This is a genomic window from Dryocola baronae, from assembly GCF_051297175.1.
Lineage (GTDB): Bacteria > Pseudomonadota > Gammaproteobacteria > Enterobacterales > Enterobacteriaceae > Dryocola.
In genome coordinates, this window is the sequence record NZ_JBINNY010000001.1 from 3,994,000 (window position 1) to 4,050,435 (window position 56,436).

General features: G+C 51.8%; 58 protein-coding genes and 4 pseudogenes (2 of these 62 cut by a window edge). 22 read left to right on the plus strand and 40 right to left on the minus strand.

Annotated elements, in window-relative coordinates; translation table 11 throughout:
• The 4 genes in view from ACSPHG_RS18860 to ACSPHG_RS18875 are tightly spaced (at most 10 nt apart) and all read right to left on the minus strand, a layout consistent with a single transcriptional unit that may run on beyond the window.
• Positions 1-623: the 5' portion of a type VI secretion protein ImpA gene (locus ACSPHG_RS18860; protein WP_435955004.1), read on the minus strand. The gene continues 442 nt to the left of window position 1, outside the view; 623 of the gene's 1,065 nt are visible here — the first part of the coding sequence; it begins with the start codon at positions 621-623; its stop codon lies beyond the left edge, outside the window.
• 10 nt (positions 624-633) lie between these two features.
• A complete protein-coding gene (locus ACSPHG_RS18865; protein WP_435955005.1) occupies positions 634-1,695 on the minus strand; it encodes a type VI secretion protein ImpA in 1,062 nt (353 codons plus the stop codon).
• The gene (locus ACSPHG_RS18870) at positions 1,695-3,155 is read right to left on the minus strand and encodes a hypothetical protein (protein ID WP_435955006.1); all 1,461 of its coding nucleotides are present in this window, start codon (positions 3,153-3,155) and stop codon (positions 1,695-1,697) included. Before ACSPHG_RS18870 ends, ACSPHG_RS18865 begins: the two co-directional genes overlap by 1 nt.
• Positions 3,156-5,651 (minus strand): type VI secretion system Vgr family protein, encoded by a 2,496-nt coding sequence (locus ACSPHG_RS18875; RefSeq protein ID WP_435955007.1) that lies wholly within the window; start codon positions 5,649-5,651, stop codon positions 3,156-3,158.
• A gap of 403 nt (positions 5,652-6,054) precedes the next feature.
• On the opposite strand from ACSPHG_RS18875, the gene paoA reads away from it, so the two are divergent.
• From paoA to ACSPHG_RS18895, 4 genes are read left to right on the plus strand one after another with little or no spacing between them, the layout of a single operon-like run.
• Positions 6,055-6,642 (plus strand): aldehyde dehydrogenase iron-sulfur subunit PaoA, encoded by a 588-nt coding sequence (gene paoA, locus ACSPHG_RS18880; protein WP_435955008.1) that lies wholly within the window; start codon positions 6,055-6,057, stop codon positions 6,640-6,642.
• Positions 6,639-7,589, plus strand: a complete 951-nt coding sequence (locus ACSPHG_RS18885) for an FAD binding domain-containing protein (RefSeq protein ID WP_435955009.1) — start codon at positions 6,639-6,641, stop codon at positions 7,587-7,589. Before paoA ends, ACSPHG_RS18885 begins: the two co-directional genes overlap by 4 nt.
• A 3-nt stretch (positions 7,590-7,592) precedes the next feature.
• Positions 7,593-9,791, plus strand: a complete 2,199-nt coding sequence (paoC, locus tag ACSPHG_RS18890) for an aldehyde oxidoreductase molybdenum-binding subunit PaoC (RefSeq protein WP_435955010.1) — start codon at positions 7,593-7,595, stop codon at positions 9,789-9,791.
• Positions 9,792-9,851: 60 nt separating this feature from the next.
• Positions 9,852-11,462, plus strand: a complete 1,611-nt coding sequence (locus tag ACSPHG_RS18895; protein ID WP_435955011.1) for an FAD-NAD(P)-binding protein — start codon at positions 9,852-9,854, stop codon at positions 11,460-11,462.
• A 42-nt stretch (positions 11,463-11,504) separates the two neighbouring features.
• Here the strand turns inward: ACSPHG_RS18895 and ACSPHG_RS18900 are convergent, their stop codons facing one another.
• Both ACSPHG_RS18900 and ACSPHG_RS18905 read right to left on the minus strand, forming a co-directional pair.
• Complete coding sequence (locus ACSPHG_RS18900) at positions 11,505-12,140, minus strand: carbonic anhydrase (RefSeq protein ID WP_435955012.1); 636 nt, start codon at positions 12,138-12,140, stop codon at positions 11,505-11,507.
• A gap of 123 nt (positions 12,141-12,263) precedes the next feature.
• The gene (locus ACSPHG_RS18905) at positions 12,264-13,241 is read right to left on the minus strand and encodes an NAD(P)H-dependent flavin oxidoreductase (protein WP_435955013.1); all 978 of its coding nucleotides are present in this window, start codon (positions 13,239-13,241) and stop codon (positions 12,264-12,266) included.
• 166 nt (positions 13,242-13,407) lie between these two features.
• On the opposite strand from ACSPHG_RS18905, the gene ACSPHG_RS18910 reads away from it, so the two are divergent.
• The gene (locus tag ACSPHG_RS18910; protein ID WP_435955015.1) at positions 13,408-14,319 is read left to right on the plus strand and encodes a LysR family transcriptional regulator; all 912 of its coding nucleotides are present in this window, start codon (positions 13,408-13,410) and stop codon (positions 14,317-14,319) included.
• A gap of 19 nt (positions 14,320-14,338) precedes the next feature.
• Here ACSPHG_RS18910 and ACSPHG_RS18915 read toward each other — a convergent pair whose 3' ends face one another.
• Complete coding sequence (locus tag ACSPHG_RS18915; protein WP_435956060.1) at positions 14,339-14,632, minus strand: cupin domain-containing protein; 294 nt, start codon at positions 14,630-14,632, stop codon at positions 14,339-14,341.
• Here ACSPHG_RS18915 and ACSPHG_RS18920 point away from each other — a divergent pair.
• From ACSPHG_RS18920 to ACSPHG_RS18930, 3 genes and pseudogenes are all read left to right on the plus strand, one after another.
• Positions 14,532-14,738 (plus strand): annotated as a pseudogene (locus ACSPHG_RS18920) (hypothetical protein); the annotation flags it as partial. The gene ACSPHG_RS18915 and the pseudogene ACSPHG_RS18920 sit on opposite strands and share 101 nt — an antisense overlap.
• A gap of 105 nt (positions 14,739-14,843) precedes the next feature.
• Entirely contained in the window at positions 14,844-15,041 is a 198-nt protein-coding gene (locus ACSPHG_RS18925) for a hypothetical protein (protein WP_435955016.1), read from the plus strand.
• A 1-nt stretch (position 15,042) separates the two neighbouring features.
• Positions 15,043-15,804, plus strand: coding sequence for a hypothetical protein (locus ACSPHG_RS18930; protein ID WP_435955017.1), 762 nt, complete (start codon positions 15,043-15,045; stop codon positions 15,802-15,804).
• A gap of 86 nt (positions 15,805-15,890) precedes the next feature.
• On the opposite strand, the gene ACSPHG_RS18935 is transcribed toward ACSPHG_RS18930, so the two are convergent.
• From ACSPHG_RS18935 to ACSPHG_RS18960, 6 genes are all read right to left on the minus strand, one after another.
• Positions 15,891-16,379, minus strand: a complete 489-nt coding sequence (locus ACSPHG_RS18935; protein ID WP_435955018.1) for a GNAT family N-acetyltransferase — start codon at positions 16,377-16,379, stop codon at positions 15,891-15,893.
• Positions 16,380-16,424: 45 nt separating this feature from the next.
• Positions 16,425-16,817 (minus strand): cell envelope integrity TolA C-terminal domain-containing protein, encoded by a 393-nt coding sequence (locus ACSPHG_RS18940; RefSeq protein WP_435955020.1) that lies wholly within the window; start codon positions 16,815-16,817, stop codon positions 16,425-16,427.
• 602 nt (positions 16,818-17,419) lie between these two features.
• Entirely contained in the window at positions 17,420-18,373 is a 954-nt protein-coding gene (locus ACSPHG_RS18945) for a PfkB family carbohydrate kinase (RefSeq protein ID WP_435955021.1), read from the minus strand.
• Between the two features lie 26 nt (positions 18,374-18,399).
• Complete coding sequence (locus tag ACSPHG_RS18950) at positions 18,400-19,740, minus strand: carbohydrate porin (protein WP_435955022.1); 1,341 nt, start codon at positions 19,738-19,740, stop codon at positions 18,400-18,402.
• A 122-nt stretch (positions 19,741-19,862) separates the two neighbouring features.
• On the minus strand, positions 19,863-21,296 hold the full coding sequence (locus ACSPHG_RS18955; RefSeq protein ID WP_435956061.1) for a glycoside hydrolase family 32 protein: 1,434 nt from the start codon (positions 21,294-21,296) through the stop codon (positions 19,863-19,865).
• An 18-nt stretch (positions 21,297-21,314) separates the two neighbouring features.
• Positions 21,315-22,556 carry an MFS transporter gene (locus ACSPHG_RS18960; RefSeq protein ID WP_435955023.1) on the minus strand — a complete coding sequence of 414 codons (1,242 nt, stop codon included), beginning with the start codon at positions 22,554-22,556 and terminating at the stop codon, positions 21,315-21,317.
• A gap of 242 nt (positions 22,557-22,798) precedes the next feature.
• On the opposite strand from ACSPHG_RS18960, the gene ACSPHG_RS18965 reads away from it, so the two are divergent.
• Positions 22,799-23,794 carry a LacI family DNA-binding transcriptional regulator gene (locus ACSPHG_RS18965; RefSeq protein WP_435955025.1) on the plus strand — a complete coding sequence of 332 codons (996 nt, stop codon included), beginning with the start codon at positions 22,799-22,801 and terminating at the stop codon, positions 23,792-23,794.
• 38 nt (positions 23,795-23,832) lie between these two features.
• On the opposite strand, the gene ACSPHG_RS18970 is transcribed toward ACSPHG_RS18965, so the two are convergent.
• The 5 genes from ACSPHG_RS18970 to ACSPHG_RS18990 form a co-directional block, all read right to left on the minus strand.
• Entirely contained in the window at positions 23,833-25,041 is a 1,209-nt protein-coding gene (locus ACSPHG_RS18970) for an aldose 1-epimerase family protein (RefSeq protein WP_435955026.1), read from the minus strand.
• A gap of 597 nt (positions 25,042-25,638) precedes the next feature.
• A complete protein-coding gene (locus tag ACSPHG_RS18975; protein ID WP_435955027.1) occupies positions 25,639-26,427 on the minus strand; it encodes an HNH endonuclease family protein in 789 nt (262 codons plus the stop codon).
• 7 nt (positions 26,428-26,434) lie between these two features.
• Positions 26,435-27,694 (minus strand): AAA family ATPase, encoded by a 1,260-nt coding sequence (locus ACSPHG_RS18980; RefSeq protein ID WP_435955028.1) that lies wholly within the window; start codon positions 27,692-27,694, stop codon positions 26,435-26,437.
• A 367-nt stretch (positions 27,695-28,061) separates the two neighbouring features.
• Positions 28,062-28,571, minus strand: coding sequence for a GNAT family N-acetyltransferase (locus ACSPHG_RS18985; RefSeq protein WP_435955030.1), 510 nt, complete (start codon positions 28,569-28,571; stop codon positions 28,062-28,064).
• Positions 28,572-28,627: 56 nt separating this feature from the next.
• The gene (locus ACSPHG_RS18990) at positions 28,628-29,032 is read right to left on the minus strand and encodes a YybH family protein (RefSeq protein WP_435955031.1); all 405 of its coding nucleotides are present in this window, start codon (positions 29,030-29,032) and stop codon (positions 28,628-28,630) included.
• 147 nt (positions 29,033-29,179) lie between these two features.
• On the opposite strand from ACSPHG_RS18990, the gene ACSPHG_RS18995 reads away from it, so the two are divergent.
• Positions 29,180-29,521 (plus strand): cupin domain-containing protein, encoded by a 342-nt coding sequence (locus ACSPHG_RS18995; protein ID WP_435955033.1) that lies wholly within the window; start codon positions 29,180-29,182, stop codon positions 29,519-29,521.
• Between the two features lie 88 nt (positions 29,522-29,609).
• On the opposite strand, the gene ACSPHG_RS19000 is transcribed toward ACSPHG_RS18995, so the two are convergent.
• Positions 29,610-30,194: a hypothetical protein gene (locus ACSPHG_RS19000; RefSeq protein WP_435955034.1), complete on the minus strand. Its 585-nt coding sequence runs from the start codon at positions 30,192-30,194 to the stop codon at positions 29,610-29,612.
• Between the two features lie 166 nt (positions 30,195-30,360).
• Between ACSPHG_RS19000 and ACSPHG_RS19005 the strand changes: the two genes are divergently transcribed.
• Both ACSPHG_RS19005 and ACSPHG_RS19010 read left to right on the plus strand, forming a co-directional pair.
• Entirely contained in the window at positions 30,361-31,152 is a 792-nt protein-coding gene (locus ACSPHG_RS19005; protein WP_435955035.1) for an MBL fold metallo-hydrolase, read from the plus strand.
• 114 nt (positions 31,153-31,266) lie between these two features.
• The gene (locus ACSPHG_RS19010) at positions 31,267-31,965 is read left to right on the plus strand and encodes an RluA family pseudouridine synthase (protein ID WP_435955036.1); all 699 of its coding nucleotides are present in this window, start codon (positions 31,267-31,269) and stop codon (positions 31,963-31,965) included.
• A 19-nt stretch (positions 31,966-31,984) separates the two neighbouring features.
• Here the strand turns inward: ACSPHG_RS19010 and ACSPHG_RS19015 are convergent, their stop codons facing one another.
• From ACSPHG_RS19015 to ACSPHG_RS19030, 4 genes and pseudogenes are all read right to left on the minus strand, one after another.
• Positions 31,985-32,524, minus strand: coding sequence for a DUF2058 domain-containing protein (locus ACSPHG_RS19015; protein ID WP_435955037.1), 540 nt, complete (start codon positions 32,522-32,524; stop codon positions 31,985-31,987).
• A gap of 184 nt (positions 32,525-32,708) precedes the next feature.
• Positions 32,709-34,262, minus strand: coding sequence for a peptide MFS transporter (locus ACSPHG_RS19020; RefSeq protein WP_435955038.1), 1,554 nt, complete (start codon positions 34,260-34,262; stop codon positions 32,709-32,711).
• Positions 34,263-34,671: 409 nt separating this feature from the next.
• Positions 34,672-34,977: pseudogene (locus ACSPHG_RS19025) on the minus strand (Hcp family type VI secretion system effector); the annotation flags it as partial.
• A gap of 18 nt (positions 34,978-34,995) precedes the next feature.
• Positions 34,996-35,313 (minus strand): DUF1493 family protein, encoded by a 318-nt coding sequence (locus ACSPHG_RS19030; RefSeq protein ID WP_435956062.1) that lies wholly within the window; start codon positions 35,311-35,313, stop codon positions 34,996-34,998.
• Positions 35,314-35,404: 91 nt separating this feature from the next.
• On the opposite strand from ACSPHG_RS19030, the gene ACSPHG_RS19035 reads away from it, so the two are divergent.
• The 6 genes from ACSPHG_RS19035 to ACSPHG_RS19060 all read left to right on the plus strand — a co-directional run bounded on the left by ACSPHG_RS19035 (position 35,405) and on the right by ACSPHG_RS19060 (position 40,268).
• Entirely contained in the window at positions 35,405-36,325 is a 921-nt protein-coding gene (locus ACSPHG_RS19035) for a LysR family transcriptional regulator (RefSeq protein WP_435955039.1), read from the plus strand.
• A 122-nt stretch (positions 36,326-36,447) separates the two neighbouring features.
• Entirely contained in the window at positions 36,448-36,645 is a 198-nt protein-coding gene (locus tag ACSPHG_RS19040) for a tautomerase family protein (protein WP_435956063.1), read from the plus strand.
• Positions 36,646-36,767: 122 nt separating this feature from the next.
• Positions 36,768-37,121, plus strand: a complete 354-nt coding sequence (locus ACSPHG_RS19045; protein ID WP_435955040.1) for a putative quinol monooxygenase — start codon at positions 36,768-36,770, stop codon at positions 37,119-37,121.
• Positions 37,122-37,152: 31 nt separating this feature from the next.
• Positions 37,153-37,800, plus strand: a complete 648-nt coding sequence (grxB, locus tag ACSPHG_RS19050; protein ID WP_435955041.1) for a glutaredoxin 2 — start codon at positions 37,153-37,155, stop codon at positions 37,798-37,800.
• A gap of 67 nt (positions 37,801-37,867) precedes the next feature.
• Positions 37,868-38,764: an alpha/beta fold hydrolase gene (locus tag ACSPHG_RS19055; protein ID WP_435955042.1), complete on the plus strand. Its 897-nt coding sequence runs from the start codon at positions 37,868-37,870 to the stop codon at positions 38,762-38,764.
• 335 nt (positions 38,765-39,099) lie between these two features.
• Positions 39,100-40,268 (plus strand): IS3 family transposase gene (locus ACSPHG_RS19060; protein ID WP_435955043.1). Its coding sequence is split into 2 segments (ribosomal slippage): positions 39,100-39,349 and positions 39,349-40,268, totalling 1,170 coding nucleotides; the frame shifts between segments, so codons are not numbered across the junction.
• 20 nt (positions 40,269-40,288) lie between these two features.
• Here ACSPHG_RS19060 and ACSPHG_RS19065 read toward each other — a convergent pair.
• The 3 genes from ACSPHG_RS19065 to ACSPHG_RS19075 form a co-directional block, all read right to left on the minus strand.
• Complete coding sequence (locus tag ACSPHG_RS19065; protein WP_435955044.1) at positions 40,289-40,519, minus strand: class II holin family protein; 231 nt, start codon at positions 40,517-40,519, stop codon at positions 40,289-40,291.
• Between the two features lie 109 nt (positions 40,520-40,628).
• Positions 40,629-41,717 (minus strand): acyltransferase family protein, encoded by a 1,089-nt coding sequence (locus ACSPHG_RS19070; RefSeq protein ID WP_435955045.1) that lies wholly within the window; start codon positions 41,715-41,717, stop codon positions 40,629-40,631.
• 302 nt (positions 41,718-42,019) lie between these two features.
• Positions 42,020-43,027: a hypothetical protein gene (locus ACSPHG_RS19075; protein ID WP_435955047.1), complete on the minus strand. Its 1,008-nt coding sequence runs from the start codon at positions 43,025-43,027 to the stop codon at positions 42,020-42,022.
• Positions 43,028-43,140: 113 nt separating this feature from the next.
• On the opposite strand from ACSPHG_RS19075, the gene ACSPHG_RS19080 reads away from it, so the two are divergent.
• Positions 43,141-43,329 (plus strand): helix-turn-helix transcriptional regulator, encoded by a 189-nt coding sequence (locus ACSPHG_RS19080; RefSeq protein WP_435955048.1) that lies wholly within the window; start codon positions 43,141-43,143, stop codon positions 43,327-43,329.
• Here the strand turns inward: ACSPHG_RS19080 and ACSPHG_RS19085 are convergent.
• The 13 genes and pseudogenes from ACSPHG_RS19085 to ACSPHG_RS19145 all read right to left on the minus strand — a co-directional run bounded on the left by ACSPHG_RS19085 (position 43,324) and on the right by ACSPHG_RS19145 (position 52,936).
• Entirely contained in the window at positions 43,324-43,644 is a 321-nt protein-coding gene (locus tag ACSPHG_RS19085) for a hypothetical protein (RefSeq protein WP_435955049.1), read from the minus strand. The genes ACSPHG_RS19080 and ACSPHG_RS19085 overlap by 6 nt on opposite strands.
• A gap of 353 nt (positions 43,645-43,997) precedes the next feature.
• Entirely contained in the window at positions 43,998-45,134 is a 1,137-nt protein-coding gene (locus tag ACSPHG_RS19090; RefSeq protein ID WP_435955050.1) for a tyrosine-type recombinase/integrase, read from the minus strand.
• 348 nt (positions 45,135-45,482) lie between these two features.
• Positions 45,483-45,806 (minus strand): TA system toxin CbtA family protein, encoded by a 324-nt coding sequence (locus ACSPHG_RS19095; RefSeq protein ID WP_435956064.1) that lies wholly within the window; start codon positions 45,804-45,806, stop codon positions 45,483-45,485.
• A gap of 29 nt (positions 45,807-45,835) precedes the next feature.
• Positions 45,836-46,956: pseudogene (locus ACSPHG_RS19100) on the minus strand (IS3 family transposase).
• A 140-nt stretch (positions 46,957-47,096) separates the two neighbouring features.
• Positions 47,097-47,453, minus strand: a complete 357-nt coding sequence (locus ACSPHG_RS19105; RefSeq protein ID WP_435955051.1) for a type IV toxin-antitoxin system YeeU family antitoxin — start codon at positions 47,451-47,453, stop codon at positions 47,097-47,099.
• Between the two features lie 12 nt (positions 47,454-47,465).
• A complete protein-coding gene (locus tag ACSPHG_RS19110; RefSeq protein ID WP_435955052.1) occupies positions 47,466-47,699 on the minus strand; it encodes a DUF987 domain-containing protein in 234 nt (77 codons plus the stop codon).
• Positions 47,696-48,238, minus strand: a complete 543-nt coding sequence (gene radC / locus ACSPHG_RS19115; protein WP_435955053.1) for a RadC family protein — start codon at positions 48,236-48,238, stop codon at positions 47,696-47,698. The genes ACSPHG_RS19110 and radC overlap by 4 nt, the downstream gene beginning before the upstream one ends.
• Before the next feature lie 12 nt (positions 48,239-48,250).
• Positions 48,251-48,682: pseudogene (locus tag ACSPHG_RS19120) on the minus strand (antirestriction protein).
• A 29-nt stretch (positions 48,683-48,711) separates the two neighbouring features.
• Positions 48,712-49,017 (minus strand): DUF905 family protein, encoded by a 306-nt coding sequence (locus ACSPHG_RS19125; protein WP_435955054.1) that lies wholly within the window; start codon positions 49,015-49,017, stop codon positions 48,712-48,714.
• Complete coding sequence (locus tag ACSPHG_RS19130) at positions 49,014-49,832, minus strand: DUF932 domain-containing protein (RefSeq protein ID WP_435955055.1); 819 nt, start codon at positions 49,830-49,832, stop codon at positions 49,014-49,016. Before ACSPHG_RS19130 ends, ACSPHG_RS19125 begins: the two co-directional genes overlap by 4 nt.
• A 149-nt stretch (positions 49,833-49,981) precedes the next feature.
• Entirely contained in the window at positions 49,982-50,779 is a 798-nt protein-coding gene (locus tag ACSPHG_RS19135; RefSeq protein WP_435955056.1) for a hypothetical protein, read from the minus strand.
• Positions 50,780-51,222: 443 nt separating this feature from the next.
• Positions 51,223-52,107, minus strand: coding sequence for a GTPase family protein (locus tag ACSPHG_RS19140; protein WP_435955057.1), 885 nt, complete (start codon positions 52,105-52,107; stop codon positions 51,223-51,225).
• 91 nt (positions 52,108-52,198) lie between these two features.
• Positions 52,199-52,936 (minus strand): hypothetical protein, encoded by a 738-nt coding sequence (locus ACSPHG_RS19145; RefSeq protein ID WP_435955058.1) that lies wholly within the window; start codon positions 52,934-52,936, stop codon positions 52,199-52,201.
• 653 nt (positions 52,937-53,589) lie between these two features.
• Here ACSPHG_RS19145 and ACSPHG_RS19150 point away from each other — a divergent pair.
• From ACSPHG_RS19150 to ACSPHG_RS19160, 3 genes are all read left to right on the plus strand, one after another.
• Positions 53,590-54,216 (plus strand): inovirus Gp2 family protein, encoded by a 627-nt coding sequence (locus ACSPHG_RS19150; protein WP_435955059.1) that lies wholly within the window; start codon positions 53,590-53,592, stop codon positions 54,214-54,216.
• Between the two features lie 111 nt (positions 54,217-54,327).
• On the plus strand, positions 54,328-54,543 hold the full coding sequence (locus ACSPHG_RS19155) for a helix-turn-helix transcriptional regulator (protein ID WP_435955060.1): 216 nt from the start codon (positions 54,328-54,330) through the stop codon (positions 54,541-54,543).
• A gap of 177 nt (positions 54,544-54,720) precedes the next feature.
• On the plus strand, positions 54,721-55,923 hold the full coding sequence (locus ACSPHG_RS19160; RefSeq protein WP_435955061.1) for a multidrug effflux MFS transporter: 1,203 nt from the start codon (positions 54,721-54,723) through the stop codon (positions 55,921-55,923).
• A gap of 140 nt (positions 55,924-56,063) precedes the next feature.
• Here the strand turns inward: ACSPHG_RS19160 and ACSPHG_RS19165 are convergent, their stop codons facing one another.
• On the minus strand, positions 56,064-56,436 hold the final stretch of the coding sequence (locus tag ACSPHG_RS19165) for an alpha/beta hydrolase (protein ID WP_435956065.1). Its footprint extends 653 nt past the window's final position; the window shows 373 of its 1,026 coding nt (coding positions 654-1,026); its start codon lies beyond the right edge, outside the window; it ends in the stop codon at positions 56,064-56,066.

The following is a 56,436-nucleotide window of genomic DNA, read 5'->3' on the forward strand; positions in this document are numbered from 1 at the left end:
TCTCCAAAATCTGCTGGAATAAAGCGAGCTGGAGCAAAATAAATATCTGGAAGGTAAAATCCTGTTTGTACTGGATTGTCACCGTTCTCAATGCGAATAGATGGATCTAGTACATAACGAGGTATTTGTGAGGGAATATCTTCAAGGGTATAGATACCGGGGACACCACAATAAGTTAGCTCCCCTTCATTCCACGTTGCATCCAATGTAGTGGATAAACGCATATCCAGTTCGGAAGCAGCACTTTCAAGTGCAGATATTTTCTCTATTTCCTCGTCGGTCATCCAGCCGTTCCAAAACTCCACAATACCTTTGCGAATATTGCTCATGGCATGACCGATATTAAACGCCTTAATATCTTCATGCGTTCGCAGAATATAGGCCTGCATATAACGATCTTTCATCGGTCGGAGGTTAGGCATGACCCGATTTTCCCACACGATATCCGCCTGTTGCGGGAGTGGACGACTGCGGATATTGAGCGGCATGTCCTTTTTAAAGCGTGCCAGTGCCGCTTCATGGGCATCGATGTAGGCAATAATCGCATCGCGAGTTTCCGCGTAGTGTTCAGCAGAGATAAATTTCTCCAGCAAATAACATTCCTGAGGGTGTAAAACGGCCATATCATCACCCTCAATTATTGTTCTCTGGCAGAACATACACGCTGCCTTTGTCATCACGCTTCAGCAGCTTCCAGCAGGCACGATGCTGCTTGCCGTATTTATCCACAAAGGTCGGCATTTTCTGCCCTTCGCGCGTCTGGATATACTCGGTGGTGCCGTTAACAATCGTTGCCCACTGTCCGGCGTGGGGCGCTATTTCGTCGGTCCAGCGGGTGATGCGTACCATTTTTTCCTGCTGACTTTCCTGCTCACGCTGCGGCCAGCTATAGAGCTCTTCTGGCTTTCCTTCCGGGAAAAAACCTTCCCGGGGGACGTCGATAAATTCGCCTTCGACACGGCGAATCAGCGTCCAGCCGGTTTTGGCCCATTCGGATTCTTTCCAGCTATAGTCCTTTTTACCAGTTCTATTGACATAATCGCTACGCTTGATCCCCTGCCGAACTTCTTGAGGATGAACACGATCGGCGACGATAAAACATGCTGATGCAAAATTGATGTCAGGTAAATAAATACCTGTTTGCAAAGGTATTTCACCCTGTTCAATGCGCACAGAATGATCTAATTCATAGCAAGGTATTTGTGCTGGCAGGGGAAAATAAGAGAGGATGTCTTCTCCATCATAGGTCAAATCACCTTCTAACCAAGTCCCGCTCACAGTAATAGACAAACGCCGATCCAGTTGTGACGCGCTATATTCGAGATTGGCTATAAACAATCCTTCTTCTTCTGTCATCCAGCCATCCCAGAACTCCACAACACCTTTGCGTATATTGCTCATGGCGTGACCGATATTAAATGCCTTGATGTCATTATGTGTTCGCAGAATATAGGCCTGCATATAACGATCTTTCATCGGCCGGAGGTTAGGCATCACCCGATTTTCCCACACGATATCCGCCTGTTGCGGGAGTGGAAGACTGCGGATATTGAGCGGCATGTCCTTTTTAAAGCGTGCCAGCGCCGCTTCATGGGCATCGATGTAGGCAATAATCGCATCGCGAGTTTCCGCGTAGTGTTCAGCAGAGACAAATTTCTCCAGCAAATAACATTCCTGGGGGTGTAAAACGGCCATTATTTTTTATCCTTAGGTTCATACCAGCTATGGGTGGTTTCCAGTTGCGGCAGCCCCTGGTAAGGATATGCCGGGTCGCTCGCTGCATCGCCGTAGCCCCAGCCCGTCTTCTGACGTGGGCCGGTGTACTCTTTTTTCAACTGCGACGGGTCGAGCACTATCTGGTTCCAACCGCCTTCCAGCGAATACTCTTCCACATTGTTATTTATCTGAGTAGCGGCACGCCCCTCCCAGACCTTCAGCGGTTGACCGGGAGGAACGGTGTAGGTGACAAACTCACCATTTTCGTTCCAGCTTTTCCATACCGCAAAATGCCTGCGCCAGTCACTTTTACTGGTCAGCTTGTCGAACTCAGTCTTATGCATCCAACAAATACTGTTATCACCGGAGGAAGGGTCAACCACACGATAAATCACCGTTCCCGGAGGGATTTCAACTGCCCGCATAGAATCATCAAAGGTATCAAATTTACCGTTTAAGGGCGTTTTCCTTCCTGGCTCATCGGCTATATCCGGCCAGCCATCAGCAATTGCTTCTTTATCTTTGAATTTTTTTATGGCTGGAAATTTCTCCTTACTGGCCCCAACATCCACCCAGTCCGGTTTCTCACGTTTGAAGAATTCAAGCTCTTCACTGGCGCGAACACCTCCGTATAGGTGTGCGTTATCACCAACATGAGCACGAAAAGCACTGTCCCCCTCCACTCGCAGACGGTTCGCCAGGAGCTCCAGTAAATCAGTCAATGGCTTCAGGGCGCTGGCCAGCATACCGTTGGCTTTGCTGCGTACGGCCACCAGCACGCTCCATAACTCCGCTACCGGTCGTTTCAGAGAAGCGGGGCCCCAGTCGGCCACCGTATCGAGCAGCCTGCGCGTCACCTGCATCAGTTTATCCATCACCTCAAGCAGGGCGGCGGTACTCAGCAGATCTTTTAGCTCATCCAGCTTTCCGGCCAGATAATGATACGGGTTGTAGATTTTCAGTACCCGCAGCGTCTTACGGACAGACGGATTGTCCAGATAACGGTTTAGCTGCGTGATGGCCCCGTCCAGCAAGCGGCCGTAGTTTCCGGCTTTGCTCAGTTCATTAAAATGGGCTTTACGAAGTGAAAGGAACATCACCTTAGCGCAACCTTTGGTCAGGGAACCTAACACTGGGAAGCACCCCACCAGAGTCAGCCCCAGGCAAACCCACGCCCAGGTATTGCTGTCGTCTTCTTTGATTTTTCTCCCGTTGGCAATGAGATCGCGCACGTCGCAGAGTTGGTCAACCAAGGGGATCATCGAGATAATAGTCCCGGCGACAATCTGCCCGGTGGTCTGTTGCTCGTTAAAATCCCCCTGAATTGTCTCCCACAGCCATTCACCGGCTGCTGTAACCTTATCTGCCTGTTGCTGATACCAGCTTTTAGGCGGCGGCCGGTAAAAGGCCAGCGCGTGTTGTAGTTCTGCATCAATCATTTATTTTGCATCCCTGCTGTTACCGACTTTAGCGAGTAGCGCTTCCCATGTGTCCCATACTTTTTCCATATCGGGTGGAGGTAGCTGGTATTCCACCGTTGCAGACTCAAATGGCACGTTTTTGTGCAGGGCATATCCCTGTTCATTTAGGATGCCCGGCAGTTGACTACCTCCTTCGAAGTGAATGACATACGACGCTTTTGCAATGGGTGCCAGGCTATCGGCAAAGTTGAGTGCCAGATCATATTGACCCGTTCCCGGCAGGTAGGGCATTTTCATCGGCATACTCTGCGCCGCAGCAGCAAACATCGTCCTCTTCACCCGCCGCATATAAGTTGCCGTCGTGCCGTATTCGACTTTTCCCTGCTCAAGTTTCAGGTAGCTGCCGCCGCCAATCAGCGTGATGCGTTTTTTTCCAGTAAACGAGATGTCGGCTTCAGACGTCAGAGTGAGCTTTTGCTCGGCAAACAGACGCATATTGCCGTTCTGGGCCTGCACCTCAATCGGGCCTTCGCTGGCTTTCAGGCTCATCTGCCCGGTGCGGGCAAACATGCCAAGTTTGTCACCTGCCAGTGCGGTCATATTGCCCATCACGCCCACGCTGATATCACCGCCTGCGTTAATGGCGACATTCTTGCTGGCGGCAAGCTGCATATGCTCACCGCTGGTAAACGCCATACCTTCGGGGGCGGAAAAATGCAGTACTTCGTTGAGCGGTTTTAGCCTTTGTTCAAACATGCGTATCTGTGCGTCAACATCGGCTTTCAGGGCCTGCGCCTGTTCTGCTGCCATCTCCAGCTGTTGTATCTGTTGCAGGCAGATATCGATTTCTTTCAGCGCGGCGTCCATATCCAGCACCTCGCCCACGGCTTTGGGTTGCCCATCAGCGCTGATGAACAATCCTTTTGCTCCACGTATCACACCGCGTTCATCAGTGCGCAGCTCAAACCCCTTTCCGCGAGGTTTATCCTGCGTATCGACGATATGCCCTTGGCTGAGTTGAGTTTTTCCATATTCGGTTGAAAGGTGGATATGCTCTTCACCGCGCTTGTCTTCCAAGCGCAGTTCATTGTGGGCAGCGGTGCGCAGGATATTTTGGCTGCGGTTGTCGCGGTTCACAATATCGCCGTGTTCAGAATCGTGCATGGCATGTGAAATGTACGGCAGGTCGATATCACCGTTGCTGTAGGCAATCGCCACTTCCGTACCGTCAGTCAGCGGCGTATGCCAGCCGTACCGATCTCCGGTATACGGCTTTGCCATACGCAACCACAGATAACCGTAGCCCTGCTCGCGGTCGTTACGGTCGAAATTCAGCTTCACGCGGTAACGCCCGAATTCATCGAGGTGTGCATAAATGTCATGTTTTTCGCGGCTTTCAATATGGGCAGGCAACGTACCGTGAATTTCAGGGCGTTCAGGGCAGACAGGACGAAAGCAATAGCGTTCGGTATAGGGTTGCCCCCACACGGAGACATGCAAACGCGAATCGCGTGCGCCAATAAACGTCACCAGCGTCATAAGCACGCCTTCTTTCAATGCGCTGATGATATTGCCCTGCGGCTCCAGCACCTGGCCTGGCGTGAGATTTGATGCGTTGCTAAAAAGATGAAGTCGGGCGGATTTGTTCAACTCACGTTCATGATGCAGGCGCGCATAGAACGCCCCGCTTTCTGTCGCGGGCTCCGGGTCGGTATCGTCACCGTCTTCCCGAAACGGTTCGCCGTAGCGGTAATGCTCACCCGTTGTAACGGCATCATTGCGCACCGACACATGTGCATTTAGCGGGGTGGCGGCGGTTCGGTAGTGGTAAGTCTTCGCATGAACCTCACCAGGCACCACGGCGTTCCAGGTGCGCACACCCCAGACACATTCTTCTGCAGACAAACCTGATGGCTCACGGTAAGGCAGTTTCACATCAAATACGTACTGAAGCTGGGTATCACCAAAAATGACGATATCCAGTTCCGTGAAGGCATTCATTTCATAACGGAACCAGATCCCCACTTCCGCCAGAATACGTTGAATAAATTCAAGGTCGCTTTCACGCCACTGGGTGATAACCTCACGCACCGGATAGTCTCGCGACAGGCGGAATTCAAAATCCTGCCCTTCCAAACCGTGCGCCCATAAAATCTGTTCCACCACTTCCGGTACGGACTTGTCGAGAAAAACGGCACTGCGGTGGGTACGAGAAAAGAGTGCAAGGCGGGATTCAAGCGTAACCCTGTAATGAGACCGCTCGGCAGTGCTCGACAGCCAATCCATGCGGGTGACAATGCCGTGAACCACCTTGCCCCCCAACATTCTGAAACTGGCAAACTTCATCAATACCTGTTCAGGTCTGACACTGCCGGATGCCGAGGTGAACTCAATTTTCCATGAAAAGGGCTCGCTTAACGCTTCGCGCCCGCGAAAGCGCAGTACATCAGTGGAGAAGTCGGCATTCAGGATATCCAGCGAATAGCCTGACCGTGATTCAATGCGGGTAGACAATGTTCCTTCCTTGAGCCATCCGGCAAAAATTCATGATGAAAATCATGGGTGTCCCTTATCTAAACGGATGAATAGTTGCACGAATTAAACCGCTATTCCAGTGTGGTTATTTGAAAGGAAGTTAAAATGGAGATCGGGTGAAATGACGACAGTAAAGTGCATTGGAAACCCGTAAGGTTCCAGCAATTTCACTCGGGTGCGATGACTGAGAAATATCGTATTAATACTCACCGTTATTAACAGGCTCTATGCCGTTCACATATAGAGATCTTACTCCCCCTCCCCCTCCCCCACGAATCAAGACTATTCCCAACGCCCGTGGCGTCTATCCTTAAATGCTCCCTATAAACCACGGGCGTAAGCCTCGACCTATTTTTTAACTTTTGAATACTGGAGGCCCGGCATGAGCAATCCTGGGAACCACCCTGCAACAGGCAGCGCTGAACGCAACGATTCGCCGATGACTCCGCCGCCGGAGAAGTCCCGCGTGTCGTTCACGGTCAACGGCGAAGAACGAAATCTGGAAGTTGATACGCGCACGACCTTACTGGACGCGCTGCGCGAAAACCTGCACCTCACCGGCACCAAAAAAGGCTGCGACCACGGCCAGTGCGGCGCCTGCACCGTTATCGTGGACGGGCGGCGCATCAACTCGTGCCTGACCCTCGCGGTGATGCAGCAGGACGCCGAGATCACCACCATCGAAGGGCTGGGCACGCCGGAGGATCTGCACCCGATGCAGGCGGCGTTCGTCAAGCACGACGGCTACCAGTGCGGCTACTGCACGCCGGGGCAAATCTGCTCGTCGGTCGCCGTTTTGCGGGAAATCGAAGACGGCATTCCCAGCCACGTCACGCTCGACCTCGTTTCCCCTCCGCAGGCCACGGCGGACGAACTGCGCGAGCGCATGAGCGGCAACATCTGCCGCTGCGGGGCCTACGCCAATATTCTTGCCGCGATTGAAGACGTCGCCGGGGGGCAGAAATCATGAAGGCCTTTACCTATCAACGCGTAAAAACGCCCGCTGAAGCGGCGGAAAGCGCCCGGCAAAAGCCCGGCGCAAAGTTTATTGCCGGCGGCACCAACCTGCTCGATCTGATGAAGCTTGAGATCGAAACGCCGACGCACCTGATTGACGTCAACGATCTCGCGCTGGATAGCATTGAGCCGACGGACGAAGGCGGGCTGCGGATCGGCGCGCTGGTGCGCAATACCGATCTGGCGGCGGATAACAGGGTGCGGCGCGACTACGCAGTGCTGTCGCGGGCGCTGCTCGCCGGGGCTTCCGGCCAGTTGCGTAACCAGGCCACCACCGCCGGGAACCTGCTTCAGCGCACGCGCTGCCCCTATTTTTACGATACCAACCAGCCCTGCAATAAGCGCCAGCCGGGCAGCGGCTGCGCGGCGCTCGGCGGGTTTAGCCGCCAGCATGCGGTCATTGGGGCAAGCCCGGCGTGTATCGCCACCCATCCCAGCGATATGGCCGTCGCCATGCGCCTGCTCGACGCGGTGATTGAAACCGTAAGCCCCGACGGCGGCACGCGCGTTATCCCCATCGCCGAGTTCTACCGCGCGCCGGGTGAAACACCACATCTGGAAACCAACCTGTCGCCCGGCGAGCTGATTACGGCGGTCACGCTGCCGCCGCCGCTTGGCGGGACGCATATTTATCGCAAAGTGCGCGACCGCGCCTCCTACGCCTTTGCGCTGGTGTCGGTTGCCGCCGTGGTGCAGGACGACGGCAGCGGCCGCGTGGCGCTGGGCGGCGTGGCGCACCAGCCCTGGCGGCGGGAGGAAGCCGATGCCGAGCTGCCCCACGGCGCTCGGCAGGTCTACAACACACTGTTTGCGGGCGCGCAGCCGACCCCGGAAAACGAATTTAAGCTGACCCTGGCGAAGCGCACGCTCGCCTCGGTGCTGACGGAAGCGAGGGCGTAAGCGATGAAATTTGACCATCCCGCAGGGCACAACCCCATCGACCAGCTGAAGGTCGTCGGCCAGCCGCACGCGCGCATCGACGGCCCGCTGAAAACCACCGGCATGGCCCGTTACGCCTATGAATGGCACGACGAAGTCCCGGACGCGGCCTATGGCTACGTGCTCGGCTCCGCCATCGCCAAAGGACGCATCGGCTCGATGAATATCGACGCTGCCAAAACCGCGCCGGGCGTGCTTGCCGTGGTAACCGCCGATAACGCAGGCCCGCTTGGCAAAGGGGAAAATAACGCCGCCACGCTGCTGGGCGGCCCGGACATCGAACACTATCACCAGGCCATCGCCTTGGTGGTCGCGGAAACCTTCGAGCAGGCGCGCACGGCGGCGGCGCTGATTGAGGTTGATTATGAGCGCGAGGACGGCAGCTACAGCCTGGCGAAGGAAAAACCGTCCGTCACCGCGCCGCCCGAAAGCAAGCCGGACAAGCGCACGGGCGATTTTGAAAGCGCCTTTGCCGGTTCGGCGGTAAAGCATGACGCCCTTTACACCACGCCCGACCAGAGCCATATGGCGATGGAGCCGCACGCGTCGCTTGCGGTCTGGCAGGGCGACAGGCTTATTCTGCGCACCTCCAACCAGATGGTGGACTCGTGCCGCAGCGAGCTGGCCGCCACGCTTAAGATCCCGACGGAAAAAGTGCGGGTGATTTCGCCCTACATCGGCGGCGGCTTCGGCGGGAAGCTGTTCCTGCGCAGCGATGCCGTGCTGGCGGCGCTCGGCGCGCGCGCGGCAAAACGCCCGGTGAAGGTTGCGCTGCAAAGGCCGCTCATCGCCAATAACACCACCCACCGTCCGGCGACAATCCAGCACATCCGCATCGGCACCGACGCGTCCGGGAAAATTAGCGCCATCGCCCACGAAAGCTGGTCCGGCAACCTGCCAGGCGGCGAGCCGGAGCTGGCCGTTCAGCAAAGCGAGCTGCTTTACGCCGGGGCCAACCGCTTTACCGGGCTGCGTCTGGCGGAGCTTGATTTGCCGGAAGGCAACGCCATGCGCGCGCCGGGCGAAGCGCCGGGGCTGATGGCGCTGGAAATCGCCATCGACGAGATGGCCGAAAAAGCAGGCCTCGACCCGATCGATTTTCGCATCCTCAACGATACCCAGGTCGACCCGGCTAACCCGGAGCGGCCCTTCTCCCGCCGCCAGCTCGTCGAATGCCTGCAAACCGGGGCGAAACGCTTTGGCTGGCAGGCCCGCAAGGCCCGGCCGGGGCAGGTTCGCGACGGGCGCTGGCTGGTCGGCACCGGCGTTGCGGCAGGCTTTCGCAATAACCTGGTGATGCAGTCAGGCGCGCGCGTACACCTTGACGCGCAGGGCGTGGTGACGGTTGAAACCGACATGACGGACATCGGCACCGGCAGCTACACCATCATCGCCCAGACGGCGGCGGAGATGCTCGGCGTGCCGCTGGCAGGCGTCGTGGTGCGGCTGGGTGATTCGGACTTCCCGGTTTCCGCCGGTTCGGGCGGGCAATGGGGGGCGAACAGCTCAACCGCCGGGGTGTACGCGGCCTGCGTCAAGCTGCGCGAGGCGGTGGCAAAAAAACTAGGCTTTGACGCGAGCAAATCGCAGTTTGTCGACGGGCACGTTATCGACGGCGAACGCCGCGCGCGGCTCGCGCAGGCCGCCGCAGACGGCACGCTGACCGTCGAAGACAGCATCGAATTTGGCGATCTGGACGAAAAATTCCAGCAGTCCACCTTCGCCGGGCACTTCGTGGAGGTCGGCGTGGACGCCTTCACCGGTGAAATTCGCGTGCGGCGCATGCTGGCGGTTTGCGCAGCCGGACGCATACTTAATCCTAAGACCGCCCGCAGCCAGGTGATCGGCGCGATGACCATGGGCGTGGGCGCGGCGCTGATGGAGGAGCTGTCCGTTGACGAGCGCCAGGGGTACTTCGTGAACCACGATCTGGCGGCCTACGAGGTGCCGGTGCACGCCGATATCCCCGAGCAGGAGGTGATTTTCCTCGACGATACCGACCCGGTTTCTTCACCGATGAAGGCCAAAGGCGTAGGCGAGCTGGGGCTGTGCGGCGTGAGCGCCGCCATCGCCAATGCCGTCTACAACGCTACCGGCGTGCGGGTCAGGGAATATCCCGTCAAGCTCGACAGTTTGCTGAAAGCGTTACCAGAACTGCCCTGAACTACCCGCGAGGGTGGCGCAAGACAAGGACATGATAAAAATAATGAGGGGTGAACAGCTATGAAGAAGGTTGCCATTATCGGCGCGGGCCCAACGGGTATTTATACCTTTTACTCGCTCCTACGCAGCAAAAAGCCGCTTGCGGTGACTATTTACGAGCAGGCAAGCGAGGCGGGCGTGGGCATGCCGTACAGTAACGAAGATAACTCGCGAATGATGCTGGCGAATATCGCCAGCATTGAAATCCCGCCCATTCTTATCACCTATCTCGACTGGCTGAAGGGCCAGAGCGCGGAACATCTGGCGCGCTACGGCGTCGACCCCGAGTCGCTGCATGTCCGCCAGTTTCTGCCGCGTATCCTGCTGGGCGAGTACTTCCGCGACCGCTTTCAGGAGCTGGTCAGGCGGGCCTGCCAGCAGGGTTTTGAGGTGAGCGTCCGTGAGTCCTGCGCGGTGACCGACCTTGAGGCAACGCCCGAGGGCGTGCGCCTGTGGGCGCAGGACAGCGCGGAGCCGGAGCGGTTTGACCTTGCGGTCATCGCCACCGGACACGTCTGGCCGGAAGAGAGCGAAACCACGCGCAGCTACTTCCCAAGCCCGTGGTCCGGGCTGATGGCGGCCAAAATCCCGGCGTGCAAAATCGGCATTCTGGGCACCTCGCTCAGCGCCATAGACGCGGCGATGGCGGTCGTCGTGCAGCACGGCAACTTTGTCGGCGACGACGAAGAGCAGCTTGAGTTCAGGCTCGACGCGGGCAGCGAGGCGCTGAAAATCGTGCTGATGTCCCGCTCCGGCATTATTCCGGAAGCCGATTTTTACTGCCCGATTCCCTACGAGCCGCTCGGCATCGTGACGGAAGAGGTCATTGAAAGAGAGATCGCCGCCGGTCCAGACGGCCTGCTCGACCGTGTTTTCGCCCTGATGGTGGAAGAAATTACGCTCGCCGACCCGACGTGGAGCGAGCACATCTCCTTAAGCTCGCTGAACGTCGATAGCTTCCCGGAGGCGTGGTTTGCCGACCGGCATAAGTTCGGCCCGTTCCGCTGGGCGCAGGCGAATCTCAACGAGGTTGAGCGCAACAAGCGCGACAGGCGCACGGTGCCGTGGCGCTACGCTATCCTGCGCCTGCACGAGGTGGTGCAGGAAATCGTTCCGCATCTCGACGAGCGGGACAGCGAGCGGTTCAGCGCCGGGCTTGCCCGCGTGTTTATCGATAACTATGCGGCGATTCCGTCGCAGTCTATCCGCAGGCTGCTAGCGCTGCGCGAGGCGGGGATTATCAGCGTTCTCGAGCTGGGAAATGATTACGAGCTTGACGTTAAAGAGAACAAAACGGTGATTAACGCGCAGGGGAAAACCCATGAGTACGAGGTGTTTATCGACGCGCGCGGGCAGAAGCCGCTGAAGACAAAAGACCTGCCGTTTGCGACGTTAAGAAAGCAGCTTGAGGCCTGCGGCGATGAGATCCCGGACGTTGGCAGCGATTACACGCTGCTTTCACCGGACTGCGCGCGCGGGCGAATCGCGTTTGGCGCGCTGCCTTATCTTATGCACGACCAGCCGTTTGTGCAGGGGCTGACGGTGTGCGCGGAAATCGGCGCGGCGATAGCGAAAGCGACGGAGGAAACGCCGTCCCGGCCCCGTCGGCGTCTGCCCTATCTGGAGCTGTAGCGGCGTAAAATGGGGAATACGTCCCGTATTCCCCCTGCGGATTTATTCGAAGTAAACCTGCGGGTTTTCGGCCAGCGAAACGAAGGCTTTGCTGTTTTTGTCGAGCGCGCGAATCATGCCGCTTTCGATATCGTAGACCCAGCCGTGCAGGCGAATCGCGCTGTCGCGCAGGCCGACCGCAACGGACGGATGCGTTTTAATGTTGTTGAGCTGGGCGATGACGTTCTCTTCCACCATCGCGTTGACCTTGTCGGTTTCGTTACCCCAGGTTTTCTTCTCGACAACCGCTTTCGCCGCGTCGGCGTAGCGCAGCCAGTGGGATACCGCTGGCATATGATCAAGACACTGGCAGGACGCAACCGCCTTCATCGCGCCGCAGTTGGAATGGCCGCAGATGACGATATCCGTCACGCCCAGCGCGACGACCGCGTATTCGATGGTGGCGGAAACGCCGCCCGGCTCGGGGCCAAACGAGGGAACGATATTGCCCGCGTTACGGATCACAAAAAGCTGTCCCGGCTCCTGCTGCGTGACCAGCTCAGGCACGAGGCGGCTGTCAGAGCAGGAGATGAACAGCGCTTTGGGATTCTGGCTGGACGCCAGGCTTTTAAACAGCTCTTTACGCTGCGGGAAAACCTCTTTCTGGAAGTTGAGGAAGCCCTCAATGATGTGCTGCATAGCGAGATCTCTTATAGGAAAGGACAACGTTATGATAAAGATCACATTTTGTTAGTCTAGTGTCACTGAAAAATTTCTCTGCTGCGGGCAGCGCGCTGATGGCGCTGCCCGCGCGGGCGGTGGCTACACGGCCAGTTCGTTAACCACCTCGGCGACGCTTTTTATGGCACGGATGCTGCCGATGCCGGTGCCGAGCGAGATATAGCCTTCGTCGGTATTGCCTTCCAGCATGCCCACACGCAGGCCGCGCAGGCCGCCCATCGTTTTGCCAAGCTCCTCGTTGCTGGCGCCCGCTTTATCCATCTGCACCAGCTTTTCCGCCAGCCTGCCGGGGAGCGAACGGTAATAATCGGGCAGCGTGCGGAACAGCAGCATATCCAGGCCGTCCGCAGCGACGATTTTGTCTTTGACCGTCTGCGGCACGCGGCTCTCGACGGTGCTGATAAACACCGATCCGGCAAACACTCCGCTTGCCCCTAATGCGTGCGCGGCGCGGGCGGTGCGGCCGTCGGTGATACCACCAGCGGCGAGCACGGGGATATTGTTAACCGCGTCGGCGATCAGCGGCACGATGGAAAACGTGCCGAGCGCTTTGCCCGGCAGCGTTCCGCCTTCGTCAAACCCCGTGGCGACAATAATATCGGCCCCAGCGGCCTCGGCGAGGCGGGTGTTTTCAGGCGTCGGATTAATGTCGCGGTAGATGATGTTGATGCCCGCGTCTTTCAGTTCGTCAAACAGCGCGGGGATAATTGCCCCTTCGCCATAGCCCGTGTAGACCACCGCCCTCACTCCTTCTTCTTTGATAACCTTCACGATAGGCGGCGTCCAGACGTCATTCTCAGGCGTTGGGATCAGGTTTACGCCAAACGGTTTTTCGGTAAGCCTTTTGGTTTTACGGATTTCTTCCCGCATTTTTTCAGCGGTTTCTTCCGGCGTGGAGACGGCGGTTTCCGCCGTTAGGCCCGCGTTTGGCCCCAGCACGCCAAGCCCACCGGCGTTACTGACGGCGGCGACTAAGCGGGCATCGGTAAGCCAGGACAACGGCCCTTGAATAACCGGTTTTTCAATGCCCAGGATCTGACAAATACGATTGTTTTGCATGGCGGTATTTCCTTAAACAGAGGCTTCAACGCTTTTGCGTTTCGATGGGACAGAGTTTAAGGCGGCATATTGTTCGGAAAAATAGCGAAAATAATTCATCACTATTATTAAATGAGTAACAATACGCCCATCGACTCTCTCGCTTTCGCCGCTAAAGAAGCCCGCTATGCAAATCAATCTTTTTGAATCAATTAAGATTTTTATCGAAATCGTCGAGTCGGGTAGCCTTACCCAGGCGGCGGAAAACCTGCAAATTCACCGCCCGGCCGTGACCAGGGCGCTACAGCAGCTGGAGCAGCACAGCGGCGTTCGCCTGATGCAGCGCACGACGCGCCGCATCAGCCTGACGCCCGACGGGGAGGAATTTTATCGCCGCAGCAAGCCGCTGCTGGCTCAGGCGGATGATTTACTGGAGTCGTTTGCGCCCGACCGACCGCTGTGCGGCCAGCTGCGCGTGGATATGCCCATCGCTTTCGCAACGCTGCTGGTGGTGCCCAACCTGGCCGATTTTTACCGCGTCCATCCCGATATCGAGATTATCCTCAGCAGCTCCGACCGCCGTCAGGATATGCTGCGCGACGGCCTGGACTGCGTGCTGCGCGTGGGCGCGCTGGAAGACGGCGATTATATTGCCAGGCCTTTGGGGAATATAAAAATGACCACCTGCGCAAGCCCGGCGTATCTCAACGCGCGGGGTACGCCGAAAACGCCGGACGATTTGCAGCAGCACCGGGCCGTGAACTGGATTAACAGCAGCAGCCGCCAGATCATGCCGTGGACGTTTGAAACGCCCGAGGGAATAGCCGAGATTTATCTTCCCGGCAGCCTGGTGCTGGACAACTCCCAAGCGTATACGGCGGCGGGCGTGGCCGGGCTGGGGCTGCTACAGGGTATGAATCTGTTTTTGCAGCCCTATCTCGACAGCGGTCGCCTGGTGGAGGTGCTGCCCGACTACCCAACGCCGCCGCGCAGGCTGTCGCTGCTCTACCCGCATCGCCATCTCTCGCGCAAGGTTCGCGTTTTTGCCGAGTGGCTGGAAGGGCTGCTGGCCTGTGGGAACGCTCCGCGCCAGCCCTAACAGCGGGGCGCGATGCCGTTTAGCCGTGCAGTTCTGCAACGGTCATCGTGAAGATAAGCTCGTCCTGGCTGTCGTTAGCGTACTGATGCGGGAGATCCGTTCTGGCGACGGCCGAACAGCCCGCCGGGACGAGCAGCGTTTTATCGTCGATAACGAGCTGAAGCATCCCTTTTTCAACTTGGAACAGTTCACGCGTGCCGACAGGGTGACCGGGCGTGACGTGCCGACGCTGGAACTGGCGGCAGGGCGTCAGAACCCGGCTCAGCGTCGAAAGCCAGCAGATGTGGTTTATCCTCGAAAGCCTGCCCGAGATGCCCCTGGCGGCCTTACGCGAAGCCGGAGAAATGCTGGTTAAGGGACTGCACGAGATGATGCCCGGAGCGGAAATTCAGCAGCAGCTTATTGGGCACGAAGCCTAATCATCACTTTTGAACCCCGCCGAGCTGACCTTTCAGTTTAACCTTAAGGCGGGGTGAGCATTACTCTGCCAGGCTTAGTCCTTTCTCTTTATAAGGACGCTAAGCTTGAAACGTTTATTTCTGTCGATTTTTTCAAGTCCCGAATCGCTGCTCCAGGTCATAAGCCATCAGGAAATTATTGAGGCCGTCGAGGACGGCGATCGCATTATTATCGACCAGGACGGCAGCGCCTCCGTCAATATTAAAAGCAAAGAGGTGCAGCAGGATTTCCTGCGCCATGTTAACGCTCTGAAGAGGGCATAATATGGGAACGGCGATATTTATGGTGCTGATGGTGTGCGGATATTGGTACACAAGCCGCGACCTCTCCACCCGCTTTAAGATTAAACGCTCCTTCGGCTGGGACGTCTATTTTCTGGTCGCGCTTTACGGCTGTATCTTCGTGTTGCAGGGCGTGCTCGCCACCGGATTGCTGTGGCTACTGCTGCTCGGCCTCTCCCTCGCCGCCAACACCTTCCACCTTACCTCGCATAACTATGCCAACTGGCAAATGGAGTTTATGAACTGGAGCTTTTTGGGCATCCAGGCTCCGGTCGTCATCATGCTGGCGTTTGCGATACTGTTTTGCCTGTACCGATCTAACTGGGCCGGCAGCGCCAGGCTAGACGACGAGGGCAGGAAAAAGCTTTATAAGCGCCTGGCGCGTTCGAGCGGTATCGAACAGCTGCTTTATCAGTGTATGGAAGAAGGCGAGCTGGCGCTGGTGACGCTCAAGTCGGGGCGGATTTATGTCGGCATGGTACATACCGCGACCCTGGAATATGAAAAGACGGCCAATATCGTGCTGATCCCGATGCTGAGCGGCTACCGCGACGGGCATGAAATGAGTCTGCGCGTGGAGCACAATTACAGCAAATGGTATGCTGACCACGATATTACGCTCGATTCAGAACCCAAGAGCGCGATGGCGTTCAGAAAGGTGATTATGCTGACGCAGATTGAGAGCCTTTCGTTCTTCGATCCCGCCAGCGCTAATTCGCTGCCAATGGAGCAATGCGTTGAGTGAATCGTCAGGAGTCTGTTGCAGACTCCTGACGGTTATTATATTTGTGGGGGCGTTGAGCGGAAATGACTGGCTTATTCCGGAGGCTATTATTTTATTTCGCCGCCCACGATAGCCTTGCTCATATTGACACCCGTAATATAAAAACCGCTCGCCTCATAGACATGTCTGGCGCGAGCATTATCACCCGCAACGCGCAGCCTCATCTCCGTAACGCCTTTATTACGTAGATATTCTTCGTAAGCACGGAGGGTCTTTTTGCCAAGCCCCAGCCCCTGGTAGGCGCTGAAAATATGAAAATCGTAGATAAACGCGCTGCCCTTAGCCGTATCGGGTTTATACCAGAGATAGCCTATATGCCTGTCAGTGTGATCTGAACGTTCAACCAGGCACAGTAACACCTGTCCAGGAGTATTAACGCCCTCGGGGAGCGATTCCGATATTTCCTTCCTGGCCCTTAAAAGGGAATCACTTATAGAGAGCCCGTAGTTTGAAGCAATTTCATCTGCATAGTCAGGAATAAAATATTCAAGATAGGCAGGATACTCTTCCTCAGTCATTGGACGGAACGCAATCATCTCTTACTCCTTTGCGATAGATCCTACTTAACGATCGTAATGTGTTTAACCGCGCATATCGAAGCGGGATTTTTCAAAATCTCTAAAGACTTCCGGATTGTGAAAGGCTGGGAATTTGGCTTTAAGGGCCGCTGATTTTAATGCTTCACAATATGCTTTATTGCCGTTGCTGGTTGATACGTTTAAAGCCGTGCCATCCTGGGCAAACTCTAGATGGAGCCTGCATTTTTTCCCCTCCCAAATTTGCGGATCGGTAAGGTTGGCATTTATAGCTGACCTGATTGCCCGAGCTTGCGCTCCCCATTCATCCCGATCGTCCCAGCGGCCAGAGCTGCAACTCCCTATCGCCGTGGTTTTATGGCATCCGGAAGGCTCTAACGGTGCGCAACCTGCGGTAAGACCCGCCACAGCTGCTAACACTAAGATTTTCATTACCATTTTTGTGCTCCCGCTTTTAACACTCTCGGTGCTCTTACAAGCCATAGTGCTATACGGCCCTCTACTGCGCCTGTCTTTTTTACACATGTCGCCCCGGTATTTGGCTGGGATGAGATCTGTAAACCTGAGATTTTCCATTCACCCGTAAGTCTGGTTATCTCTGCAACCGCTGCGAACGGTGAACGTATTAAGGGGATTAACAGCATCCCCTTAATAATCCTGCCGCCCGGCAGGTAAATCGCCGCTAAAGCGGTAAACCCCGGCTTTATCCCCAACATGCAGGGTCGTTCGCGATGCGTTTATTCGCCACATTCTGTGACGAACCACTTCGTGGCCAACGCAAGCGTTGTTCAAAAATGTCTCTGACATTTTAGTCCGACGCTCGCTCTCTGGCGCTGTTCCCGACAGCACCACCCTGTCTGAAGGGGCAAATCCGGAGCGATTTAAGCCGGGAAACAGGGTGTCGCTGTGAGTGAAAATTGTATGTAAGTTCTGAGCGGCTTCATGTTTTGTAGGGCGGGTAAGCGCACGCGCCACCCGCCGGAGACGTCGAACGGAGTTTAAGCCTCACAGTGTGACGCCCTGTTTTCCTGGCCTACAGGCTAACGGCTTTCGCCTGGGTTAAACAGCAGCTCGTGCGTTGTTTTTCTGAACGCCGTCACGCCCTGCGCATCGGGCAGAGCCGTTAGCGCCCCCTTTGCGGTGGTTGCCAGCGCTCCGCAGGCGCTAGCCTGCGTCAAAGCGTGCTTGAGCGGCTCCAGGCCGTCTAGCCCGTTGCCCAGCGCCACGCTAGCCAACAGCCCGGCCATAAAGGCATCGCCCGCGCCGGTCGTATCGATACTTTCTACATCGTAGGCGCTTACCTGAATCACCCGATCCTGCCAGAGCGCAATTGACCCTTCGGAGCCGCACGTCACCACCTTCAGGCGTGACGGATAGCCGCTTAAGATGCTCAGCGCTTTTTCATGATCCGTGGTGCCAGCCAGCCAGTACAGCTCCTCCAGTGAAAGCTTGAGAATATCCGCCTGGCGCGCAAAATGGCGCACGGTGTCTGACATCTCCTGCGCGTCCGGCCACATCTGCTCGCGCAGGTTGATGTCAAAACTCAGCAGGCCGCCGCCCTGCTTGATGCTGCCAATCGCGCGCACCAGCGTTTCGCGGCAGGCCGTGGCGACCAGCGCCAGAGAGCAAAAGTGCAGAATGTCGTTGCCTAATTCCGGGAGGCTGTCGGCCGTCAAAAACTGGTCGGCTGACGGGTCGACCAAAAAGGTAAAGCTGCGGTCGCCCTCGTCACCGAGGGAAACCAGCACGGTGCTGGTCCGGTGCTGCGCATCAAACTGCATATAGCGGGTATCCACGCCCTGCTCGGCCAGCGTTTTTTGCAGAAAATGGCCGAACGGATCGTCGCCGGTTCGGCCGATAAAACCGCAGTCGCATCCCAGACGCGCGGCCCCGACGGCCACATTGACCGGCGCGCCGCCCGCGCAGGCGCTGAACTGCATATCCCCCTGCGGCAGTAAATCAATCACCGCGTCGCCTAATGCCCAGACCTTCATAATTTCCCCTTAATATAAAACAGATATCAGAACAGATATTTAAAGCGAATCCGTGCGCCGTAGCGTTCGTCGTTACTGCCGCTTTCAGACGCCGATGAATCAAGCCAGGAGGCGTAGGCCCCGAGGTAAATAATGAAATTGGGCATGTCCATAATGTTCGGCAACTGCCATGAAGTATGGATGGTGTGAATGTCGTAGCGGCCCGGCGCGAGGATCGCGCAGTCGTCGTTACAGTCGGCGCTTACGCCCGCCATATTGAACCTGTCGATTTTGTTGTGGGCATAGATGTAGCCGAGTTCGACGCGGTGCCATAACGCGTTGATACCGGCGCTGAAGTCCTTTTCATCCGCCGCATTGAGGTAAGCCGTGCTCAAATTGACTACCGCGCCGTTGTCCGCGTCGGTTTTCAAGGTGTTCCAGCTCATCGTCATACCGTACCCGGTGCGGCTGGACTTGTCTTCGAAGCGGCCGTTTTCCTGCTGATAGCCGTAGGCGTTATTCACCAGATTGCTTTCCATGGCGGCGGCTACCGACCACGGGCCGGACTGCCAGGCCGCCACCGGACGGACATACACCACGTTTTTACGGTTATCGAGCGCGTTACCGTGGTAGCGCCCATCGACAAAGAGCGAGCTGCCGTCTTCCACCAGCGTATTGACCTCGAAATACCAGTTATCGATATTCTTGCTGAGCAGAAAATTGCCGCCGCTGTTGCTGCGCCCGCGCCCTTCTTTCATCATGTAGATATAGCCGTAACCGTCGCTGTAGAGATCGTTGGCGGTATTTCCGGAATATTCAATAAAGGTATCCTGATTTAACGGGAACATATCCCACGCTTCAAAACGACCAATTTTAATTTTCCAGTCGTCCTGCTGGCCGAAGAAAAACGCCGCGTCGTCGAGATTCATTTTCCCGCTCATATCCGCCAGCGGCTGCACGCTGAAACCGGCATATTTTCCGTCAGCGCCTTTTCTCATCCCGTCAAAACCCAGAAGAATGCGGCCGTTAATATCCCAGCGTTCTTTTTCACCGGGCGTCCAGTTTTTATTGGCGCTCGTTTTAAGCGAGGTAAGGCCGCCGGTGCGGCTGGCACCGTCCATATTAAATTCAACGTCGCCATAGAATTTCAAATCGCCGCCGTCATTAACCTGTAGCGAGGGTTTTGCCGGTGCGCTGCTGGCGATGGCGCGTGGCTCCTTCTGCTTTAAGGTGCGGATTTCGGCCTCTGCGCTGGCGGCGCGCGCTTCGGTGGCTTTCAGCCGGTTTTCCATTTGCGCCAGCCGTTCTTCAAGAGAGAGGCCGCCCTGCGCGCAGGCTACGCCGCTAAATACGGACGTCAACACACAACCGATTAAGAGTATTTTCATCGGGAAACCTTTTTTATTATTGCGTTAATCATTCATTAATTGCGTAGGGGAATATTCCGGCGAGAAAGACAGCAATAACCCGCCCGTCGCCGGGGGCGGGTTATTGTTAATCCCTGTTTTATTTATTCAAGCTGCCATGCACCGCCGTCAAATAACGAAGCGCTGCCGCTCCAGGCAAATAAACGTAATTCCCGACGTTCGGCGTCCGGATATATACGGCTGCTGAGGCACGCCTCGCCGTTATTGACGAAGACTTCAACGGACGAGCTGTCGATAAACAGCCGCAGATGCAGGTCGCGATCGAGTGTTAACGGCACGCTGCGCGTCCCGCATAAACCGTGCTGCGGATAGTGGCGCTCCAGCACCAGGCGCTGCTGCTGGGCATCAACGTATACCCGCAGCCCGTCGCCGAGGCTCAGGCCATATTGCTCAGCGCTGCTGTCGGCCGTTTTCCAGTTGAGCACCACCTCCATGGCTTCGGCATTTTCCGCCACGCCGATCTGCTGATTGTTGAGCGTGCTGACCGGCCACGGGAACCAGCTTTGACGCAGGCTTTCCACCTCTTTGGCCGGGCGCATTTGCAGACGATTATCGGCGCTGAGGCTCAGCTCGCGCGGCAGGGACAGCATGCCGGCCCAGCCATCGGCCTGCTCCGGCAGCGGCGATTCCCACATATCCAGCCAGCCAATGACGATGCGGCGGCCGTCAGGCGTCAGGAAACTCTGCGGGGCGTAAAAGTCGTGGCCGTGGTCCATTTCGACAAAGCTACCGTCGCGAACGAACGGCTGCCCCGGCTGCCAGTCACCCAGCAGATAGCCGCTCTGGAACAGATTGCGATTGTTGTAACCCTGCGCGGCCATGCCCTGCGGGGAGAACATCAGCACGCGCCGGTTACCCAGGGTGAAGAAGTCCGGGCATTCCCACATGAAGCCCATTCCCGCTTCCGCTTCATCCAGCACGCCCTCTTCCTGCCACTGGCGCAGATCCGGGGAGCGATACAAACGCACCTGCCCGGTGTCGCCCACGCGTGAGCCGACGATCATGTACCAGCTGTCTCCCTCGCGCCAGACTTTCGGGTCGCGGAAGTGGTGCACGCCCGGCGGCGTGTCCACCACGATGCCGTGGCGCTCAAAGTGAATGCCGTCGCGGCTGGTTGCCAGGCACTGCACCTGATAGAGGTTGTCTTCATTTCCGGCGTCACCGTGGAATTTATGGCCGGTGTAGATCAGCGCCAGGGTGTCGCCGTCCACCACCGCCGAGCCGGAAAAGCAGCCGTCTTTGTCTTCCGGCCCTTCCGGCGCAATCGCGACGGGTAAATGCTCCCAGTGCAGCAGATCCTTACTGCGCGCGTGCCCCCAGTGCATCGGCCCCCATTGGGTGGAATAAGGATGATGCTGGTAAAAGGCGTGATACCAGCCGTCGAACCACACCAGCCCGTTAGGATCGTTCATCCAGCCCGCTCGGGCGGCCAGGTGGTAGCGCGGATACCAGCGCAGGTTGAGCGCGTCGCGCTTCGCTTTAAGTTCCTGTTCAGCTTCAGCAATTGAGTAGGTCATCATTTACACTCTTTTCGTTCAGATAGCGGAAAGTTTTGAGAGGGGTGAATTCGCCGAAGCGCTGCCGTTTCGCAGTAAAAATACGGAGATAAAGGTGATGCAGAACACCAGCGTGCCCATAAACAGGTAGGATTCAGCGAAGCCGTATTTTTCGTAGCTGTAGCCCGCCAGAGGCGACAGCACCGAGGCGATCACCGAACTGGTGCAGGCGAAGCCCACCAGATAGAGCGTGGATGACAGGCGCTTGTCGAAATTCAGGCTGTTGTATTTGAAGATCGCCACCAGCAGCACCGGCAGCTCGACGGCGTGCAGCAGTTTGGTGATGGAAATCAGCAGCGGCCCTTCCACCAGCCCGGAGGCGATCATGCGCATCGCCATCACCATGCCCGCAAAGATCAGGCCGTTTTTAGCGCCCACGCGGTTCACCAGCCACGGCGCGCAAAACATCCCGACCGCCTCAAGGAATACCTGGAACGAGTTCAGGTAGCCGTACATCGCGTTGCCTTCCTGCGGCGTGGCGAACTGCGACGAGAAATACACCGGGAACTGCTGGTCGTAAACGCTGTAAATACAGGTGCCGACGACGAAGAACACCAGCGCCCAGAAGCGCGGCAGGGTCAGCAGGCGCAGCGCGTCCTGCAGCGTTACTTTGCCACCCGCCACGGCTTCCTGCATGGCATGGGGCGCAGAGGAGACCCGCAGCCGGGCGAGCAGCAGCAAAAACACCAGCCCGGAGCAGCTGGCCACCGCGAAATTCAGCTTCGGATCGATGTTAAACAGCAGCCCGGCGAAAAACGTCGCCACCGCCCAGCCCAGCGATCCCCACATCCGCGCTTTGCCGAATTCGAACTGGCTCTGGCGTGCCACCCGCTCGGTATAGGATTCCAGCACACCGATGCCGCCGTTAAAGGTCAGGCCGATGTAAATGCCGCCGAACACGCTGCCGAGCAGGACGTTGATTTTCAGCAGGTGACCGAACAGCAAAAAGGCCGGCCCGGAAAGGATCAGCATCGCCGTGAGATACCAAAGAAGATTTTTGCGCAGGCCAAGCTTGTCCTGGATAAAGCCGTAGCAAATCTGCGCGAACAGCGCGGAGACCGACAGCACCGCATAAATAATCCCCGTGTCCCCCGCCTTCAGCCCGATTTCCTGATGCAGCCAGATGGAAAGCAGCGAGCCTGAGGAGGACCAGGTGACGAAAAAGAAGAACAGCAGGGCACTGAGTAAAGGATAACTGCGTGAATGATGGACTTTCATCATGGCGATCTCATGTGTGGTCAATGCTCGAATGGTAACGTTAACAAAATGGTTCCATCACGCCGTTTCGTTGGCATTTATGATGTTAATCACAAAAGTTAACGTTAACATAACAGGAATGAGATCGCGATCAACCCGCGTGGCGAAAGGTTTGCGACACGCCCGAAAAAGAATAGCGTATGATCCTTTCACATCAGCAACTTAGTTATAATGCCAGAGCAACGCGGCAATGATGGAGTAAGACAATGGCCTCCCTGAAAGATGTGGCAAAACTGGCAAACGTATCGCTGATGACCGTGTCCCGCGCGCTCAACAGCCCGGAGCGGCTAAAACCTGACACCCTGGCCCGCGTGCAAAAGGCTATTGAGCAGACGAACTATGTGCCGGATCTGTCAGCAAAGAAGATTCGCGGTGCGCATGCCTCCCCCAGCACCATCGGCGTTCTTGCGCTGGATACCGTGACCACGCCGTTCTCGGTGGAAATCACGCTATCTATTGAAGAAACCGCCCGCGCCCACGGCTGGAACAGTTTTGTGGTCAATATGTTTTCCGACGACAGCCCGGAAACCATGGTCGATCTGCTGCTCTCCCACCGTCCGGACGGCATTATCTATACCACCATGGGCCTGCGGCAGGTGCCGCTGCCCGCCAAGCTGCTGACGCTGCCCTGCGTGCTGGCGAACTGCGAGAGCCTGCACGACCCGGTGGCGAGCTACATCCCGGACGATGAACAGGGTCAGTACAGCGCGGTGAAGGCGCTGCTGGCCGCGGGGTATCGTCGCCCGCTCTGTCTGCACCTCCCGGCGAAACATCTGGCAACCGTCCGCCGCCGTCAGGGGCTGGAGCGCGCGTGCCGCGAGGCCGGTGTCGATCCGGACACGCTCGACCACGCGTATATGGCGTTCGGCGATGAGCACTATCGCGATATCCCCGGCGTGCTGCTGGCGCATATTCAACACGGCAGGCCGCGCTACGATTCGGTGATCTGCGGTAACGATCGCATCGCGTTTATGGTTTATCAGACGCTGCTGGCGCAGGGGCTACGCATCCCGCAGGACGTGGCGGTGTTGGGCTACGACAATATGGTGGGGATTGGCGATCTGTTCCTGCCGCCGCTGTCGACGGTGCAGCTGCCGCACTATGAGATTGGCCGCCTGAGCGCGCTGCACATCATTAATCAGCAAACGCATAGCGATACCATTCGCGTGGAAAGCCCGCTGCTGCTGCGCGAGTCGCTGTAACAGCGCCCCCGACCGTGCGGGAGCGCGTAACGGGGTGATTACTCTTTCGCAATCGGCGTGGCATTTTCGGCGATTTTCTTATCGCCCTGAATGGCGGCAATTTTCTTCTCGACGTCCGCCACCTGCTCGCCGTTGTGCAGCAAGGTGTAGGTCAGATCGAACTGCGTGCTGGCGCCCGGCTGCAGCTGCTTCACGCGCTTCTGCTCGCGTTCAATAGTAACCGGATAGGCGTAGCTGGTGCCTGGCTCAATGCCGGTCACGTAGCCCTGCTTCACGGTGTCGGTATTTTTCCATAACGTCAGCACCGGCAGCTGGCGGGTATCAAACTGGATGGCTGCGCCCTTGTCACCCGCTTTATTCACGACGACCGCCACAGTCTGATGATCCTCACCTGCCAGCGGCTGGATATTAAAGACCATTTCATCAAAGCCTTTGGTTGGCCCGGCGTAAGTCTGCCAGGTTTTAAGGCCGTCTTTGGCATAGTCATTAAACGGGCTGATGCTGGACATGGCGGCGAGGAAGCGCGCGCCCTCTTCGAGGATCGGCATCCCAAAGTTGCTGTGATAGATGATCTGATAATCGTGCGGATAATCCGCGTGGTTGGTCAGCACATCGTGCAGGCTGAAGCTGTTGCTGCCGGGCACATAGCGCAGCTCGGTCATGGTCTGCAAATCGGCTTTTTTGAAGGTGCTTTCTTTCACCAGCCCGCGAATGCGGATTTCATGCGGCGCGGCGTCAGCTACCTCGACCTCAACCTGCGATGCCGGAGTGTTGCCCGCCTTGCCGTGCAGGGTATAAATTTGACCGTCAGCGGCGACCGGGTGGCCGGTCCACTCATAGCCACAGCGCACCATCATTTCGTTGAAGCCTTCCAGCCACCCCAGGCCGTTGCGGCTTTCCAGGTTAATAAACGCCGGGTTCACCACTTCCTTAACCGGCGAATCCCAACCCATTTTTGAGCCGAAGCCTTCAACGCGCAGCAGGTTCATGCCGCGCGTCGGGCTTAGCGTGATGGTCAGCCCGTTATTGCTGGTAATGACGAGGATTTTGCTGCCTTCCTGCTTGCCGCCGTGCAGCAGTTTTTGCTCAATGCTGAACGGCTGGTCTTTAATTTTCAGCTCGTCGCTGGAAATCTTCCAGTTTCCTTTATCCACGCCCTGTTCAGCGCTGGTCAGCACCCAGGTTTTTGCCGCCGCCTGACTCGACACCATCACTGCAAGCACGATTAAAGCCAATTTGGTTTTCATTTTTCTTCCCTTTTGCTGAATCGATTAATATCGGACAGGGGAAAATCTACTGATTAGCAGGTTAAGGAAATGTGACGAGCTTCACCTGATGGAAGATTGCGCGTTTTTAACAGGATTCTTGCGGTTGAGATCGCTTTTTTAATGAAATTAGCGCTAAGCATTGCTTAAAAAGTGCGGTGTAAAATAGCTTTTGCTTTATCGTTTCAGCTTAAGTGGATTGTTAATTTAACGCTGGCTTTTGAGTTAGACGCTTTTTGTTTTTATTTCGATGAAGGTAAAAACCCTCAGGCGGTTTCGTGAGATCGCGGATAGGGGTTTGTCTTGTGGAATCTGCTTTGAGGGGGATGTATCTATGGGGAAGAAATATGCCGCTTAAGGTTAATGAAGGGCGGTATCTGGCACGGCGTTGTGCGTGTGAATGCTAGAGAAGGAAGGTCTGTTATGAGGGAGGAGCGGACCTTATCTAAGTCCTCCTTCCCTCTCAAATTTATGATAGTAATCAGTTATAAACCTCAACGATTTCACCAACATCGTACTTTCTAAATTTCTATGAAAGAGGTATTTATCGAGCTGTCGACGATATATATTTTCCGAAATTTATATGAGTTCGGGTGCAGCATCAAATAGCTGTTTGAGCTCTGGATGAAATGAGCTTTGTCGCTTCATCTCATTCCAAACTGTAGGATGGTGACGACCGTTAATCTCAGTTTTTCTTATGAGTAGTTGATCATTTGTTGCACCATTTATTTTTTTATTAACATAAGTTTCCAGGGAGTCTTTAAAACTATGGAAAGCATGTTTTCTCGCATTTACTAGATAATCACGAGAGTTTAGCCCCAGTGTTTCTATTGTGTATTTTGCCCGAGCCATCTCAATTGCGCCTTTACCGGGGAAGGGAATGAAAATGAATGTATTTAGGTCAAGAATTATAAAATCCAAGGGGTTTTCCTTTTTTGGATTAATGAAAACACTATTTCCATTTCGAGGAGGAATAACAGCCCCGCCTGTTTTTCTCGAAACATCAATAACATTGTTTTGTTGGTCGAAAATAGCGTATTTATTATTTTTAGGGCCATTGCAAGGACCACAAGAATATAAATAATTTTCGCTTTTGAAACAAGCATCAGGATATAGGCTTTTGGGCTTAATATGTTCAACCTCATCAGCTACAGAATCTTCACAATAATTACATCGGCGTGAACCAACACACATTTTGTCCAGAACAGTCCTGATATCATCAAAATGTTTCTTCGATTTTGACTTCCATAAATTATCAGCTTTTACTACTTTGTCTGGATAGCTTGTCTCATTGTTTATTTCCTGCTGTTTCAAATTTAAATGTGTCTCTGTTGTAGCAAGAAAATTATGAGCAGTCATGATGATCATCAGATTCTTATCCTTTAGATGTTAAATTTGAATTACTTCCAAAAATAGCTTGTAAGTCCATCCTTCTTTCTTTTTGATCTTCATTTAACTCTTGAATCATGGCTTGAATGTTCAAATTTGCCAATTCTTCCATAAGTGAATTTGCATCATCTGAACGTTTTATTTCATTACCAAACGCGCCAGTGCTAATTGCTTCAAGTAAGTCGCCGTAAATTAATCTATTAAAGGCATTACCAGTAATTCTTTCACCTGAATAATGTGGAGAGGGTAACTTCCAGATTGATCCGGGGTTTGCACTTTGGCAGATTAATGCACTATGTGTGCTTACTATAAACTGTATTTCAGGAAAGTGAGAGGTCAACCATTTCCCTATTGTTCTTTGCCATTTGGGATGTAGATGAACATCAATTTCATCGATGAATACCACGCCTGGTTTTATTATTGTTTTTAGATCAGGTGAAAATATCGCATCTGTATCATAGCAAATAGTCATCTGCCGAATTAACTCTAACATCATGCTTAATACTGTTCGATATCCGTCACTTAAAGAGTTAATGTCTACGATATTTTCGAAACCATCAATAAATGTTATCCCATCAGAGGTTACTTCATTTAACTTTACAGAGTTCGGCAATAAGTCATCTTGGTTAATAAAATCAATTATGTTTTTGAGAAGTTCGGATTTTTTTGCGCCATTTGTTTCAAGCGACTTAAATTTCAATTCTTTAAGCCAGTCAAGTGTTTCACTCAATGCAATATCCTCGCCAAAAACACTTAAATGCCGAGCAAGAAGCGGAGCCGAATAGAAAAGCTTTTGGTAATCAGAAGAGCCACCGGTAAACCTTCTGTAAGGGCCATAAGCGGCAGAAAACCAGCCAGTTTTACCCCCCCAGACGTGCCGAGTTGGCGATGGATTACCATGATGCGTTAATTCTCCATTAGAGCTAAGTTTTAAAGAGAACTTTAGATTTTCACTTTGCTGTTTACCTTTTCCTGCCCAGTTGTCTATTTTCGTATGCTGGATTTCTAAACGAATGAAGCCTGCTGATGAGCCCTGCTTAACCCATTCGCCAAAAGGAACTTTTGTTCTTTTAGCATCTGTCGTACCTAATAAAGCTAAAGATACAGACTTAATAAATGTTGATTTTCCTGAACCATTATCGCCAAGGATTACATGCCAGCCAACTGGATTTTCTTCATCTTCAAGATGCCAAGTGAAGTTTTTGAATGATTTAATGTTTTCTAATTGAATTTTTCTAATATACATAGAATTTATCCCTTTCCAGAATAATGGGTATCCCTTATTATATATTAAATTACGCCGCCATGAAAGAAAACTTTAATTATAATTAGCTGACTAGCTTATTAAATCAATTTTAATATAATTTGGGATTAACCTGGAAAATTGATGTATGCTTAATTTGAATTAACTTAATGGCCATACCGAATTATAGATTACTTGAAGGAAACTCAACCGGATTTTTGCCATCTGATCAATTGCCAATTGCCGCTAAACTGACCTGCTCCCATTTAGCTAACATAGTACGATATAAGCAACTTCCGCTTCTGGCAAAAACCCGCCCACAACAACCTCCCCAACCTCCACCTGCAGCCAACACAACCTCCCTACCACCCTAAAACCGCACCCACATTGCCACCCGCCGCTCCGGATCGAAACCTTCTGCGATCTCATCTTCGATCGTACGGATCAAATGTGGCGGTCTTTCATGGCCTTCCACAATATTAAAACCCAACGTGGCGTAAAATCTGGCGTTGAAAGCGGCTATGCCGTCCGTTGTCAGCGTCGCACCCGCAAGGCCGCGCTGCAGCCCGGTACGCAGAAGCGACCGCATGAGCCGTCTGCCGATTCCGTGGCGCTGCCAGTCCGGATGCACATCAATTTCAGCAACGTGCAGCCATTCGTCTTCAACCTTGCCTGCCGCAAAACCTACGGGAACTGAATCAGGCGCCAGGGCTGCAAGCAGCAGACCGTTGCGGCTGAAATCGCTCAGTTCCTCGAGGCTACTTGCGCAGGCCGGGCCTGTCACCGCACCCGCATCCCGCAGCGTTTCAAAAGCCGCCAGCTCAAGGGCGCGCAGCATGCCAAAGTGCTCCGGCCGCGCGGGGCCAATCGTGAAATCCATGACGTAGTTCTCCGTGATTGTGGCGATCCTACCCGCTGCGCTTCAGGCAGCGCGTTTTATGCATTATCAGTATCCAAAAGCGACGTACCGTAAGAATTGTCGATGGTGCAAAGCCAGCGACCATCGCTTTCCTGCCGAAATACGTAGGTTGCGCGGCGCGTGGTTTCAACCGTTCCGCCATGGTCATCGGGGAAACGAAGCACTGTTTCCATGATAACAAGCGCGTTGCCGCCGCCTTCTACGACCTGCATCTCCCCCTGCTCAACGACCAGCCGATCCTGAAAATAATCAGAGATGGCAATAAACGCATTGCGGATATTATCTTTACCTTTAACAATCATTCCTGGCTTAACCACCAGAGCAGCATCTTCGGAATAGTTTTCCATCAGAGCGTCATAGTCTTTAGCGGTAATCGCCCTGTCGCAGGCTTCTACGATCTGACGTAGCGGATGTGCGTGCATAATTATGCTCCTTATTAAGTGTTCACCCGTTATCGCTAACGAATGTAAGAAACTAAAACAGCACCAGAGAGGGTTATGTGATTCAATCCACTTAGTCGCTGGGCCGTCATGTACAAAAAGCATACACGTTTAAACAGGAGAAAGCCGATGATTTCAAAGGACAATGCGGAGCATTATGTCTGGGGCGACAATTGTGACGGTTGGTATTTGTTAAACCGCCCGGACATGTTAATCATTCATGAAAAGATGCCTGCCGACACTCTCGAAAAACGACACTTTCACTCCGTTTCCAGACAGTTCTTCTTTGTGCTGCAGGGAGTCCTGACGATGGAGCTTGATGGTAATAAACATGAACTCAAAGCCCAGCAGGGATTAGAAATTCCGCCGGGAGTAAAGCATCAGGCCAGAAACGACGGTCAATCTTGCGTAGAATTTATTGTCATTTCTCACCCGACGACGCGAGGCGATCGTTCAGATATTTCATCCTGATGACGATACATAAAGCTACACGCGGCGGCATCTTAAGCGTCTGCGCCGGACCCGGCCGCTGCCCGCTCGGATTGCCCCCCGTGTCGGGTCAGGAAGCCGCGGCCTTAGGGAAGATCTCAAGATATTTGTTCGAGCCGTACATAGGAATTACGAGAAACGCCAGACCAGCGCCGCCCTGTTCGTATTGCACGGCGAGATCCGCGCTGCGGGTTATAAACAGCCTGTAGTTCCACCACTGGCAGCCGACGCTCATATCCGGCGTGCAGTTTTTTGTTTTCTTTGCCAGCTCGCCATCTTTAGTCAGATAGATATATCTGACGTTCTCCCCCGCAGGCGCTGCGTCAGACTCATCGAGCAGAATATAGGTTTGCTCCTTTAGCACGTTATTTTGGGCATCCCGCGCGGTGGCAAGCAATGTTTTAGCGGGATAGTTGAAGGCCAGCTCAATAACGGTCGCCTTTGCGTCGATGACATAAAATAGCTGCGCCAGGTCCCCCGCTCCCCAATATTTTTCCCCGCTGGGCTTCATCGGTTTTGTCGCAAAACGATAAACGCTCTGCTTGCGAATATCCTGACGCTGGGAATATTCCGTCTCATACTGCGTTTGTTGCGGTGAACTGCTCCCGCATCCCGCAAGTAATGCCGCAACCAGCAGAACCATTAATTTACGCATTCGCCTCTCCCGCAAGCGTTAATCCCAAATCACAGAACGAGTATGTCCTTTAACCAGATTTATTAAAGCCGCGACGGGCTACTAAAAAAGGTAGCAGCAATGGACAAACGGGCCGGGTCGGCGCTGCTACTTTTATAGCAAACCTGACGAGCAACGAGGACCACCGATGATCGTATTATGCAAAGCCTGCGGCACATCGTATGAAACCGCCGGTTCTCATCCGGAACGCTGCAAGATCTGCGAAGATGAACGCCAGTACGTGCCCGTCGGCGGGCAGGAGTGGGTCGCGCTGGACGCGCTTGTCGCTGCGCATTCCAATAAGTGGCAACGGCACGAGCCAGACCTGCTCAGCATCCAGACGGTGCCGGAATTTGCGATTGGCCAGCGCGCTTTTATCGTCAGAACGCCGGAAGGCAACATTTTGTGGGACTGCGTAGCCAATCTCGACGACGCCACGAAAGCGCTCGTCGCCTCGCTCGGCGGGCTTAAGGCCATCGCCATTTCCCACCCCCATTACTACACCACCATGCAGGACTGGGCCGCCGAATTTGACGCGCCGATTTACCTGCATGTCAGCGATCGCCAGTGGATTATGCGCAACAGCCCGCACCTGAAGCTGTGGGAAGGTGACGCCCTTGACCTTGGCGCTGGCGTCACCCTGCTTCGCCTCGGCGGCCACTTCGCCGGCGGCAGCGTTCTTCACTGGAAGAAGGATGAAGGGATGCTGCTGGCGGGAGATATCCTGCAGGTCACGCCGGGTGCGGATGCCGTCTCCTTCATGTGGAGCTATCCAAATATGCTGCCGCTGCCGGCGGCTACGGTCAGCGACATCACGCGTCGCCTGGACGGGGTGAAGTTTAAAAAGCTGTACGGCGCGTTTGCCGGGCAAAATATCAAGGACAACGCCGATGACATCGTGCGCCGCTCGGGCGAGAAGTATATTGCCTGCCTCAGGTAAGCGGCTGTTTGCATAGCATTGAGCGGATGTTCGAAGCGTAATTGTGGAAGAAAAGAATAACGGCTGGATGAAAATTGGTTATTATCCGCACCCACTCTCCAGCCGGGCTGCCTGATGTCTACGATTATCGATACCTTTATTGCCCCGCCCTGCCACGACGAGATAGAAATACGCTATCAGGACGAGCACCTGGTGCTGATCGATAAGCCGACCGGGCTGCTCAGCCTGTCGGGCAAAAATCCGCAAAATCTTGATTCGGTACACCATCGGCTGGTGAAGATTTTCCCCGGCTGCACGCTTATCCACCGCCTTGATTTCGGGACTTCAGGGCTGATGGTGGTCGCCCGTAATAAGACGATTAACGCCGCGCTGTGCCAGCAGTTTAGCCAGCGCGCGGTGACCAAAGCCTACGGCGCGCTGCTCTGCGGGCACGTTGCCGATAACGAAGGGGTGATTGACGCGGCGATAGCCAAAGACCCGGCGCTGTTCCCGCTGATGTCGATCTGCGCGGTCAGCGGCAAGCCCGCCCGCTCGCGCTACCGGGTGGTTGAGCGCTTTGTTCGCGAGCAGGATGACGGAACGTTACTGCCGTTAACGCGGGTCGAGCTAACCCCGGAAACCGGCCGCACCCACCAGCTGCGCATTCACTGCCAGCAGCTCGGCCACCCTATTTTGGGCTGTGACCTGTACGGCGGCTGCCTGCTGCCGGGCACCGGGGCGGCGCCGAGGCTGATGCTGCACGCAAGCGAGCTGCATTTTGTTCACCCCGTCAGCGGAGAGCCGATTCAGGCCCGCAGCGCCAGCCCGTTCTGAGAGCGGGTGCCAGCGGCCATTACCACATCAGATCGTCAGGCACCTTAAAGTCTGCATACGGATCGTCTTCGTCCTGCTCTTCCTGACTCAGGGCGCTGTTCAACACAATGCTGTCCGCATCGCGCTGCGCAATTTTGTCAGCCACGCTCGCGGGGATGATGGCATATTGCGGCTCTGCGCTGCTATCCACAACCAGGCGGGCAATGGCAAGACGGCCGCTAATCAGCTGCGCCTGGGTGAGCTTATCCACCACAACTTTTTTAATTACGTTGTTGTCCGTGAAGTTAAACGTAATATCGCCTCTTGAAATGTCGATGCGGTTCATTTCAATAAGCTGCTTAACCTGGGCTTTATATTCCTTCGAAAGCGCCGCCTGCTTTTGCTGCTCGCTCAGCTGCTTATCGCGCTCAAGCTGGGCTTTTTTATTTTCCTCAACCGCCTCTCTGGCCTCGCGGGCCTGAACGCGTGATTTCTTCGCCGTTCTTTGCACCTTAGCCATTTTCTTGCTGCTGACCAGGCCAGCCTTGAGCATCTGCTCTTGTAGGGTGAGTTTTGTCATCTTCGTCTCTAAATTCGTTGCGTGGTTTGCTGGATTATACCTGTAATTTTTGAGGCTGTTCCAGGTTAGGGAGCTGTTCGCCGCGGCGATTTAACCAAAGGCTGGCGGGAAGGGTTATCCGGACGGGCTGCTGCCATAAAAAAAGCCGATCGAACGATCGGCTTTGTTGTTTCTTCGCGTTGGCTTACGCGTTGGTTACCGGCTTTTGCTCCGGCTTCGTCTGCACGTTTTCCAGCATGCGGCGCACCGGCACGATCAGCACCAGCAGCACGGCGGCGCAGATCAGCAGCGCGACGGAGCAGCGGGCAAACAGATCCGGCAGCATATCCAACTGGTCGGCCTTAACGTGGCCGCCGATCAGGCCCGCCGCCAGGTTACCCAGCGCGCTTGCGCAGAACCACAGGCCCATCATCTGGCCGCGCATTCTTTCCGGCGCCAGCAGCGTCATGGTCGCAAGGCCAATCGGGCTAAGGCACAGCTCGCCGAGCGTCAGCATCAGGATGCTGCCCACCAGCCAGAACGGCGATACGCCAGCCCCGCCGCTGTTCAGCACGTTTTCCGCCGCCAGCATCATCAGCCCGAAGCCCGCCGCGGCGCACAGAATACCGATGACAAACTTGGTGATGCTGCTTGGGCGCACGCCTTTGCGCGCCAGCATCGGCCATGCCCAGCTAAATACCGGGGCCAGCAGGATGATAAACAGCGCGTTGATGGACTGGAACCACACGGCGGGGATTTCAAAATCGCCAATCATGCGGTTGGTGTAGTCGTTAGCGAACAGGTTGAACGAGGTTGGCTTCTGCTCGAATGCGGACCAGAAGAACGCGGCGGAAACCAGCAGAATAAAGCAGACCAGCAGCCTGGCGCGCTCTTTGCGGTTTAGACCGGCAAACACAAACAGATAGATAAAGTAGAGCGCAACGGAAGCCGCAATCACGTAAACCAGCACGCTGGCCACCGCGACCGGGTTAATGACAATGACGCCCTGCGCAATCAGCGTCACCACAACGGCCACGCCAACCGCCAGCGCCAGCAGCCACGCGCCCACGCCGTTTTTCTTCGCCACCGGGCTGTTCCAGGTGGAATCCAGGCCAACTTCGCTGTCGTAGCGCTTCATCGACGGCACGGCGAACACGCGGAAGATCACCAGCGCCACCAGCATCCCGATGCCGCCGATGCCGAAGCCCCAGTGCCAGCCGTGGGTTTTAATCAGCCAGCCGGAAATCAGCGGCGCGATAAACGACCCCATGTTGATGCCCATATAAAACAGCGAGAAGCCGCCGTCGCGGCGCGCATCGCCTTTTTTATACAGCGTCCCGACCATTACCGAGATACAGGTTTTGAACAGCCCGGAGCCGAGCACGATAAACATCAGGCCGATGAAGAACAGGCTGTCGCCCATAAACGCCGAGAGCGCGATGGACAGGTGGCCGAGCGCGATAAGAATGGAGCCGTACCACACCGCACGCTGCTGGCCGAGCCAGTTATCCGCCAGCCAGCCGCCCGGCAGCGCGGCCAGGTACATGCTGCCCGCAAAGATCCCGACGATGGCCGATGCGTTTTCACGCGCAAGCCCCATGCCGCCGTCATAAACCGTCGCCGCCATAAACAGAATCAGCAGCGGACGTATGCCGTAAAACGAGAACCGCTCCCACATTTCAGTGAAGAACAGCGAGCCTAGCGGATAAGGATGGCCGAAGAAGGTCCGGCTTTCGTTTTTGTTAACAGAGGAATGCATAAATTCTCCAGGGAAGTGTGTCGGCGTGCCTGTAAGCACCAGAATGCGTGGCGGCTATTTATCTTTCTGCCGCTCTTTAACATTCAGCAATTATTATTTAACCATTTGATAACCAGTTACTGGTTTTGTCTAGTGCCAGATGCAGGACTTTAAGACGAAAAGTCGACGATTGTCTACTTTTTCAGATTTTTTATCGGGGTTCCGGGGAGAGATATTGACATTGTGAGGCAGAGGGAATCGCAATTAATTTCATTTATAAAACATAACGTTAATGTATAAAGACGAGGTTTTTACGGGTTTTGAGGCGGCTTTAAAGAGAGTGAAGGGAATCTGCTGCGTAAAGGCGTAAAACAACCTGAATTTGCAGGGGTATGTTTGTGAAGGCGTAGAAAATTCACACATGGTAGGTGTAGTAGATTTCCTCCTGTCCACTGTAGTTAATTCTGTAGAAATTGAACTCAGCGCTTTTAAGCGTCTGCCCTGTGGCTACAGCCTTGAACAAATACGGCGATGAACTGCCAATCTCTTTGGTGAAGTTAAAAGAGCAGTGTTGGCGGGAGCCAGTGACTTTACCGGTGAGGGGATCTGTAGGGATAATAACTCCGTGCTGCAAACTGCGTCGTTCTATACTCCCATCACGCCCATGAACATCACACGATCCCATAATCTGCGATCCGCCATCGTCTTTCAAAATTAGGTGAACAGGTACAGCCATTTATTAAGCTCCTTGGAATTAATCGTATAACCATTTCCCGGCTTTAGCCGATTTAATAAACATCTCAATTGTGAAAGCTGGAACATCCACGGGATCGGGTTTTTTAAATGGATTCCATGAATGTTTTACTTCGGGGTAGTAGGTTTCAAGATGGAAATTCGACATATCAACGCCAAATTCTTTTGCAAAATCTTCATTCAATTCTTCTACTTCGTCCTGATCTAATTGCACATCGAAGTGAATATTTGATTCTGCCGTAAATGTGTCATGCTTCTGTTTCCTAAACGGGTAATAACTGCTGTGTCTGGTGATTAAAGCAATTACACGCTGCTCGATATCATCACTGCCTGACTGCTTTTCGTGTGCGCTATTTTGCGTTACGACTTTAAGGTAAAGTCACTTTCTGATTTTCAGCCAGGCAACAACGATGACAGCAGTGTTTTCGACCGAATCTTTCAGCAGCATCGTCCATTTCGTGACTGCCGCAAATTCAGGCAGCTTCACCGAAGCAGCTGAAAAACTGGGCGTATCGAAATCGGCAATAGGTAAGAGTATTCAGCGACTTGAGCATAGTCTCGGTATTTCCTTGTTTAATCGCACAACGCGGAAAATCAGCCTCACCACCGAAGGAGAAGCCTATCTGGCAAGCTGCCAGAGTGCGCTTGAAACCCTGCAGATGGCAGAAATGGCGCTGCGTTCAAAGCTTACGGAACCCTCCGGCACAGTCAGGATAGATCTGCCTGCTGCATTTGGCCGCTCGGTGATGATGCCGGTTCTGATGGATATGACGAAACGCTATCCGTATCTAAAGCTGACTATCACTTTCAATGATCGAATTATTGATCCGCTGGATGTTGGTTTCGACCTCGCCATCCGTTTTGGTCCGGTGAAAGACACCACCGATCTCATTGCCCGTAAACTGAACGATCAACATCTGATTATCTGCGCATCTCCCGGCTATCTCTCTAATTTCGGCACGCCTGAAACGCTGGCCGAGCTGGCTCATCACCGCTGTATTCTCGCCTGGCGCGGGGGAGCCCCACTTAGCTGGCTGATACGTGACGAGCACGGAAAGGACATCAGATTCAAACCTGCACCTTTTCATCAAATCAGCGATGGCGATGCAATGATTGATGCCTGTATTGCCGGAGCCGGTTTGATTCAGTTTCCCGAGGCATTACTGCGGCAATACATACAGAACGGTGAGTTAGTGCCACTGCTTGCTGCCTGTAATCCTGCTCCCACCGAGCTCAATGTGATATGGCCGCGCGCGCGCCATCTGCTGCCCGGCGTACGCTTTATCATTGATGAATTGTTGGCGTTAGCCGCACAAAAAGCATTCGAATGATTGTAGAATTTAACTCTACACTCTGTCCTCTTTTAGCCTGTTTATCCACTTCCGTTATCAGCGTAGGATTCCTTCAACGTCAGGTTATCTGACAATTCATACACTTATGAAGGGGTTCTACCATACCAGTAGTTAATATCCAGATGTTCGACGGCCGTGATGATGCAAAACCTGCTATCGCTAAAGCAGTGACAGAAGCTATCGCAACACATGCCAAAGTTGATCCGCAGTATGTCTATGTCATTTTCAACGACGTAACCACCGACAACTGGGCAATTTCAGGTGAGCTTTTTTCTGAAACACTGAAAAAATCGAGCTGACGCAAAGCACTCTTTAGTCACAGTCGCCGTTATGCTCCCGCGCTTAACGGCATATTCCCTTGCGGTGAATGTCTTTCTCTTTTCGTACTGGTTCACCTGCCCCCACAGTTCCGGAGATGACGATGAAAAATGAAATTACCTGCGTGTTTAACCTGGCCGTCAAGGACGGACAATTCCCGGCATTTAAAGAATTAGTCTCACGCGTGGTAGACGCCACCAGTAAGGAACCCGGTACGCTGAGTTACGTCTACAGCGTCAGTGAAGATCAGCAAACGGCACACATTGTTGAGCGGTATCGTCAGCAGGATCTGGTGAGCCATGTTGATCACACGTTCGCTCCTTTCGCCGAAACCTTTCTCTCTTTAGTCACCATTACCAGCCTGACCGTTTATGGTGAACCCGATGAGGATATCCGCAGGCGGTTAGATCCTTTTGGTGCCGTGTATATGAAACCTTTCGACGGATTCACTCGTTAATTTTAAAGATTAAATAATCAAAGACGTTGCTATGAAACTTTATGTTTACGATCACTGCCCGTTTTGCGTACGTTCACGCATGATTTTTGGCCTGAAAGATGTTTCGTGTGAAATCATTACGCTGCCAAATGATGATGAAGAAACGCCAACACGCCTCATTGGCAAAAAAATGCTCCCCGTACTGGTCACTGAAAGCGGTGATGCGATCGGTGAGAGCCTGGACATCGTCAAATACATTGATGAGACCTTTGGTTCGTCTGTACTGACAGTGGCTGACAATCCAGCAATCGAAGCCTGGATGGAAGAGGCGACAAAACTGATTTATCCGCTGGCGATCCCGCGCTGGGCAAGTTCTGACTTTGAAGAGTTCCGTCAGGATGCGGCAAGACAATACTTCATCAACAAGAAAGAGGCCGTTTTCGGCCCCTTTACGCGCTTGCTGGAACAAACCGAAACTATGGTTAGTGAGATAAATGCAAAACTTGAGATTCTTGATGATTTATTAGTACGGCAAGAGAGAAATGCCGAACGTTACTCACTCACAGATATTCGCCTTTTCCCTTTGCTGCGCTCGTTATCCATTGTTAAAGGAATTTCCTGGCCACCACGGGTTCAAGAATGGATGAAAGAGATGGCCGTGAGATCGCGGGTTAATCTCAATGACAATATCGCTGTCTGAGTCCGCGTCTGACACCCTTTAAATACTGGAGTTAATGCTCTCCGTTTGAGCAATAAGGAGTATGTTAATGAATAAAATTTTCAGAAGCCTTATGGCACTTTGCATGTTTTCCGTTTCGGTACAGGCTGCCCTCATTCAGCCAAATCAATCTTTACACTGGTTCGGACAACAGCCAAACAGCTACCAGAGCGCCACCCCTTACGGCAACAACACTAAGGCGGGACATTATGTACGGTCTGGAGATGCAAAAATTTATTATGAAGTCTATGGCGCCGGTGACCCCGTGGTGCTGTTGCACGGGGGGATTGTGGGCTCCATGACTGAAATGGGCGAATTTGCTGACAAACTTAAAGACAACCATCTGGTCATTTTGGTGAATACGCGTGGGCACGGAAAATCGGATATTGGTAAAGTCCTGCCAACCTATAAGCAAAAAGCGAAAGATCTGCATGTGATTCTTTCGGCGTTAAACATTTCTAAAGCTGATGTAATTGGTTTTAGCGATGGCGCCTATACGGGGTACCAGTTTGCCGCAGATTACCCGCAGCAGATCGGCAAACTTGTCGCGATTGGCGCCGGTGAATGGGCAAAAGGCTTTGTTCAGGGTGGGCATAAAGACCGTAATACCCCCTTACGGTCCGTTATTGACCTCGATCCCCGATACTGGGCAGAGCAAGCCGAAATACGTCCACAGCACGATAAAATAACGGAATGGTATAAACAAGCTAATCAACAATACGATCAGACTATCGTCGGCAAGTCATTGTTCCAGGCTATCCATGCTCCGGTGCTGGTTCTGGCAGGTGAAAAGGATATGAATGCGCCACTCGATACCGTAATTGCAGCCTACAAAATGCTGCCGAATGCTCAGCTCGCAATCATTCCTGGAGCCCCACATCCTGCTTTCGTTGCCAATTTCGATGCTGTCTGGGCAAGTATCGCGCCTTTTCTGGAAAGTAAATAAGGCGAAAGGCAAACGGGCTAGAAACCGCAGTATATGGGCTTTTAGTTGGTCGTTAATAGGAACATAACACACCACATATATTCCTTGATAAATATAACTATTTTCTTGTTTCATCTTTATAAATGTCCCCTTTTGTGCCCCCACCTTGTTTTTCATGCGACTCGATGAGACTTTCATCGAGTCGTTAATCTCATCAAATTCTTCACGTATCGTGGAAACCTTCGCAGATCTCCATCCCCTCACAGCCGTGATCGGCTAAGAACTGTAGTGGTTTACTGAATTTGGCCACCTGAACAGAGGTGATATGCTCACCTCAGAACATTACAGGTGCCCCAATGAAAAAAAGAAATTTCAGCGCAAAGTTTAAACGCGAATCCGCTCAACTGGTCCTTGATCAGAACTACACCGTTGCAGCCGCGGCCAGTGCTATGGACGTGGGGCTTTCTACCATGACGCGATGGGTAAAGCAGTTGCGGGATGAACGACAGGGCAAAATACCTAAAGCCTCCCCTATAACCCCGGAACAGATTGAAATACGTGAGCTAAAGAAAAAGCTGCAACGCATTGAAATGGAAAACGACATATTAAAAAAGGCTACCGCGCTCTTGATGTCAGACTCCCTGAACAGTTCTCGTTAATCGGGAAACTCAGAGCGCAGTATCCTGTGGTCACACTCTGCCACGTGTTCGGGGTTCATCGCAGTAGCTACAAATACTGGGAAAAAAGCTCCGTAAAACCAGACGGCTGGCGAGCAGTGTTACGCAGTCATGTTCGGGAATTGCATAACATCAGCCATGGCTCTGCTGGCGCAAGAAGTATCGCCATTATGGCAACCCTGAGGGGCTTCAGAATGGGGCGCTGGCTTGCTGGCAGGCTCATGAAAGAACTGGGGCTGGTGAGTTGTCAGCAACCTACCCACCGGTATAAACGGGGTGGTCATGAACACATCGCTATCCCGAATCGCCTTGAGCGACAGTTCGCAGTGACAGAACCTAACCAGGTGTGGTGCGGCGATGTGACGTATATCTGGACAGGCAAGCGTTGGGCCTACCTTGCTGTTGTTCTCGATCTGTTCGCAAGAAAACCTGTGGGCTGGGCAATGTCATTCTCGCCGGACAGCAAGCTGACCATCAGATCGCTGGAAATGGCGTGGGAAGCTCGCGGTAAACCAGCCGGAGTGATGTTCCACAGTGACCAGGGTAGCCACTATACAAGCAGGCATTTCCGGCAGTTACTGTGGCGTTGCCGGATCAGGCAGAGTATGAGTCGACGCGGAAACTGTTGGGACAACAGCCCGATGGAACGTTTCTTCAGAAGTCTTAAAAACGAGTGGGTGCCAGTGACAGGTTATATAAACTTTAGCGAAGCTGCTCATGCGATCACAGACTATATCGTCGGGTATTACAGCTCGATAAGGCCGCATGACTATAACGGTGGGTTACCCCCAAACGAATCGGAAAACCGATACTGGAAAAAATCTAAAGTGGTGGCCAGTTTTAGTTGACCATTACAACAGCGCTTAGCTTAGTCCGGTTGCTGGTTATTGAGTTGAGCATCTTTACGACGATCTTCTTTGATTTTGAAATACAGATTGGTCAGGTAGGTAACCAGCCCCAGAAATATACTCACCAGCACACCTATAGCAGCCCACTGGCTAGGGCTGACTTTATCGAGAAGCTGAAGCAGCCAGAAACCACCGCTGCCAATAGAAGTTACATAGGACGCTCCCGCCGCTATGTCTGAATGGTTGTTCATCCTCATGCCTCACCCCCGAAGGGAAACTGTATGTGTTGTGAGACCGAGAGTACTGCCGTGACATGGTCGGCATCCCGACCAAAACAAGTGTTCACTAGGTGAGCGATTATTAATTTTCAGACTTTAGAGTGTTATGTGTGTCGTTTGTTTTAAGGTGTTTACTTTTGGAAAATATTTTTTTCCTCAGAGCTTCTGACTGCCGCTCAACTAATAGATACATCAATATCCCAAACGCAAACACCGACAGCCACATAATGGCTGATGAAATAAAATTGTATCCCACTGATGGCTTAACCGCCATGTAAATATAGTTATACAAATATATTGAGAATGACGCCGAGCCGATATAAGACAGTCCACTAACAAACGAGCCATTCCAATTCATTGAAATCATCTTCAACATCAGAAGCCCAAAAGTCACGGAGACGACGAGTTCATACGGCCTAATGCTATTGTCGTAACCAATGCCTTTATATGAAAGCAGCACTATAAAAGCAGGAAGCAAAACATATGTTAGTTTATATTTATTTATTATCTCCAGCAATTCATACTGACTCATATTGAGTATATACCCAAAAATAAACAACGGAAGATATACTGGCAACCCCCAGTTATACAACGAGCTTAATCCAGAATAAAATGTAAACAATGATAACGATATACTTAAAAAAAGTAGCATCCAGGCATGTAACGGTTGTTTCATCACAGAGAGAAGGATGGGGAGCAGTAAATAGAATTGCATTTCCACCGCTATAGTCCAAAAAACCCCAGAAATACTAAACAAAGTTGTGTGCGTAAAATTATGAGTGAAGGTTAAGTGAGTCACTATATCAGCTAAAGACGTTCCCTTCTCAGCGATACCATATAAATCAATTATGCAAACCCATAGAAATATTGACACATAGTAAGGCGGGGCTATTCTGAGAAATCTCTTTGCTACATATCTAAGGAAGCTACCAGCAGAAATACCTTGTGAAAAATCACGCGCAGTAGATATCCCCATACAATATCCGGATATAACAAAGAAAACCCCTACCCCAACCCATCCATTTCCCATGAACCCCAGGAGATCGAAAGCCCCCACGGGATAGGATGGACGCCCTGTATCCCTCCATATATGAAAGGTTGCGACAAGCATCACAGCTATCGCTCTTGACACGTCTAATAGGGCGTTTCTATTCACCAAATCCATCTCCATAATTTTTACTCTATGGCTGTTATCCTATCATAACAGCAAGGCGCACAGACATAGTTGAGGTAGAGTTGGTATGCAAACACAAGTGATGAGGACGATGATGACCCATTCAGATATCTTATAAAACGCATATCAGGATATATGTTAGAGCCTCCAGTCGCCTGAATATCCATACAAATAGCAAGCTCTCCAGTTGCCGGAATATAAGGAAGACTTAAAAATGATATAGTTATTTGATTAACATTTGTATTCGACAAATCCAGATTTGAAGAGTAAAAAATGGCTCTATTGCCATGTCCATTACCCTACATCAATGAAACTCGTTTACGTTCTATATTGGTAATCGATGAAAATCCTGTGAAAGGAACCCCTATCGAATCCCCAATTGTTGAGAGTTCTCCAGATGATAGGGTTCCCGCAGTCAGCATGCGAAATCCGTAAGAACCATATCCCACCGTATATTTAATATTATTTCTTGCTCCTGAAGCTAACACCAGCCCAGTAGACGGATTCCCTTCAGAGTCATTCCCTCCTGCAAAGTCGGAAGCAGTACCACCAATTATTTTATTATCAGACCCAGCAACCCATATCCCTGTACCAGATCGTGATTCAGATACTGTTCCACGATAGACATCAATGACGGCTGTGTTTCTTGTGCCGCCAAAATAAATACATATACCATTATATTCACTAGTCTCTTGCGTTACCTGAATAGAGCTAAATGTGCTTGGCTTTGCATCCCCTTCAATAATAAGAACGGGTGTCTTTGAGAAAGTAGAGAACACAGGGAGATGCCCCGAGCATTCATGAACATCTAGAATGCCGCCCTGGATATACGCCCGTTTTTTGAAATGAGCTCCAATCAAGCAACTTTCTGAGATAATATGATCATATTTAAGCCTTATATTAAAGACTGTGGTGTTCGGCCCAACCACTAAACCATAACCACCGTAGTTTCCATAAAAATGCATCCGCCCCAATTCCACAGTAGCCAAAATACGCATACATGCCACACGCTCAGTAGGGTCAACAAATGAACGCAAATCATTAGTTGAGTTGCTGCCGTATCCTGCGCCCATAATTTCAATGTCATCAATATACTGGTCTGGTATTCCACCATAATGCCAGCAATCATTTCCACACTTCGCTATACGAATCCCGTCAATTTTACCAATAAATGGAACCGCCCAATCAGGTAAGACAGCATCAAATTGCGAGCGACTGGTAACATTTCCCTCAGTTCTTAAGCCAATTCCAGGTGCATAAATAATCCCAACATCCTGATAAATTTGCTCACGTCCAAAATGAAGCACTCCATAACCTGCGCTAATAGAAGGAGTTCCACTATAATTCTGTAAGTTGCCGTGGACAGTTAGTCCTATGCAACCACAAACATACGCACCAACCCCCGAAGGATTGGTATAGCATGACACCGGTTATCTCTGAGACTGACCTGATTAACATCAAAGAGGTTGAGCGCTCTGTTGGCCTGAAAAAATCCAGCATTTACGAGCGTATCAGTAATAACGAGTTTCCGAGGCCTAAGAAGCTCGGGAGCAGAACCTCCCGCTGGGTACGCGGAGAAGTCGAAGCATGGGAAAAGCAATTCCTATAACTTGGTAAAGCCTGGTAAAAAAGTCATGAAGCGAATTAATAGTTTTATTGGCTGTGGCATACCCTCTGTCACCTCGTCAATAGTTGGCATTCTTCGACTGGCGTCTTTTATAACGGCACGAAGAAAATTAACATCGGGACTAAGTTCGATCTCTTCATCTAGTGCTTTAAGTTTTATTTTTATTTCTGATATTTCAGATAGCCCATGAGTTATAACTTCATTACTTTGCACCTCTGAGAGTATACGTCTTTCATGGTAGCTTAATTGTTCTCGAAGAAACAAAGCCATACTGGCTTTTTTTACTAGCAACTCCATTTCTTTCCTTTTTTCTCGAGCTCAACCAATTCATCTTGAGTCAATGTCTTATCGGTTTGAAGAACCTTTAATTCTGCTATGGTTTTTGTTATTGATTGAAGGGATGACGTTTCAATTTGTTCAAGGTCAGATTGGGTAATAGAGGGTTTCGTCAATGCGTATATACAGACGACAGTCATGATAAAGCCAATAATAGCCATACCTGCTAAATAATCGGATAAAATATTATTATCGAAATAAACCCATATCCCGCCAACAAAAAAATAAAGGATACTAACCCAAGCTAAAACCTTACAAAATTACCGCATACTATCCCCTCAGAGCAAAGTGATTTTATCAATATAATCCGCATATCACTGCATCATTTCCCGACGCCCATCCATGTACAGGGCATGGTTATAAACCCCACGTATATTGTTCTTGTCCACGTGAGCGATCTGGAGTTCAACCCAGTCAGAGTTGAATCCTTTATCGTTCAGTATGGTGCTGAACGTATGCCGGAAGCCATGCCCTACTACTCTTCCCTTATACCCCAGCATGTGGATCATCCTGTTTATTGTATTCTCGCTCATGACTTTTGACGGGTCATTCCTGCCAGGGAACATATTAACGTATCGACCTGTCAGACCGTGCAACTCTTTTAGCAGGACAACAAGCTGAGCGGAAAGCGGTACTAGGTGCGGGCGGTCCATCTTCATAAATTCGGCGGGTATCGCCCATAGCCGATTATCAAAATCTACCCATTCCCATTTCGAGTGCCGCAGTTCGTAAGTGCGCAGTCCTGCCAGCATCATGATCTGCAAACCCAGCCGGGGGAGCGGACTCCCCTTGTAAATCTCAAGCGCCGCCAGAAAATCGGGCAGCTCTTCGGCCGTCAGGAACGGGAAGGATTCCCCTTTATGGCCGGTCATGGCGCTATTCAGTTCGCTGACAGGATTGTACTTTGCACGTCCGGTGGCTACGGCATAGCTGAATACCTCACCACACCACCGGCGCGTTTTGGCTGCTTTCTCGGTTGCGCCGCGATTCTCAATTTTACGCAAGGCCGTTAACATCTGGACGGGCTCAATCTCAGCAACTGGCAATTTGCCAACCGCAGGGAAGATGTCTTTGTTAAATGCTTCGAGAATGTCAGAGGCATAGCCAGGCGACCAGCGCGGCTTCTTGAATTCGTGCCATTCTATGGCAATCTCTTTAAACGTGATCGTCTTCGCTGCGGCAGCGGCAACGTGGCTTTTGACCTTCACCGGGTCGACCCCCGCCGCAACGTTCCGCCGGGCCTCGTCTCGCTTTTCGCGAGCGGCCGCCAGTGAAACAGCCGGGTACACACCGAGCGCCAGCATCTTTTCTTTACCGGCGAAGGTATAGCGATAACGCCAGTATTTTGCTCCACTGGCTTTCACCAGCAGAATAAGCCCGTTGCCGTCCGGCAGCTTGTAGTCTTTCTCAGCAGGCTTTGCCGTCTCGACCTGTCGCGCATTTAGTTTCATAGGTACCCGCCTCAAACTCAGATACCCGATTATGTACCCGTTTTGAGTTTCGATTGCAACGGCAAAAGGCGGATGATGCCGGACAAATAAAACAGCCAACACCGCATAAAATAAAGAAAAATGGACAGTAGGGGATTATGGTGGAGTAACTAGTGGTGCGATAATAGGAACATAACACAACCTACAAAACCATTGATAAATATAGATATTTTCTTGTTTCATCTTTATAAATGCCCCTTTTTTGTGCCCCCACCTTGTTTTTCATGCGACTCGATGAGGTTTTCATCGAGTCGTTAATTTCATCAAACTCTTCACGTATCGTGGAAACCTTCTCAGATCTCCATCCCCTCACAGCCGTGATCGGCTAAGAACAATATTACTTACCTCCCTGTATGAACACCGGGCCATCAGCCCGCACGCTTTCCTGGTATGAAGAATGTCTGTCGCAGTCAAATATGGAGCTTGTAACTGTGAGGTAAATCCATTGCGATCGATACGAACTAACTCATATTTATCTACCAGAAAGTTCACGGCATTAGCCAGAGTGATACCGGCATCAATATGCTCCTTTATAACGGTTTCATCACTAAAAGGTGTGTCGCTTAGCATCAGACCATAGTGCTGTTCAAGCAGACGAGTAAGTAACATTTGCCAGATAGTCACGGGCGACAGTGACCTGCCCCCAGTATTAGATACAACCGTTAGTTAGTAATGTCGGTTTGTTTATCTTCACATTTTCCATTCCGCCACCGTGCTGCAAACTCTGATGGCGTCTGATAATTCAGTGCTGAATGTGGGCGACACTCGTTATAATCCTGCCGCCAGTTATTAATGATTTTCCTTGCATGAACGATATCGCTGAACCAGTGCTCATTCAGACATTCATCGCGAAATCGTCCGTTAAAGCTCTCAATAAATCCGTTCTGCGTTGGCTTGCCCGGCTAGATTAAGCGCAACTCAACACCATGCTCAAAAGCCCATTGATCCAGTGCGCGGCAAGTGAACTCCGGCCCCTGGTCAGTTCTTATCGTCGCCGGATAGCCCCGGAACAGTGCAATGCTGTCCAGAATTCGCGTGACCTGAACGCCTGAAATGCCGAATGCGATGGTAATTGTCAGACACTCCTTCGTGAAGTCGTCCACACAGGTCAGGCACTTGATCCTGCGACCGGTGGCCAGTGCGTCCATGACAAAATCCATCGACCAGGTCAGGTTGGGTGCCGCCGGGCGGAGCAGAGGCAGACGTTCTGTTGCCAGCCCTTTACGACGTCGCCTGCGTTTTACGCCCAGCCCGCTCAGATGATAAAGGCGGTACACGCGCTTATGATTAACATGAAGGCCTTCACGGCGCAGTAACTGCCAGATGCGGCGGTAGCCAAAACGCCTGCGCTCCAGTGCCAGCTCAGTGATGCGCCCTGATAAATGCGCATCAGCCGCCGGACGCTGAGCCTCATAGCGGCAGGTCGACAGGGACAAACCTGTAAGCCTGCAGGCACGACGTTGCGACAGACCGGTCGCATCACACATAAACTCAACGGCTTCCCGCTTCTGGTCTGTCGTCAGTACTTTCGCCCCAGTGCCACCTGAAGTGCCTCCTTATCCAGCATGGCTTCGGCAAGCAGCTTCTTGAGTCTGACGTTCTCTTCCTCAAGCAACTTCAGGCGCTTAACCTCGGGTACTTCCATGCCGCCATACTTCTTGCGCCAGGTATAAAAGGTGGCGTCGGAAATGGCGTGCTTGCGGCAGAGCTCACGGGCAGAAACCCCGGCTTCAGCCTCGCGGAGAATACTGATGATCTGTTCGTCGGAAAAACGCTTCTTCATGGAGGTGTCCTCATGTGGCTTATGAAGACATTACTAACATCGCGGTGTATTAATCAACGGGGAGCAGGTCAACAGGCATGGCTTCGCCGCCCGCATGTTTCTTGCAGGTAGAAATTTCATTTTTGCTCTCGTGTATTTAATTAGCGTTGGGTTGGGTAAACGGCGATGTATACGTAGCCGCAACTACCAAGTGTGTCAGCTTCGCAAGTGAGCCCATTGTTATATAGCGTGACGCAGTGCTGATACTGGGGATTGAGCTTACCGCTGGTCAGCATTAGTTCAAGTTGTTTGAGTATCAAGGGAAAAGCTTGGTCCAGGCGCAACGCATCCTTGCCGCTGAAAGCACCGTTAAACCCGGCCCGGTCAGCAAGAAAATGCAGGCGATTGCCTTCCTGCACCAGACGAGCGCCAAAACAGGGAGTGATCGTACTCTGTAATCCCCACTGCTGGCAGGCGGTATTCTCCGGCCTGGTACCGGATTCGGAGCGATTATTCATTTTTGTTCCTGATTAAAGGGAAGGATTATTGAGAGTGACGCTTCGAAGAATGACATAGGGACCATTGCGGTCCTGACGGCGTTCAGCAAATACGGCCAGAACGCCGCGTATGTTCTGCACCTCGCGACCAGCATAATGGCAGACACTGCCTGACCATTTATATTTGCCCGTACTGAAGCGAAACAGTCGGGAGCCAGGATGCTGTCGGTACAGGGTCATGGCCTGGCGTTGACTGATGATTTTCATACCCAGCCTCGCTCGGCAAACGACACAATGTCTTCTGAGCCGATGACCAGATGATCAAGCGTTTTCACATCAACGAGCGCCAATACTTCTTTTAGCCTACCCGTAATATTACGATCGCATTGGCTGGGCTCCGGGTCGCCTGAAGGATGGTTATGCGCCAGCACGACTGCTGCAGCATTGAAGCGAAGCGCTGACTTCACCACCTCACGGGGATGGACCTGGACATGGTTAACCGAACCGGCAAATAGCGTTTCGCTCTCCAGTAAACGGTGCTGGTTATCGAGATAGAGCACCATAAACACTTCCCGTTCTTGTCCTGCCAGCTGTAACCGAAGCCAGTCACGGGCTGCCGTACTTGAAGTAAAGGATATACCGGGCTGGCGCAGATATTTATCCAGCAGATTGATAGCCCGGCGAATGGTCCGTTGGGCATAGGGTGTCAATCCTGATGTCGCGGGGAGCAGACAACCATGCTGGGCCATAACCGTCAGAGGAAAGAGTTCAGGCTGTGATAACATCGGGGATAATGCGGTATTCATGTCAGGCATTCCTCAGTCGATTAGATGCATAATGGCGCTGCATTCCGGATGATTCAGCGCGTAGTCGCGTAAGCGATAATAATGCTCTGTCATCGCGTCACACTCGGTGCGACAGGCGTGGCGGCTGTATGTCATCAGGCAGGAGACTATCCCTGCCGCTTCGCCAGTAAGTTCCGCGCCGTTGCCGTTCATGCTGTTGAGCAATGTCCACTCCTCATCGCTCTCTGTCTCAGGAGCTATAAAAGCGCCGCCGTTGCTGAGCGTTGAAAAGAGCCAGATACCACCGTGATAATCGGTACACAGTCGGTCCATCTAGGCAAAGATTCTGGGCTCAAGGGTTATCCAATGCGGGATGGACCCAAAGTGCTGTGGCCAGAAGCCGATTCGCTGCTCGTCTTCAACGACGGTCGCGGTAATGGTTAGTTCAGGTGTGTTGTTGATCATGGTCTCTCCGGAAATAAAAAAGCCAGCGATCAGGCTGGCAGGTCAGGGGAAAATGAATGAGTGGTATTGCGGTTAAAAAGACGGGTGGCTGAGAGAGTCCCGCAGGAGGCCGTATCCCGGATGTATGCATTGAGCCCGATCCCAGACTCCGACTCGAAATTCCAGGCCCGCCACAGCATTCGGCCATCCGCATCACGCAGAATCAGCCGGAAATGGCTTCCCTGGTCATCCTCGATGAAGATATTCCGGTATGCCGCTGAAACGCATTCAGCCTGCTGGCGGGTGAACGGTCCTACCGGAAGCTGGCTAAAGCCCCTCTCCTTCCGAATGGTCATGATACGAGTTCCAGCATATTTTCAGCCATCACCCACAGGGCGCGGTTGAGCTTCACATCGCCATCGATGCCTTTCACCGCGCGGGTATGTGCTCGCTTGCCTTTAGTCGTTCTCCCAGACAGACGGCCTTTAATGAGGTTTTCCTGTATACGCTGGTAGGTGGTCCACAAGTCATTACTCTCATCCTGCCAGCGGCGTGGGGAAAGTATCTGCGATCCCGTCACAGGCTGATGCTCTTCGCCAAAGCGATAGGTTAATGCTGCTTTAGCCATTGCCTGCTGAACTGGTGGCGGTAACATTAGCGACTGCATGGCATCGCGTTTCTCTTCCACCCGGTCAAATATCCCCAGTACTTCGTAGGCCCCTTCAATTACTTTCTCAACCACGTTACCTTTATGGGGAACACGTACCTCCCCAAAGCTTTCGCCACAGACAAGGCCATTCTGACAAACAAAGCGAAACAGGCCCGGCAGCATCTGGTATGAACTTGAGCCGTCGTGGCTGTTCAGCAGAATAATTTCCGGTACTTGCATGCCTGTAATTTGCCTCTCACGGCGAAGGCGCAGCATATGTTTGGTATGTTCACGTTTGCTTTGATCGCGCACGCGGGTTTGACAGGCAAAGAATGGCTGAAAGCCCTCACGCTGCAGATTTTCCAGCAGGGTTATAGTGGGGATGTATGTATAGCGATCTGAACGTGATACATGTTTATCTTCCCCGAACACGCTGGGGACGATCTGCATCATCTCCTCACGAGTTAACGGACGGTCGCGGCGTATCTGGTTGATTTGCCCAAAACGGCTGGCTAATTTCATTAAAAAATTCCTTATAAAAAACAAAAGGCCATGCCCTTACGGGTCATGACCTTTTCGTTTTCTGGTGTAGTTATATCAAAGGGTTAATGATAGTGCTGATACCGAAATCACTTGCGGAGTGAATGAGTGAAACAACATATACAATGACATCATTCAGGTTTAAATGTGAACGTACCTTTGTTTGTCTCCACAACCAGCTCAAGCAATTGACACTTAGAAAAATTTTCATCCGTTGTCACGTTAAACTTTAGCGTATCACCAAATTTCAGTGGAACATTAAAGCGGTCACCATTCCCGTTCGGGCGGAGAGTGCAATTACCGCGATTCATAATGGCATTTTTTACAATGATATTATTACCGACACTGGTCAAAGTAATACGCCAGTTCGGGAACTGGTTAACAAGATAGAAATGCTCTGTAGAAACTTTAATGACAGGCTGGTCACTCACGTCCTCATCTGGCGTATTATTGGTCGTATCCCCGGTATGCGACACTTGTTTCTCCATACCGGCAATACCGTTCGTTAATAACCCGTTCGCTACTTTAATGGTGCCTGGCATACAGGAGATACTTTTGGTTTCATTACCCAATAAATTTATCTCTGTATAGCCTGCTGATTTCACACCTTTATGTTCGGCATAAGTAATGGCAACAGCCCCTTCAATCTCTTCTCCGGTACCACGCAGGTTGAAAAATTTCTCGTGAAAAACAGGTCGGGAACCAACGGTCTGAACCGCTTCTCCCGATGGAACATCTAACTTAATGACCGCCCCTTCACTTTCTGCATCTCCTGGGTTCGTAAAGCCGATATAGACAGTCTGAGCACTATGTGAAAGCGTCATGATACTTTTATCAGCCAGCGTACATTTCAGATCAAAATCAGCAGCAGCACAGGCAGTGGTAAACAGAGTAGACAGGGTAAAAATTACTTTAGGTAGGGTTTTCACAGGGAAATTCCTTGTTTGATTAAAAGCCATCTTGTTCAACAACATCGTCATTCTGAAGGTCATAACCGATTACATTGACGACAGCGGCAGGTTCGAGAGGAATATCAGCTTTGCGATGGCCGACTTCAGACTCTTCCCGTTATACGGTGAGGCTGGCAAAGAATTGCCCCTCATTACTGATTTCCTCTGAAACCTGGTAGCGGACATGTATGTCTCCTTACAAAGGTGCGTCAGAATGCGTGTCTGGTGACCAGATACATCCGTCATGTTTGATTATTTACAGATAAATCAGCAGGTTGTATTTACCTCGTGAAATCTTATATCCCTTCGGATTGAAGGTATAATGAGATAATCAGATCGTATCGATCGACAAAATCGATCATTGATAAACAAACTTGTTCGTAAGAAGAGGGACTGGCGAAGAAAAAGGTCACGGGAAGTCATTAGAAGAACCAGTGCCAGAGTGTTGAAGCGGCGCTGGCGAGGCTTTCACGGATAGCGTGGAGTCGGTCCTTCAGTGCCTCTGGTAATGGCACCGCGTCAATAATGCGGCTTAGTAACACCCCCACCAGTTCACCAAAGTCCTGTCGAACCACCTGCTCAGCGTCAGATGTACGATGAATTTCTTTTATCTGACAGAACACACCGCTGCTGGCTGATGCTGGCAGGGCACTGACAAGGGTTTCGACCAGAAGAGGCAGGTTATAACCGGTGCTGGCGGAAACGGCATGTACCGGATGAAGGGTATGGAAGTGATGTGATACTGCGCTGCACCTGGCCGTAAGGGTGAGCCGTTGCTCTGCAGAGGGTGTGCCCGTTTCACGACACCACTCCAGCGAGGGTTCGGCCTTGTCGGCCTGATTGATGACAAACACAATGCAGTCTGGTGAGACTCCGCATTCCAACAGGAACTGATAAAAATCCTCATCAGTAGAGCAAGCCCGATCGTCGGCTTTCATCACCCAGAGAATGAGGTTAAGGTCTGGTATAAGCGACTGATAGAGCTTGCGATATTCTTTGTCATACGCAAGACTTTCCCCTGCTCCGGGTAAATCTATCAGCGTCATCCTTCGTTCGCCAGCATCACATCTGAAATACAGGGCTTCACGGGTACAGCCAGCAACATTACTTACGGGGCTCAGGGGCTGCTGAAAAAGTGCATTAACCAGACTGGACTTGCCCGACCCGGTTTTGCCCATGATGCCAATGACGGGTTCATAGGCGATAGTCTCTCGTATTTTATTAAGTACTTCATATCTTAAGAATTCAGGGCAAAGTGAAAGGTGAAGGCCTAACAGTTCTAACCCGCTCTGTTTCTCACTACTCATTAAATATCTCCCGGTAAATAGAAATCATCTGATTCATATCTAACGGGTGATATAGACTTAAAAAATATTAAATTCTAAAAATAAACTACAGTTACTTCAAAGTCTTATAGCGGCGTCCAGAGTTTGTTCTGAATCCGTTATTTGTTTTTTCGCCATAAATTACTGAAAATCGTTCACTAACTGAACGATGGTCTACGCCAAGAATAATACATTTCGCAACTTCGACATCATCTATACCAACCCCTTTGATTTTATCATCAGCAATTCTGTGTTGGAAATTTGAACTGGCATCAGAGACAGGTATGAAAAAAGCGCCATCTTTATATTTCTCATCAAATATAGGGGCAAGCATTTTGACCCTACCGGTTCTGTTTTGTATCATTAAATCGTAATAACTGTAGTATTTTATTTTAAAGAAATCATAACAACCATCATATTTTAACCATTCCTTTTCAGACACTCTTATTAAGGCAACCTTAACGTTATAGCTTACTCTTAAAGAACCAGCTTCAGTTTTTTGATAAACACCTTTAATTAAAGTCCTTAACAATACAAAGCAGGCGTTTTTTAGATATTCTGGGTTATCCTTCAACTGTTTCCTGATAATATCTCTAAAACTGGAAATGATACTTTCCGTTGCCTGCGACATCACATATTTGTGGATGTCTGATTTTGCAGTTAGGACGTCACATTCAAATACCCCACTGCAACCAAACGGGACTTCTGTGTAACAAGGTTTATGCAGGACAAGTGTTGGCTCGCTCGATTTCCCGGATACTGATGCTGCCTCTTTTTCAACCAGACTTCCCAGGTATCTGGATTTTGACATACCTTTCTCCTCGGCTGACCGCTCAACAAATTCCTGTAACCCCTGCGCTGGAAGGTACGCAGTCTCCTTAAATTTTCCCGGCATATGCCCTCTTCTACATGAGTGTGTTCCTTTTGATGAAAAGGTACCTTACTTTTTGTGTAATTCATATAAATCAATACATTAATAATTCTTATTTTCCGTGAACGTTATCACCATCAAGGTATCGCCTTAGGGGGTAGTGAAAAAAAACTGGCATCCCTATTATGCGTAAGACCGATCACGTCCGCTCCCGGATTAGCCTGATGACACGATGAGAGTCCGACCTGAACAGGTACTCACTTCAGGAATAGATGGGGCAACGCACAGTGAAACCACAAGGTTCCTGGTCTTAACTAACTTGCGGGTAAAAAAAGTGGCAGGAAAAGCATAATGGTTCTTTTTCTTCTTCTATTGGTTTTTTACTCTCACAACCGATTTCTTTGCCGGACTAATAATATATAACAGATATATAACCATACATATAACAAGACACATATGACCAAACAGACCATTACACTAGGCAGCAGATACTAATGCAAGACTGTTTACGCCCCCTCATCTCTGACCATTATTAAAACAAAATCTTACTGCCTTTCCCATGTAATGAATTTTTAAGAACAGAGGTGAAAGCAATGGAAGACTATTCAGAACGCTATGGGGATATGAGTGAGGAGTATCTTAAGCGGACTCAGGAGAGTATCAGTAAAGCTCAGCAGGAGTACCCCCGCTTACTGGCTATCAGAGTGGATTTTCGTTTACCCATACAAAAAGAGAAACAGGAGAAAGCAAAAGTCGATTCTTCGGTTATCACGCGTTGTATGAAATCTCTGAAGGAGCGTATTAAGGCGGATTTGAAACGTAAAAAGAAAGCAGGTAAGCGGACCTACCCCTGTCGGCTTCGTTATGTATGGGTGAGAGAGTTTAATCTTGAAGGGAAAAAACATTACCACGCCCTGCTTCTCCTGAATAAAGACGCTTACTTTCATCCAGGAGATTTCAACAAAGACAGTGGGACTTTAGCGTCAATGATAGCCGGAGCCTGGGTGAGCTCTCTGGGGCTTTCATATCCTGAGGACAGAGGTCTGGTTCACTTTCCAACAAATGGTTACTACCACCTGAACAGCAAAGGTGAAAAGGAATTTAATACCCCGATGAACACGAAAATGGATGAGCTGATGTTTCGTAGTGCCTATCTGGCAAAACTGAGATCGAAATGTAATGAAGACGGCGAACGCAACTTTGGCTGCAGCCAGAACTAAAAATTATTAATTACTGAGAAACGGATGATTATGGCGGAGTGATAGGCGATATCAAAAATGATTGAACCTCGAGCTCCTGTCTTTCAACTCATAAAGACAAGAGAAAACGTCATGACCATGCAAAGCAACAACATTGACCTAATGAACGACAAACTGGTGGATATGGTATTCATTACCGAATTTACAGGACTGAGCGATAAGTGGTTCTACAAGCTGATAAGCGAAGGTAAGTTTCCGAAACCGATTAAGCCAGGACGTAGCTCCCGCTGGAAGGAAAGTGAACTGAAGGAATGGCTAAAGGAGCGTATTGAACAATCGCGTGACTGATTGACTCAAATGTTGACGAAAATCCTGTAGCCAAGGATACAAACCTCCAATGGCTTCTCCGGCTCTCATACAAAACTATTGATGAATTCCATTCATAATCTCTATCCCTCCCCCATAATTATCAATGTTCACAAACCCGTTAACATACCCCTATCTCTTCATGTCCAACGGATCTCCATGCTTAATCAACAGGCACGTACACAGTCAGCTACAGCCAAAAAAACCGGTCTATCATTTCTACTCATTCTCAGCGCCCTGATGGCTGTTACCTCTTTATCAACCGACATCTATCTTCCCGCTATGCCCATCATGGCGAAAGATTTACAGGGTGATGCAGAGCTGACAATCACTGGATTCCTTATCGGCTTTTGCATCGCACAATTGATTTGGGGACCGATCAGCGATCGTTATGGGCGTCGACTGCCGCTGTTTATCGGTTTAGGCCTGTTCATCATCGGCTCGGTGGGCTGCGCGTTATCAACGGATATCGGGCAAATTGTTTTCTGGCGTGTTTTTCAGGCGTTAGGTGCCTGTACCGGCCCGATGCTGGCCAGAGCAATGATCCGCGATCTCTTTAGCCGCACTCGTGCAGCACAAATGCTTTCGACCCTGATGATCATCATGGCCATCGCGCCGATTGCCGGGCCCCTGATCGGCGGGCAAATGATTAAAGTCACCTCGTGGCACGCCATTTTCTGGCTACTGGCGATTATCGGAACATTAATGCTGATGTCTTTATTCTGGTTACCGGAGACATTACCCGCTGAGAAACGCTCGCAAGCCTCCGTAACCAAAGCCTTTCAAAACTACTTTGCCTTACTAGCAAACACCAGATACATGCGGTTTACTCTGTGCCTGACCTTCTATTACGTCGCAGCATACGCCTTTATCACGGGCTCACCGTTTGTGTACATCACCTACTTCGGTATTGATCCGCAGCACTACGGTTGGCTGTTTGCCGTAAATATTGTGGGATTAATGGCTGTGAGTATGGTCAACAGACGCCTGGTTCACCGTTATCCTCTGGAAATGCTACTCAAGAATGCCGTATTCATTGCCACTCTTTCCGCAATAGTGCTAGCGGTCACAACCGGCCTGGGCATAGGTGGAATAACCGTAATTGTGGGGACCGTATTCGTCTTCTTCTCCATGAACGGCATCATCGCAGCAACGTCCACAGCTTGCGCACTTGACGCAGTGCCTAATGTTGCAGGTTCAGCGTCGGCATTAATGGGAGCGTTGCAATACGGCAGTGGCATCATCTCTTCGTTGCTTCTGGCACTCTTTAGCGACGGCACGCCATGGACAATGGGCTGGATCATTGCGGTCTTTACGGCTGCCAGCGCCTTGATGGCACTGACTATTCAGGTAAAAAAATAACCATCACTTGCCCGACTGTTTATGAATTCCATTCATAGCGGCTATTTAATGTGCGTAATTATCTTTTTTCCCGACTCCGTTAATCTGAATGATAAATACGGGATAAGTCGATACCCCTGCGGGGTATCGACAGATGCGGATTAAATATTTTTATTAAAGAAGACATCTAACTTTTGCATCGCCTGGTCAACGTATTTTGGCACCCAATACGTCTCGATATGGGTAGCGCCATCGATGAGGAAGAGTTCTTTGTCCTTCGTACCGGTGGCTTTCGCGAACGCATCTTCAGTCATATAGAGCGTATCCGCTTTTGTACCGGCAATCATCAGCAGCGGTTTATTGATGAGATTGATATGGTCCGTTACGTCAAAGCTCATCAAATCCAGAAGACTGCTGGTGGTGTATTTAAACGTGGAATTCGGGTGCGCGTGAGTTTTCCAGTAGTACTCGTAACCCTGGCGATACAAGGCAAAAGGTAATTTAGCAATCTGTTCATCAGTCAGGTTGGCATCG

Excerpts from the sequence above, each read along its gene's own strand:
- ACSPHG_RS19055 (WP_435955042.1), top strand. The coding sequence starts at position 37,868 with ATGAATAAAATTTTCAGAAGCCTTATGGCACTTTGCATGTTTTCCGTT.
- ACSPHG_RS18975 (WP_435955027.1), bottom strand. The coding sequence starts at position 26,427 with ATGATCATCATGACTGCTCATAATTTTCTTGCTACAACAGAGACACAT.
- ACSPHG_RS18955 (WP_435956061.1), bottom strand. The coding sequence starts at position 21,296 with ATGACCTACTCAATTGCTGAAGCTGAACAGGAACTTAAAGCGAAGCGC.
- ACSPHG_RS18980 (WP_435955028.1), bottom strand. The coding sequence starts at position 27,694 with ATGTATATTAGAAAAATTCAATTAGAAAACATTAAATCATTCAAAAAC.
- ACSPHG_RS19010 (WP_435955036.1), top strand. The coding sequence starts at position 31,267 with ATGTCTACGATTATCGATACCTTTATTGCCCCGCCCTGCCACGACGAG.
- ACSPHG_RS18930 (WP_435955017.1), top strand. The coding sequence starts at position 15,043 with ATGGGAACGGCGATATTTATGGTGCTGATGGTGTGCGGATATTGGTAC.
- ACSPHG_RS19090 (WP_435955050.1), bottom strand. The coding sequence starts at position 45,134 with ATGAAACTAAATGCGCGACAGGTCGAGACGGCAAAGCCTGCTGAGAAA.
- ACSPHG_RS18995 (WP_435955033.1), top strand. The coding sequence starts at position 29,180 with ATGATTTCAAAGGACAATGCGGAGCATTATGTCTGGGGCGACAATTGT.
- ACSPHG_RS18965 (WP_435955025.1), top strand. The coding sequence starts at position 22,799 with ATGGCCTCCCTGAAAGATGTGGCAAAACTGGCAAACGTATCGCTGATG.
- ACSPHG_RS19125 (WP_435955054.1), bottom strand. The coding sequence starts at position 49,017 with ATGACCATTCGGAAGGAGAGGGGCTTTAGCCAGCTTCCGGTAGGACCG.
- ACSPHG_RS19110 (WP_435955052.1), bottom strand. The coding sequence starts at position 47,699 with ATGAAAATCATCAGTCAACGCCAGGCCATGACCCTGTACCGACAGCAT.
- paoC (WP_435955010.1), top strand. The coding sequence starts at position 7,593 with ATGAAATTTGACCATCCCGCAGGGCACAACCCCATCGACCAGCTGAAG.
- ACSPHG_RS18970 (WP_435955026.1), bottom strand. The coding sequence starts at position 25,041 with ATGAAAACCAAATTGGCTTTAATCGTGCTTGCAGTGATGGTGTCGAGT.
- ACSPHG_RS19035 (WP_435955039.1), top strand. The coding sequence starts at position 35,405 with ATGACAGCAGTGTTTTCGACCGAATCTTTCAGCAGCATCGTCCATTTC.
- ACSPHG_RS19015 (WP_435955037.1), bottom strand. The coding sequence starts at position 32,524 with ATGACAAAACTCACCCTACAAGAGCAGATGCTCAAGGCTGGCCTGGTC.
- ACSPHG_RS19105 (WP_435955051.1), bottom strand. The coding sequence starts at position 47,453 with ATGAATAATCGCTCCGAATCCGGTACCAGGCCGGAGAATACCGCCTGC.
- ACSPHG_RS19155 (WP_435955060.1), top strand. The coding sequence starts at position 54,328 with ATGACCATGCAAAGCAACAACATTGACCTAATGAACGACAAACTGGTG.
- ACSPHG_RS18950 (WP_435955022.1), bottom strand. The coding sequence starts at position 19,740 with ATGAAAATACTCTTAATCGGTTGTGTGTTGACGTCCGTATTTAGCGGC.
- ACSPHG_RS18960 (WP_435955023.1), bottom strand. The coding sequence starts at position 22,556 with ATGATGAAAGTCCATCATTCACGCAGTTATCCTTTACTCAGTGCCCTG.
- ACSPHG_RS19140 (WP_435955057.1), bottom strand. The coding sequence starts at position 52,107 with ATGAGTAGTGAGAAACAGAGCGGGTTAGAACTGTTAGGCCTTCACCTT.
- ACSPHG_RS19070 (WP_435955045.1), bottom strand. The coding sequence starts at position 41,717 with ATGGAGATGGATTTGGTGAATAGAAACGCCCTATTAGACGTGTCAAGA.
- ACSPHG_RS19085 (WP_435955049.1), bottom strand. The coding sequence starts at position 43,644 with ATGGAGTTGCTAGTAAAAAAAGCCAGTATGGCTTTGTTTCTTCGAGAA.
- ACSPHG_RS18870 (WP_435955006.1), bottom strand. The coding sequence starts at position 3,155 with ATGATTGATGCAGAACTACAACACGCGCTGGCCTTTTACCGGCCGCCG.
- ACSPHG_RS18895 (WP_435955011.1), top strand. The coding sequence starts at position 9,852 with ATGAAGAAGGTTGCCATTATCGGCGCGGGCCCAACGGGTATTTATACC.
- ACSPHG_RS19160 (WP_435955061.1), top strand. The coding sequence starts at position 54,721 with ATGCTTAATCAACAGGCACGTACACAGTCAGCTACAGCCAAAAAAACC.
- ACSPHG_RS19065 (WP_435955044.1), bottom strand. The coding sequence starts at position 40,519 with ATGAACAACCATTCAGACATAGCGGCGGGAGCGTCCTATGTAACTTCT.
- ACSPHG_RS18935 (WP_435955018.1), bottom strand. The coding sequence starts at position 16,379 with ATGATTGCGTTCCGTCCAATGACTGAGGAAGAGTATCCTGCCTATCTT.
- ACSPHG_RS19020 (WP_435955038.1), bottom strand. The coding sequence starts at position 34,262 with ATGCATTCCTCTGTTAACAAAAACGAAAGCCGGACCTTCTTCGGCCAT.
- ACSPHG_RS18985 (WP_435955030.1), bottom strand. The coding sequence starts at position 28,571 with ATGGATTTCACGATTGGCCCCGCGCGGCCGGAGCACTTTGGCATGCTG.
- ACSPHG_RS18865 (WP_435955005.1), bottom strand. The coding sequence starts at position 1,695 with ATGGCCGTTTTACACCCCCAGGAATGTTATTTGCTGGAGAAATTTGTC.
- paoA (WP_435955008.1), top strand. The coding sequence starts at position 6,055 with ATGAGCAATCCTGGGAACCACCCTGCAACAGGCAGCGCTGAACGCAAC.
- ACSPHG_RS19150 (WP_435955059.1), top strand. The coding sequence starts at position 53,590 with ATGGAAGACTATTCAGAACGCTATGGGGATATGAGTGAGGAGTATCTT.
- ACSPHG_RS19130 (WP_435955055.1), bottom strand. The coding sequence starts at position 49,832 with ATGAAATTAGCCAGCCGTTTTGGGCAAATCAACCAGATACGCCGCGAC.
- ACSPHG_RS19000 (WP_435955034.1), bottom strand. The coding sequence starts at position 30,194 with ATGCGTAAATTAATGGTTCTGCTGGTTGCGGCATTACTTGCGGGATGC.
- ACSPHG_RS18885 (WP_435955009.1), top strand. The coding sequence starts at position 6,639 with ATGAAGGCCTTTACCTATCAACGCGTAAAAACGCCCGCTGAAGCGGCG.
- ACSPHG_RS18900 (WP_435955012.1), bottom strand. The coding sequence starts at position 12,140 with ATGCAGCACATCATTGAGGGCTTCCTCAACTTCCAGAAAGAGGTTTTC.
- ACSPHG_RS18940 (WP_435955020.1), bottom strand. The coding sequence starts at position 16,817 with ATGGTAATGAAAATCTTAGTGTTAGCAGCTGTGGCGGGTCTTACCGCA.
- ACSPHG_RS19080 (WP_435955048.1), top strand. The coding sequence starts at position 43,141 with ATGACACCGGTTATCTCTGAGACTGACCTGATTAACATCAAAGAGGTT.
- radC (WP_435955053.1), bottom strand. The coding sequence starts at position 48,238 with ATGAATACCGCATTATCCCCGATGTTATCACAGCCTGAACTCTTTCCT.
- ACSPHG_RS18910 (WP_435955015.1), top strand. The coding sequence starts at position 13,408 with ATGCAAATCAATCTTTTTGAATCAATTAAGATTTTTATCGAAATCGTC.
- ACSPHG_RS18990 (WP_435955031.1), bottom strand. The coding sequence starts at position 29,032 with ATGCACGCACATCCGCTACGTCAGATCGTAGAAGCCTGCGACAGGGCG.
- ACSPHG_RS19145 (WP_435955058.1), bottom strand. The coding sequence starts at position 52,936 with ATGTCAAAATCCAGATACCTGGGAAGTCTGGTTGAAAAAGAGGCAGCA.
- ACSPHG_RS19005 (WP_435955035.1), top strand. The coding sequence starts at position 30,361 with ATGATCGTATTATGCAAAGCCTGCGGCACATCGTATGAAACCGCCGGT.
- ACSPHG_RS19045 (WP_435955040.1), top strand. The coding sequence starts at position 36,768 with ATGAAAAATGAAATTACCTGCGTGTTTAACCTGGCCGTCAAGGACGGA.
- grxB (WP_435955041.1), top strand. The coding sequence starts at position 37,153 with ATGAAACTTTATGTTTACGATCACTGCCCGTTTTGCGTACGTTCACGC.
- ACSPHG_RS18905 (WP_435955013.1), bottom strand. The coding sequence starts at position 13,241 with ATGCAAAACAATCGTATTTGTCAGATCCTGGGCATTGAAAAACCGGTT.
- ACSPHG_RS18945 (WP_435955021.1), bottom strand. The coding sequence starts at position 18,373 with ATGAAGGTCTGGGCATTAGGCGACGCGGTGATTGATTTACTGCCGCAG.